The following is a 57,671-nucleotide window of genomic DNA, read 5'->3' as shown; positions in this document are numbered from 1 at the left end:
GGGCATAACTGGCAGCTGGCCGAACTGAAAGGCCAGGGCCTGGTACAAACCGACATCGAATTAATGCAGGTGCAGTTCAGCAGCTGGCTCAGCGAAGCCAGGGGCGAATACATTGATGCCGGGGCCTGGGTGAACCTGAAGACGGGACAGGTGCATAAGACCCTAACCTTCCGCCCGGTCAAGGCGACCAAATACATACGGCAGGATGATTCGGTCTTTGACCTGGTACAGGTTCCCGAGCTGTTTACTTATCCCGGCGGCGATATGAACATCAGGGTCAGGTGGGAGAACTCCACCATGCGGAAAGCAGTGGCAACAGACTATAAAACCATTCAATCACATGCCGGAAAATCTCTGGGCGAGGTGATTAAAAGCGTAAAGAATCAGTTGAAAAATCCACTGGCTGATAAATATCCACTGGCGCTGCTGCATTTTGCCCGCATTGGCAGCGTCAACGGCAGCATAGTGGCGGAAGACGGCCAGGGACAGAGAATCGTCCTGGCCGACGCGAATGAAGCATTTGAGCCGCTCAGCACGATGCTGCTGGAACTGGTGCCGCAGCAGACGCTGCATAACGGCACCCTGCTGGCCCGCTTTCACTACAGCCATGCTACCAGGAGGCTCTGCGCCCAGCCGCTGACCTTGATTACCGGTGAGGGAGCTATCAGACTCACTCTCTAACGGCAGGTTTAAAGCAATGCAAAAAAGTTATGTTAAATATAACGACGAAATATACAGACAGAAGGTGGATCGATGAGTATCGCTTTGCTATATGACACTCAGACGGAAGTGCGGCGGTTGTTTATTGCCGGCGGAGATTTAGCGGCCGGGGATTTCAGGCTCAAAAAAATACTGCCCGGGCTCAGAAAGGCTGGGGAAGCGGCGCCGGTCTTTCTCAGGGTGGCGGATGCGATGGAAAAAGTGATCGAACCGGAAGCCGGAAAAGCCTCTGAAAACCTACTGGAACTGGCAACTCTGGTCAATGCCGTTCTTTATACCCAGGGCGAGACAGGCCTGCCGGGTGAGATAAAGCCAGTCGAGACTATTGGCGTACAATACTCGTCCCGCGCAACATTCCGGGCGGTGATGCCGGTGATCGAAGCGCTGACCGGCAAAGGATCCGGCAGGTATGAAATTCTGAAACAGGCGCGGGCTGACCAGCTATTTAATGATCTGCGGCTGCTCAACCCGTTAATCGCGGCCTTGGGTGACAGCTACGCGGAAATAGCCGGGTTGGCCTATGAGGTACTGGCGGAATTGGGGCCGGATGTCGCGCCGGTTTTGAGGAAAAGTCTGGATTTTAGCGGCGACAAGGCGGCTGCCCGGATTTTGGACTTGTTGTCCGGCTTCCAGGGCGCAGCCGGCAAACAGCTTTATCTGGATGCCCTGGAACAGGGCTCGCTGCCGGTAAAAGTCAGCGCCCTTAAGGCATTGAAAGATCTGCCGGAATGCGAGGAAATCCTGTTCCGTTATGCGGTTGACAGCAAAAAAGAGCTGCGGGAAGCGGCGTATACCGCACTGGCGGCATATCAGGACGAGCAGGCGGCGGAGATATTGTTCGCCGCTTTTAAAGGCAAGGACCGCGATCTTGTCCAGGCAGCGGTGCAGCAAAGCCAGTCCCGGCATCTGACCGGCTTACTCTTAGCCGAAGCCGAACAAGCTTTGGCGGCTGTTTTAACTGTAAAACCGGCAAGCGAAGCGGTAAAACCGGCGGCAGGCCTGCTGGCTGCAGGCTTGCAGAAAGTGTTTGGCGACCCGGCCGGCAGCGAGGCTGCAACCTATGCCGCAATGGCAGCCGCCACCGAGAAAATAGACCCCAAAGTGCCCCATATGCTCTTTGACATACTGGAATGCCTGGCCGAAAAACAGGAGCCCGACGTATTCGCCTTTTTAACCAAATGCCTGGCCGAAACGCCGTGTCTATCGGTCTATAAGTCGTCCTCTGCTCGCCGCAAGGGCCGGGTCGAAGATTACGGGGCAGAGCGCACTTTGGCTCGGGCGGCTGCCCATAGCTTATTTTTCTTTGGGAGAGGGACAGAGGAGGGATTACAGTTTCTGGTAAGCCAGGACGGCAAGCACAACGACCATCTGCTGGGATTTTCCCTGGCGGCGGCTTTGCTCAGCCAGTCGCCGGAATATGTGTATAAAAACTACGCCCGGTATGCTGCCGGTACCAGAAAAAACCCTTTATGCCAGGAGACACTGGCGGTTTTTGAGAATTTATCGGCAGTGCTGCAACATTATAAAACTGAACCGGCACAAGGAAAATTGTTCCGGCTGGTTTTGCATGAAGGCTGGATCAAAAAATTTGTCGCCCACGATGAGCTTAGGTTGGTGTGTTCTTTTATTCAGGAAGGCTGTGCGGCGGGAGTAGACTACTTAGTGAAATACAGCCGTGAGAAAATCAATTCTTATGAGTATGGTTTGATTGTCCACGCCTTGAAACGGGTGAATTATAAAGAGCTGCCGGGGCTGCTGCAAGCCAGACTGGAAAGCCTGCTGGCGGCGGGAGGCAAAGTGGGCTTTTACTATGAATTAAAGGAATTTGCCGCATTAACAGCGGTTATGGAACCGGATTTTGCCGGCGTTTTGGAAGAAGCCGCCGGCAGGTGCGACGCCCGTGCCGCCGAGGTGCTACTTACCGCAGCCTACGATCTGAAAAATAAGGGAAAAGGAGTCTGAGCATGTCAACGTCAACAGCAACCGATATCTTAAGGCTGCCGGCGGAACAATTGTACGCCGGCGAAATAGAAGCGCTCATCGCCAATGAAACGGAAAAAATCCCCGCCGGCTGGCGGCTGTCCGCCAAATCAGTGCTGACCTACATCACCGGCGGCAAGGCGGGCAAAACCGAAATTACGTCCAAATACATCGGCAACAGGCGGCTGGTGGAAATAGCCATCGCCACCCTGCTGACCGACCGGGCGCTGCTCTTGATCGGCGAACCCGGCACCGCCAAATCCTGGCTGTCGGAACATCTGGCAGCGGCGATTGCCGGCGACTCCACGAAAGTGATCCAGGGCACGGCGGGAACCACCGAGGAGCAAATCCGCTATTCCTGGAATTACGCCATGCTGATTGCCAGCGGACCGTCCCGGGAAGCCCTGGTCAAAAGCCCGATTTTCCGGACCATGGAAAGTGGCGGCCTGGCCCGCTTTGAAGAAATATCCCGCTGCTCGCCGGAAGTCCAGGACGCGCTGATTTCCATTCTGTCGGAGAAAAATATCTCGGTGCCGGAGCTGAACTATGCGGTTTCCGCTGTGCGGGGATTTTCGATCATTGCCACCGCCAATACCCGCGACCGGGGGGTAAACGAGATGTCGGCCGCCTTGAAGCGCCGCTTTAATATCGTCGTTTTGCCGTCGCCGGGGGATGTTCAGACCGAAGTGGAAATTGTACGCAAGCGGGTCGGGGAGCTGGCCGTGAACCTGGATCTGGCGGCAGCCCTGCCGGCGGACGAGGCCGTGGCCAAAGTCGTCACGATCTTCCGTGAACTGAGAAGCGGCATGACCCTGGACGGCAAGGAAAAAATCAAATCGCCCAGCGGCGTGATGTCCACAGCGGAAGCCATTTCGCTCCTGGCCAACAGCATGGCCCTGGCGGCCAGCTTCGGCCAGGGGACCATTACCAGCGGGGACATTGCCGCCGGCCTGCAGGGGGCGGTGGTCAAAGACGAAGAAAAAGACAGGCTGGTATGGAAAGAATACCTGGACAATGTGTTGAAAAAGCGCGGAGGGGAGTGGCGAGATCTATACAATGCCTGCAGGGAGATGAGCGAGTGAGCCTGGCGAGCGAGAGCAAAGCACCGCACATTTTTGGCATCAGGCATTTATCGCCCGGCGGCGCCCATCACCTGCTGCAATTCCTTGATGCGGTCAACCCTACGGCCGTATTGGTGGAAGGCTTATCCGACGCCAATTCGCAGATTGAGTTTTTTACGGCCAAAGGCACGGAACTGCCGGTTGCCATTTTGGCGTATACGGAAGAATTGCCGGTGAGGACCTTATTCTATCCTTTTGCCGCCTATTGCCCGGAATACCAGGCGTTTGTCTGGGCTAAAGCCCATCGGGCCCATGCCGAATTCATCGATTTGCCTTCCGATGTATTTTTAAAGCTGAGCGAGGCCAGGCGCCGCATCGAAGCAGCGGCGGAAAAGGCGGCAGGCGGGGAAGGCCGGAAAGATTGCACCGAATCGCTCTATGCCCGCTGGGCCGGGCTGGCGGGGGAACAGGATTATGATACCTATTGGGAGCGTCGCTTTGAGCACAATTTAAACAGCGATTCCTACCGTCTGGCAGCCTATGAGCTCGGCCAGAGCCTGCGGGAGCTGGCGGCCGACAGCAGGGCCGAGCAGATGGAAACCCTCGTCCGGGAAGCCTATATGCGCAACCGGATTCAGCGCACCATTCAGGCCGGGCATGACCCCGATAGAATCGTGGTGGTTACCGGCGCTTATCATGCCTCGGTGCTGGGACCGGATTATCCGGCCATGACTGATGCGGAAATCGCCGCCCTGCCCAGGGTAAAAAGCCGCCTTACCCTGATGCCCTATTCCTTCTACCGCCTTTCCTCCCGCAGCGGCTATGGCGCCGGCAATGCGGCGCCAGCCTACTTTGACCTGATGTGGCAGCACCTGCGGCGCGGCGATATAAAGCAGCTGGTGCCGGAATACCTGTCGGGCATTGCCCGGTACATGCGGGAACACGGCATACACCGCTCTACGGCCGAGGTCATCGAAGCGGTGCGCCTGGCCAATGCCCTGGCGGGGCTCAACGGTGGCAGCCAGCCGTCGCTGAAGGATTTGCAGGATGCCGCCGTGACCTGCCTGGGGCATGGCGATCTGCATGCGGTGGCCGAGGCGATAGCGGCCGGCAATGTGGGGACGGCGATCGGCAGCCTGCCGGAAGGCGTTGTCCGCACCTCGATCCAGGATGATTTTTACCGGGAGCTGAAACGGCTGAAGCTGGAAAAATACCGCTCGGCAGTGGCCATGGATTTAGAGCTGGACCTGCGGGAAAATCGCCGGGTACAGTCACGGGAAGCCGCTTTTATCGATTTGAGCCGGTCCTTTTTCCTGCACCGCCTGCAAGCGCTGAACATATCGTTTCAGCAGCAAAAGCGGGTTGCCCAGGATTCGGCGACCTGGGCGGAAAACTGGGTGCTGCAGTGGACGCCGGAGGCTGAAATCCAACTGGTGGAGGCGGCCCTGCTGGGCGATACCGTGGAATTGGCGGCGGCCTATGCCTTTAAAGAGCGCCTGGACAACAGTCCAGACGTAGCGACTGCCGCTCAAATCATCCGCCAGGCATGCGAATGCGGCATGCCTGAGTCCATGGAATATGCCAGGGGCGTGCTGCAGCAGCTGGCGGTGGAGAACGGCGCCCTGGCGGAGATTGCCGGAGCAGCCTATGATCTGTCAACGGTCATCAGCTACGGCGATATCCGAAAGTTCGACGCGGCGCCGCTGCTGCCGCTGCTGCAGCAGTTATTCCTCCGGGGAACCCTGCTGCTGGTGGATGCCTGCCGCTGCGACAACAGTGCGGCCGGCGGCATTGTTGACGCTGTCAATAAGTTGAATGCCATTGCCCTGGAGCATGATACCCGGGTCGATGAGCCGCTGTGGCTGCAAACGCTGACCGAACTGTCCGGACGCGACGACCGGAATCCGCGGCTGTCCGGCCTAGCCTGCGCCATATTGCTGGAACGGAATAAAATGAGCAATGAGCAATTGGCCCGGGAGGTCGCCAGAAGGCTGTCGCCGGGAATTGACGCCGACATGGGAGCGGGCTGGTTTGAAGGGCTGGCCGCGCGCAACAAGTATGCCCTGCTGACCCGGCTGGCGCTGTGGCAGCAGATCGCCGGCTATGTGGCTTCGCTGGACGAGCGGCAGTTTACGCGGGCGCTGGTCTTTCTGCGCCGGGCGTTCAGCGATTTCAGCGCCGCCGAAAAAACAGCGTCGGGGAAAGCCTGGGGGAAATCTGGGGGATGAACCCCAGCCAGGCCAGCGAAGAGCTCGGTGAAGCGCTGAGCCGGGAAGAGCAACAAAACCTGAAAAAATTAAATGATTTTGATTTTGAGGATATATGAAATGGCGGATAAAGAACAAATCAAACGGTGGCGGCTGATTCTCGGACAAACCGGCAGCGAGCGGCTGGACGAACTGGGGAGCGGTTATGCCCTCAGTGCGGAAGAACAGGCGATGGATGAGGCTCTTGCCGCCATTTATGACAAATCAACGCCGGATGCGGCGGGCGCCCCGGGCGGGCGGCGCATCCGGCGCAGGGCCTTCGGCGCCGCAGGTCGCCAGGTGGCTGGCCGACATCAGGACGTATTTTACGACGGACATCGTAGCCGTGATCCAGGCCGATGCCATCGAAAGGAAGGGTCTGAAGCAGCTCTTATTCGAGCCGGAGATCTTAAAAACAGTGCAGCCGAATATGGAAATGGTCGCCACCCTGATGGCGCTGAAAGGCAAGATCCCGGAGCGCACCAAAAACACGGCCCGGGAGATTGTCAGGGCGGTGGTGGACGAGATCAAAAAACGCCTGGAAAGCGATATCCGGCGGGCGGTAACCGGCGCCCTGAACAAAAGAAGGCACTCGCCGCTGCCCAGTGCCGTAAGCATTGACTGGAAGCACACCATCCAGAAGAATTTGAAAAACTACAGTTGCCAATATAACCGGATTATTCCGGAACGGGTATTTTTCTTTGACCGCGCCCAAAAGTTAAACAACTGGCAGGTCATTCTGGACATGGATCAGAGCGGGTCCATGGCGGATTCCATCATCTACGGCTCCATCGCCGGCTCCATTCTGGCCAGTATGCCGGCCATCAGCACCCGGATCGTGGCCTTTGATACCGAGGTGGTGGATTTATCCGAACAATACGGCAATGATCCTGTGGACATGCTGTTTGGCATCCAGCTTGGCGGCGGCACCGACATCAACAAATCGGTAGCCTATTGCCAGCAGTTTATCACCCAGCCGGCCAAGACCCTGTTCATCCTGCTCACCGACCTGTATGAAGGCGGCAACAGCGCCGCCCTGGTGCGGCGAATGGAAGAAATGCAGGCTGCCGGCGTGAAAGCCCTTTGCCTGCTGGCGCTTTCGGATAAGGGGGCGCCCAGCTATGATGAAGGGCTGGCCCGCCGCCTGGCCAAAGCGGGCATTCCCTGCTTTGCCTGCACTCCCAACTTGTTGCCCGAACTGCTGGAAGGGGTCTTAAAAGGTATGGACCTGCAAGCCCTGGCGCAAAGGATCGGCGCCAGGAAAAAAGAAGGGTGAAGTATACTTTCCCTTACACGAGGAGAGGATCAAAGTGGTGAATAAGCTGCTAAAATGGAGCTGCTTCCTGGGGATAACCCCGGCCGTACGTTTTTTGGTGAAACGCGGGGCGGATATAAACCGGCTTGAAGACAATGGCCAGACCCTGCTGCATGAAGCCTGTTACATGGGACATACCGGCACGATAAAAATACTGCTGAAATGCGGCGCCGATATCCGGGCTGCGGACGATGACGGCATGACGGTGTTTCATAGCGCCTGCCAGGGCGGGGATAAAGATACCGTTAATCTGCTGCACAAATACGGTGCTGACATTTATGAGGTTGACCGGGTGCACTCCACCGCGCTGCATTATGCCAGCCTGGAGGAATACGGCAAAGACGTGATTGAGCTTTTGATAAAAAAATATGGTTTTGATGTCAATGGCCGTAACAACGAGGGGACGACTCCCCTGCATCTGGCCAGTCAAAATAACCTGGACGAGACCGTGCGGCTGCTGATCAGGCACGGGGCTGACGTAAATGCCAGGGATAATGAAGGCAAGGCTTCGCTTCACTACACGTGCACCGGTAATCATATCCAGGCAGCGAAAATTCTCATTAATTATGGAGCGGATGTTAACGCCAGATGTGATATGGGTTATACTGCGCTTCATCATGCTTACAGCGGGAACTATGACAAACTGGCCGATTTCCTGATCAAGAACGGAGCAGCCAGGGACGACCGGCAAGCCATACTGCGCGCTGCTGCCGCCGGCGGCAATAAAGGCTTGATTGATGCTTCCTCTGCGGACAGCACGGATATCAACGCGCAGGACGCCGACGGCTACACCGCCCTGCATCACGCCTGCGCCAATAATCAAAAACAAGCCGTGGAACGCTTTGTCCGGCTCGGGGCTGACACCGGAATCAAAAACAATGAGGGTTCTACCGCACTGCATTTGGCCGTGGAAAATCATACCCTATGCAAGGTGCTGCTGGAAGCCGGCGCGGCAATTGATGAGGCGGATAACGACGGCGATACGGCCTTGCATATTGCTGCCGGGCGAGGGTACCGTTCCACTGTGGAATTTCTCCTGGCAAATGGGGCAGAGGTAAATACGGCCAATTATGAGGGGAATACACCGCTGTATGCCGCCTGTCTGGGAAAGGAGCAGAAGGTAGCCCGGATTCTCCTCCGCCACGGGGCGGACCCGAACCGTAAAGATAAAAAGGAGAATACTGTCCTAAACCATATGTGCTACAGCGGTGACCAGGCTATGGTCGCGCTGCTGCTGGAAAACGGCGCCAATATTCATAACCGGGATACTGACGGACAGACAGCGCTGCATGACGCCTGCGAACAGGGCCATACGGCAATAGCCGGCTTGCTGATTGATCGCGGCGCCGATATTCACGCTGTAAACAACAAGGGTGAAACGCCGCTGATTGAAGCTGCCTATTATGGGCGCACCGACTGTGTAAAATGGCTGCTTGATTGCGGCGCAAAGGCCGGCCAGCCCGACTATGAGGCTGTTACGCCGCTGCATTGGGCTTGCAGCGGCGGTCACCGGGAAATAGCCGGGTTGCTGCTGGACCACGGCGCCGACATGAATGCGGCAACGTTTGACGCAGGGGATACCCCGCTTCATACTGCCTGCCGCAAAGGGCATATGGATACAGCGTTTTTGCTTATAAGCCGCGGAGCGGATACACATAGCGCAAACAAGCAGGGCAATACACTCCTCCTGGAGGCTTGCCTGGGCGGGCACGCCGGCCTGGCGGAAGCCCTGATCGCTCATGGCGCCGATTGTTATGCAGCGGATGCCGGTGGTCGCAATATATTGCATGCCGCCGCCAAAAGCGGGCTCGTCAAAATTGCCGCCAGGATAGTGGAACAGGGCATAAATATTAACTGCCGCAGCAATGACGGCAATACCGCCCTCAATTACGCCGCGTTTGGCGGGCAGGCCGATATGGTCAAATGGCTCCTGGAACAAGGCGCTGATATCAGGTCGGCAGATGACCGGGGAATGACGGCCCTGCACGATGCCTGCTCGCAGGGGCGAAAAGAAGCTGCGCTGGTGCTGCTTGACAATGGCGCCGATATCAATGCCGTGACGGAAAATGGTTTGACGCCGCTGCACTGCGCTTGTCATGAACAGCATAATGACGTGGTTCAAATGCTGATCAGCCAGGGGGCCGACATCCGGGCCAAAACGCATAATGGCTTTCCGGTTCTCTATTATGCCTGCTATCATGGGCAGGCTGACGCCGTCAAAATGCTGCTTGACAACGGGGCCGACTTGAACGCCGGAAGCGGCGACGGCTGGACGGTGCTGCATGGCGCCTGCGAACAGGGGCATATCCATATAGTCCGGCTGCTTGTTGACAAGGGCATGGATGTGAATGCCGCAGCCAAGGACGGCACGACGGCGCTGATGACGGCGTACTTGAACGGACACCGCAACATTGCCGAGTTTCTTATCCGTGAGGGTGCAGATAGCCATCTTGCCGACAAGGAAGGCCGCACTATTTTACACGCCGCCGCCTGCAGCGGCGTCCCCGGGTTAGTGGAGGCAGCGCTGGCCTGCGGAATTTATATTAATACTATAAGCGGCAATGGCGGTACTCCGCTGCATCACGCCTGCCTGAAAGGCAGCGTGGAAACAGCGAGAAGCCTGATCATGCATGGCGCCGATATTGAACTAAAAGATGAAGCGGGCAGGACGGCTTTGCATTGCGCCTGCCAGGAAGGGCATGAACAGGCAGCCTGGCTGCTGCTTGAGCACGACGCCAGATTTGATGCGGCGGAAAAAAATGGAGCAACGGCGGTTCATTATGCTGCCTTTGCCGGGAATAAAAAAATACTGAAATCGCTGTTCGAGCTTGGCGCACCGCTAGAGGAGCGGGATAACGCCGGACATACGGCGCTTCATAATGCCTGCCGCAATGGCGGCCTGGAGGCGGTTCGGTTTTTGCTGGAGCAGGGCGCCGACATACAGGCCAGAACCAGGGAGGGCAATACGGCATTGATCTTTGCCGTTATGGAGGGATACACCGGTATTATTGAGTTATTAATGGCCCGGGGCGCAGATATGCATCAAAAAAACGAAGAACCTGGAGCTGCGCCGCTGCATTATGCTGTGGCCGGCGGATACAAAGAAATAGTCAAACTTTTTCTGGCTGCCGGTGGCGAGGTTAACATTTGTGACCGCAATACGGTTACGCCGTTGCATATTGCCTGCAGAAAAGGCCGCAAAGAAGAAGCGGAAATGCTGCTGGCATACGGTGCTGATACGAATGCTCGGGATGATGATGGCGATACTCCCCTGCATGACGCAAGCCGGTGCGGTCACGCCGATATCGTGGCAATGCTGGCGGCGGGGGGTGCCGATGGTACGATCGAGAATCACCATGGCAAGACAGCGTTTGACATTGCAGTTAGCGAAGGCTTTCAGGATGTTGCCGGATTATTGCACCGCAGCGTCGAGAGGCAAAAGGATCTTGAGCCGGTAAGTGATGCAAAAAACATCAAACGGCTGTTAAACTGAATCATAATTAACCATAGAAATCAAGGAGGCAAAAAAGCGAAACAAACAGGTCCCGGACTGCCGTCTGGCAATCCGGGACCCTTTTTTATTTATCCGTAAAACTTGCTGCACGCCGCTCGCCATTTCCTTAGAGCTCGAAAATTCATTTTGAACAAGCATCTTTATAAAGTGTATGTATGTGATGCGGGGAAAGCGTTATATTTAATGAAAAATCTGTTCAGGAGACCTTCCGGACTGCAAAATCAGCGAAACAACCGAGCATATATTGACAAAAACAACAAACTTCTTTATTATTATAATTGAAAATGGATATCATTATCAATGATTCTTTGCCATTATAAAATACAAATCATGCAGCCAGAATTGGCTAAGCCGCAAGTCAGGAGGGATGCGCATGCCTGCGGCAGGAACAAAAGTAAGAGACATTAACTGTTTGGCGGCATGGCTGGTCAGCAATATCGCTCCTACTCTCACCGGCAATAAACCGGCTACCGTGCTGACCTTTATCAACACCCGGCAGGAACCCCTGCTTGCGGCCTGGCGCAAGACCGGCAAAGAGGTGCTGGCCGGCTCCATGGTCCGGCATCGGGTGCTGTCCCGTTCAGCCAACCGGGAAACAGTACTGTTCTATCGCTCCGCGGTGTTGGACCAATGCATCCAGCACAACCTCCACAGGGTTTTCCTGGCTAAACTGGGCTATCCGGTGCACTCAGGCCTGGACGCCTGCCTGGACATGATGGAAGAACGCTTTCAGGGCTGTTGTCCCCATGAAGTAGGCATTCTCCTCGGCATCCCCCTCAAAGATGTGCTGGGTTTCATGGGCCTCACTGATGAGCCTCTCACCTGCCGCCGGGAATGGTGCATCTACGGCTGCCCCAAGGAGTCCCTGGCAGTGATAGAAAGGTACGAGGCTGACCGTGTTCGAATGTGCACCCTGATGGCCCAGGGAATGGCCCCGGCTCAGATCTTGTGCAGCACATGGGAAGATGACTGGCAGGAAACCGGATAAGCGGCAATAAACCTCAACTAACCGCGCCTGCGGCTATGTTGAGGTTTATTTATGCCATCATGTATCATAAGGCTAAATCAGCCTTTCATAGATCCCGATCATCAATTCCTCAACCCGCCTATAGTCCGGCTCTCCCGGCAAAGCCGTGTGTTTTGCGGCTATTTTGAAACGTTGCTCATACTCATCCACCATGGCAAAAATTTCAGGATAGCTGTATTTCCCCTTTCTGATGTCCAGGAAGAGGCCCCGTTCATTTTCCCGGTAGGTATTCACGCCTTTGCCTTCCAATATTTCCGCGCCTGTAACCAGCAGCCGGATTAAATGCATGGCGTGCTTGCGCAGATGCAGCTCGTCTTTTTTGCTGTTGCGGTGATTGAGCTTGGCATAGTCCTTAACAATGTTGTTCATATCTCCATAGATATTTTTAAAGTCCCTGAGGGGATAGTGCTGCAAGTGGATATCGATAAATATTTCGGCGGTGAAATCTTCTTTGTCGGATGGGGCGATATACAAGCTGATTTCCTGATCGGTAAAATTTTTATACACTCTTTTCAGATGGTCCATTTGACCTAAAATGCTGTTTAAAATATGTTCCTCTTTTTCCGCCTGGGGGTAGTTGTCCCTGGCCAGCGCATTCTGCAATCTTCTGAGCTGGGCCGTTGCGTAGTTGCCAAAACTTTGGACGGCTTTCCGGGATAAAAAAAGATCAATATGATCGCGCAGGAGTTTCCCCTCGGCCGTGATCAGCAGCAGATGCTCCGGCTTTGTCCCCAGGATTTCCAAAACATTGGGATTGCAGTTTAAACACAGGGCTATAAATTTCTTTAAGCCATAAATGACCGTATCGGTGGTCCGGTCCTCAAACTGCTCAAAATGAGACAGGCCCAGCAGGTCTTGCCTGGTTTCCGCCGCGACGCCCCGAATATCAATATCGCTGGTTTCGACCTGGGTCCCGTAAGCGACAGAGCCGGCTGCCGTCAGGATGAGAATATTTTTGCCCAGATGGGGGTCTGTCCGAAGAAAATCATAAGCATCCGTATGAAGTTTTTCCTTTATCATCTGAATATTCATAATGGCTCCATGGACCGCCTTAACCCCAGACTTCCTGCAGCGTCTCGCGGAAGAGGCTGTTGAGAGGGGTATAGTCCGGTTCGGCTCCTTTTCTGACAGTCTTAAGATATTGATCGAAATGTTCTGTCCGGCTGTTCAAAAATTCGAGGATCACCGGGCTTTTGGGTTCGATATCGTATTCCTGGCCGGAGATCTTTTTTTCGAGCAGCTTATGAATTTCAGTCGTCAGACTGCTGTCCAGCGGCTGATCCGCCATCAGCCGGCTGAATTCCATCGGCGGCATGGTATTGTTTTTTTCAATCCACATACAGGCCAGGAGCGGCCTGAGTATATAGAAGTACTTTTTAATTTTTACCTGATCGGTATCCGCGATTTCGTCCCGCTTGTTCCCGGCGATATGCAAATAATGGTACATAGCAGGCACAGGGGCAAAATAAGCCGGCATCAACTCCCTTAGCCTTTGGGCCGTGCGGAAGTCCTCCCGGTACACGATAGGGGAGCAAAGCCACTCAAATAAGGGAAGATTTGATTTCTTATACAGCAGCAAGGCCTTCTTTAGATCCCAGCCGTTGATATCCAGCAGGTCGCTGATGGGAGCTTCGATGAAGTCTTCTCTTTCTTCGATGGACAGGTACCAGTCCATCGGCCTGACATAGACAAAGCGAACATCGTAATCGCTGTCTTTTGATGCAAAACCCCAGCCCCTGCTGCCGGATTCAACCGCAAACAAGATTTTTACGCCATGATCTTGTTCCATTTGTTTGAGCTTAGACATTATTTCATTTTTCATCCGGAAAGCCCCTTTTGCAGTATCTTTACGTTTAGCTATTCAACAGGGCTTATGAGCTTCCTGCAAATTAAGAAATTTCGCGGGAGTACATTGCCGAAATAAAATGAAACCAAAAGAATCAGCAGGCATAAGCGTCTAATCTTTTGGCTTAGTAAAACCGGCTATTGAAAAGCCAGTACCTTTTTCGGGCATCTCTCTATGCACCGGCTGCATTTCAGACAATCGCTGTGGACGAATCCCTCCGGGCTTTCTTTGGCGGAATAGGGGGCCAGTTGAAGCGGGCAGGCCGTTGTACATAGTTTGCACTTTATACAGGAGTCAGCTACCTTTAGCGGCATGGGCCCGGGTTTGGCGCTAAGCCAGCTTGCCATAGTGCCCATGGGGCAAAAGGAACACCAGGTGCGCTGATGATACATAACCCCCAGCAGGATGCCGACGATAGTTGTAATCAGGATAATCCGCACAAATACGGCTCCCATAGCGGCGGCATCACCCCAGGCGCCATACATCTGCACCGCAAAAACACCCATAATGAAAAAAACCATGAAGAGACGCAGGCCAAAGCTGCGGAAAATAGCTGGAATAGGTTTCCTGGGAGATATTTTGGCAATGACCTGATCGTAAAAACTGCCGCGGGGGCAACAATTGCCGCACCAGTATCGCCCTTTATAGCGGGCCGGCAGGACCGGCGCCAGCATACAGATGATCGCCGCCAGCCCAATTGCCGGATAGAAAAGGCCTGCAGTTAAGAAAATCAATAGAATCCAAAATAGATAAGGTTGACTATGACTTTTCATGTTAATATCCTTTCTCATTTTATTCCCACCCCCCTCGGGGGAGGGATGTTGAATTTAATATATACTACTATCATTTAAAAAGCAAGTAAATGTTGCTGTTCTCCCCTGGGAGTCTTGCAATCATCGCCATAATGCTCTACAATGAACCAAGAATTAGTTAAAGGTGGAATACTTTGCAATGAGCACGAATTTGGAGATAGGTATTGTCGGATTGCCCAACGTGGGGAAAAGCACTTTGTTTAACGCCATTACCAAGGCCGGCGCCGAGGCGGCCAATTATCCCTTTTGCACCATTGAGCCTAACGTAGGCGTGGTGGAAGTGCCGGATGAGCGGCTGGACAAGCTGGCCGGGATGTTTAAGCCGAAAAAAGTGACGCCTACGGCCATGCGGTTTGTGGATATTGCCGGCTTGGTCAAAGGCGCTTCCCAGGGCGAGGGTCTGGGAAATAAATTTTTATCCCACATTCGCCAGGTAGATGCTATTGCCCAAGTGGTGCGCTGCTTCCAGGATGAGAATATCACCCACGTGGAAGGCGGCCTGGACCCGCTGCGGGATATTGAAATCATTAATACCGAGTTGTGTCTGGCTGACATTGATTCGGTGGAAAAGCGGCTGGATAAGGCCCAAAAGCAGACCAAGAGCGGCGATAAAAAGGCTCAGGCTGAAGTAGAGCTCTTAAACCGGGTCCGCAAGATGCTGGAAGACGCCCAGCCGGTCCGCCGGGTGGAATTTAACGAAGAAGAGCAATTTATTTTAAAGGAATTGAATCTGCTGACGCAAAAACCGGTGCTGTTCGTGGCTAATGTGAGCGAAGAAGAAATCGCCGGCCCGGATGACAATCCTCTGGTGCAGCGGGTTAAACAGTACGCTGCCAGGGAAAAGGCCGGGGTGATCACGGTTTGCGCCAAACTGGAATCGGAAATCGCCGAATTGCCGGATGATGAGGCCAAAGCGTTTCTGACGGATTTGGGCTTGACTGAATCGGGTCTGGATAAATTGATCAAAGCCGGCTTCTACCTGCTGGGGCTCATGACTTTCCTGACCGCCGGTGAGCCGGAAGTCAGGGCCTGGACTATTGTGAAGGGCACCAAAGCGCCTCAGGCAGCCGGAAAAATTCACAGTGATATTGAACGGGGCTTTATTCGGGCCGAAATTGTCTCCTACGATGACCTGATGCGCTCCGGCAGCCAGGCTGCCGCCAAGGAAAAAGGCCTGGTTCGCCTGGAAGGTAAGGATTATGTGATGCAGGACGGGGATGTGGTGTATTTCCGCTTTAACGTCTAAAAGGGGACCGTTGAAAAGGGCCCATCTGCGTTGTCAGACCTACGAGAGCGCGCTGTTCAGAAAGTATCTCTTTTCGGGTTTTATCTCGATAGTTTTTTCGTACTGACTACCCCGAAAAGCGCATACTTTCTTCCAGCTTTCACGATGCTGCGCATCTTTCCAGCATTGCCGTACCCTCTCGAACGTACTGTCTGCGCGCGCTTTCTCGGTCTTCCTAGCATCTGAACCTTTTTGAACGGTCCCTGTTTCGAGGCCGTAGATGGGTTTTATGACAGGTTTATAGATAGACTGAAAGCACCCGGCAGGAGCGCCGGGTGCTTTTTTAGAGAGATGCCGGCGGATAGCTGAATTGCTGTCCCCGGTGGGTGATTTCATAGGTAGCAAAAGGCGCTTGTTTGTTTCTGCTTCTCTCTTTAAAGGCGGACGTGGCTTTGCAGTCGGTGCCGAAGTGCATGGGAAATAGCACCTGGGGCTTTATTTTTTCGGCGAAATATTCAGCGCCTATACAGTAGGCCTCCTCCAGGCGGCGGTCCACCGGGAAAAAGGCGATGTCTACCGGCTGGCCGGTGAGCTTATCGAGCTCGGTTTTAAACAGGTCTTCCGCGTACTTTTGTTCTTCCGGCGTTTCCCCGGACCAGTGCCACCAGTTTAGATCGCCGGCGTGAAAGATCGACAGGCCATTGGTTTTTACCAGGAAGGAAGCGCCTGCATCTGATGATCCATAGACTAGCACCTCCAGGTTGTCGTCCGTCCACTTTTCGCCGGGAGCCAGGCTGTAAGTTTTCCGGATGCCGGGCCTGGCCGGGATATCGCTGCTGAGGATATAGGTAATGTCAGTCTCCGTGCTCCAGTCCCAAATGACCGGGTCGTAGTGGTCCCCATGGGCATGGGAAGCGAATACATAGACATTCGGCTTAGCGGCGAGATATTCCCCGGAAATAAAACCATTGGCAAAGGTCTTTTCTAATTTTTTGGGAAATAGACTATAATAATCAAAGATGAAAAATAGGTCGGCTGTTTCAACGGCAAAGCCGCTGTGGAAAAGGTAAGTGACGGTGGCTTGCGGTTTCATAGAATCGGGACCTCCTTGGAAAGATAAATAGGTTGGCAATAGTTACAATCAGTATATATTTCCCAAAAGATATGTGTCAAGGATAAACAACAATGCTTATCCTGTAAATATAATCCAAATTTTCCTTTGCGCTATTTCAGCAGGATTTTTCCTATAAAGCGCTAAAATGTATATATATGGAGACAGCATAAAACTGTTGTCAGGTGCAATAGTATTATAATGGTACATCCTTAAATAACAGAGGACAAAGGAGGTAAATCCCCGCTCAGCCGGATAGCGCGGACCGCAGTCATCATCACGGCGCCGGGCGGGCGAGTCACACCATGAAAATCGGCATTTTTGATTCCGGGGTGGGCGGCATTACCGTTCTGGCTGAGGCGCTGAAGGAACTGCCCCGGGAAGATTATCTTTACTACGCTGATACCAAACATGTGCCTTATGGCGAAAAGCCAAAGGAAATAGTGCACCAATATATATTTGAGGCAGTGGAACAGATGATTGCCGGCGGCATCAAGGCTCTGGTACTGGCCTGTAACACCGCGACCAGCATTGCCGCCGACAGCCTGCGGGCCAAATACCCTTTTCCGGTGCTGGGGATGGAACCGGCGGTCAAGCCGGCGGTTCTGAAAAACGATGATCAAGGCAGGCGAGTCTTAGTGTTCGCCACCACTTTGACGCTGAAAGAGAGTAAATTTCAGCATTTGGTGGCAAGAGTGGATCAGCACCATATTGTGGATTTTCTGCCTCTGCCCGAACTGGTGGAATTTGCCGAAACGCAGCAGTTTGACCCTGAGGTGGTAGTGCCCTGCCTGCGGCAAAAGCTGTCCCAGCTGGATCTCGCCCAATATGGCACAGTGGTATTGGGTTGTACCCATTTTCCTTTTTTTACAGATCATTTACGGCAGGTTCTGCCTGCCGGCGTTGACATTATCGATGGTGCTGCCGGGACGGTCCGGCATCTGAAGAATGTTTTAACCGATAACGACCTGCTGGAACAGGGCCAAGGCCAGGTTACCTTTAACTCCTCCGGTGACCGGCAGCAGGATGCGGCCCGGTTTGCCAGAGCGCTGGATTTGATTCGTTCGCTTCGGTAGGAGGAGTTGAAAAGGTCCGGATTCGAGACTGAAGGCAGGTTTAGTAACAGATTTAGGGGATAAGGTGGACGCAATTGGATTTTGATGCAACGGCGCGATGGCGGCTGCTGTCCGGGCGGATGGATTGGGACCGGGATGCCGCCGGTCAGGTGTATGAATGGATCCATGACAGCTACAGCCAGTATTTTCGAGCCTATCACAATCTGGATCATCTGGCGGAATGTTTTGGGCATTTTGACCGGATCAGGCGGCATTTGGCTCGGCCTGATATGGTGGACTACGCCCTGTGGATGCATGACCTGGTGTGCGTGCCGGGTTCAATATGCAACGAGGCATTAAGCGCCATGGCGGCGGAACAGTGGGCTGACAGGCTTGGAGCGCCGGAAGGGTTCGGGCGGACGGCAGGAAACTATATTTTGCTGACCGGGCATGGCCTGACGGCCGGAGAAAGGGGGGGAATACCGCCGGACGCCGCCTATCTGCTGGACATCGACCTGGCGGTACTGTCCCGTTCAACCCCGGAGTATGAGATCTACGAAACCGCCATCCGCCGGGAGTACGCCTGCCTGGACGCGGCAGTCTATCGCAAAGGCCGCTGCCAGGTACTGGCGCAATTTTTAACGCGGCCGCGGATTTACCGGACGGAAAGCTTCGGCGGCTCCTACGAGCAGCAGGCCCGGGCAAACATTCGGCAGGCAATGCACCGCCTTACTCAGGAGGAACAAACATGACCCACTGTGCGATTCAGACACTGACCGAAGCGCATCTGCCGGCGGTGCTGGATATCTACAATTATTATATTCAGCATACAACGGCGACTTTTCATGAGCGCCCGCATACGATGGAAGAAATGCGGCAGCTCGTTCTGTTTGATAATCCGCGCTATCAGGCCTGTGTCTTTACCGGACCGGATGGCTTGGTATGCGGCTATTTTATTCTGACCCAGTACAAGAAGCGTGAGGCCTATGACCGTACCGCCGAAGCCACAGTGTACCTAAAACCGGACCATTTGGGGAAGGGTCTTGGAACATTGGCTCTGTCCCACCTGGAAAAATTGGCAAAAGAGAGAGGCATCGCAGTCCTGATGGGAGTGATTTGCGCTGAAAATCAGGCCAGCGTTAACCTGTTCGCCAAGAATGGCTATGAAAACTGCGGCCATTTGCGGCAGGTGGGTATCAAGTTCGGGCGAATCCTCGATATTGTGTTATATCAAAAAATCTTGACATCAACGTGATCGGGCACTGACGATCATTGATCATCATAAATCATAACAAAGGCAGGGAAAAGATTGATGCAGATACCGGCAGAAAAGTGGTACCCGGCGATTGAGAAGCGACGCTCCAGAAGACAGTATAACCAGGAGCCGATACCTGAAGCAATCTGGCGGCAACTGGCAGTTTTCATTAAGGATCTTAACCGGGAAATCAGCGGCGCCCGGGCCGTCTTGGTGGACGAGGCTCCCAGCAGTATTTTCAAAGGTGCAATCGGTCCTTACGGCAAAGTGAAGGGAGCACCGGCCTACGTGGCTGTGATTGGTGATATGCGCGAGCCTATGGTGCAGGAAACCGTCGGTTATCTGGGGGAATGCATCATTTTGGAAGCTACAGCGCATGATCTTGCCACCTGCTGGATAGGCGGATTCTTTCGTCCCAAAGCAGTGGCGGGACAGATTCCGTTATTCGGCCAGGAAAGAATTCTGGCTGTGTCGCCTCTGGGTTATGTCTCTTCCGACTATACCTGGGAGGAAAAAATCCTCTCAGGCTTTGGCAACGCTTTCAAGCGCAAGAGCCTGGACAGCCTGTGCACCGGTCTTGAACCGGAAAAATGGCCGGAATGGATGAAGCCGGCGCTGGAAGCGGCGCGTCAGGCGCCGTCCGCCGTGAACCGTCAGCCATGGAAGTTTGTACTGGATGAGAACTCTGTCACCATTCAGATAGATGAGGAAGCCCATAATCACGATATTTCCAAGCGCCTGGACTGCGGTATCGCCATGCTGCATCTGGAAGTCGGAGCGCTGCATGCCGGTGCGGAGGGATATTGGGAGCCGCTCACGGGACAGGCTGTGGCCAAATATACTGTAGAGTAACCGGGTTTTATATTTGTTGGATTTTTAGCCGGGTCTCTCTTGCACTTGTCCCTTGATAGTGCTATACTATTCTAGTCTAAGTTGGTTTCCAAATTTATATTTGCAAACCTTCCCTGCTCCCTCAGGGAGCCATTAGTCCAAAGGAGGAGGTGATTTCGTGAATAAGTACGAAGTCATATTCATTGTGAAGCTGGCCGAGGAAGAGGCTATGAACGGTGTAATCGCCAAGTTCGAAAGCCTGATTCAAAATAACGGCGGCTCCGTGGAAAAGATTGATCGTTGGGGTAAACGACGCCTGGCCTATGAGTTGAAAGACCATACCGAAGGCTACTACGTCATTACGCACTTTGCCGCTCCCGCCGCTGCTGTGGCTGAGCTGGACCGTGTAATGAAGATTACCGACGAGATCTTGCGGCATATGATTATCAAAAAAGACGAGTAGTCATAAATTCCGAGTTTCCAAAATTTCCGACCCGAAAGGAAGTGCCCGCTGTGAATAAAGTCATACTGGTCGGTCATTTGGCCCGCGATCCGGAAGTGCGTTATACACAAAGCGGCAAAGCAGTAGCTTCTTTTACCATTGCGGTCAATCGCAATTTCGGCGGTACGCCGGAACAAAGGGAAGCGGATTTTATACCTATCGTTGCCTGGGAGCGGCTGGCCGAAACCTGTGGCAACAATCTGACCAAAGGCCGGCGAGTGCTGGTGGAAGGCCGGATGCAGGTCCGTAGTTATGAAACGGCGGAAAAACAGCGCCGTTACGTGACTGAAGTCATTGCCCAGAATATCGAATTTTTGGACAGTAGGAAACAAGGCGGCCCGGAAACCGGGGCTGCGCCTGCGGATATGAGTTCGTTCGGGAAAGACGTATTCCCGGATGAGGAGATTCCTTTTTAAGAAGGAGGTAGAGTAGCATGTCCTTACCAAGACGTGAAAAAGGCAGAAAACCTAAAAAGAAAATTTGCAGTTTCTGCGTGGATAAAGTCACTGATATTGACTATAAAGACGTTCCCAGACTGCGCCGGTATGTCACCGAGCGCGGCAAGATTCTGCCCCGCCGCATTTCCGGCAATTGCGCGAAGCATCAGCGCCAGGTAACGCTGGCCATCAAACGGGCCCGCAATATCGCCCTGCTGCCGTTTACTGCTGAGTAAACAGAAAAGACGGATATGAACAGAAAGCACTGCCTAGCGGTGCTTTCTGTTTTTTTACCGGCATCCCCGGATTTGCTGCGGCAGACAGTCCGTTGCGATGCGGGACGGTTGGAAAAGGCAGGGAGCCGAGAAAGCCGAATAGGGCGGTTTTCTCGATTCCCTGTCCTTTAGTCTCTGGTAAAACTATCTTTGGACTAGACCATAGGACCCAGCAGGAAACCTCCTCACCATGTTAGAATAATATAAGTTACGTAAAAAGAGATGCAAAGCATCTCGTGGTAGAAGGAAAGTAAGGGACTTTTCGGGTAACCGCCAAGGACCTTTGGAGTAGCACAAATCCGAAAAGTGCTGCTTTCCGAGCCTACAAGGAGGGGTCTTAGTGTTTTCCCGTGAATCCGACCTGCTGTACAAGATTCGCCTGGTAGAGTGGCTCAAAGCCGACTTGGTTTCCCATGTGGGGGAACTGTTTCACGCCATGGCGCAGAATAGTGAAAAGGCCATCGCCACCGCCCTGGCGGCGATTATTGCGTCCTGTTACGTTCTGGGACGGCGGTTGGGTATTGATTTTTCCGTCTTAGACGCCACAACACAGGCGTGGCTGTCGGAACGTAATAAAAAGGACCAGCAAGTGGAAAAATGGTTGGGAGACTACGCTGAATTAGAAAGCCATTTCCGCCAGAAGAGGTGAACGAATGAGTCAGACCCAAGTAAAACCGATGGTGGAAGGCGGGATCTTATCTGCCATTGCCGTTATCTTTGCCCTGATCAGCGCTTATATTCCGGTGTTGGGCGAGTTTGCCGCCCTTTTTTGGCCCGTGCCGATTATTCTTTTGGGTGTGCGCCATGGATACAAATGGAGCATTTTGGCCACGGTGGCGGCAGGGATTATTGCCGCTCTTTTAACCAGACCGCTGCATGCATTATCCGTAGTCGTTGGTTTCGGACTGATTGGCATTGTTCTTGGTCATGGTTTCCGAATGAATCATTCGCCGGTAAAAACCCTGATGCAAGGCGCTGCGGCTTCCCTGATTTCCAAGGTGATATTAATAGGCCTCCACACCGCCGTTCTAGGCGTTAATCCCTTTGCTGCCATCGACGGGGCCGCCTTAGACCAAGCCATGAAGCAGACGATGAACATATACCGCAGCCTGGGCGTGAGCGAGGAGGATCTGGCCGCGAATGCCGCCACTGTGCGGGAGTTGTTCAGACAGTTTCTGTTGGTTATGCCAAGCATGATTGTCTTGGGCGCGGTAATGGACACCACTATCAACTTTTTGGCAGTAAAAGCCATATTAAAAAGAATGAAAAAAACGATAGCCACCCCGCCGATTCCAGCCTTCCCACCGCTAAAATATTGGAACATGCCTCGAGCCACTGTATATATCTGGGCGTTGTCTGGCGCCGGTTTCTACTTTTTTAAGGATCAGCCCCAGTACCAGATCATTTATCAGCTGGCCGCGAATCTGCAGTGGATCACGATCCTGGTTTTCTTAGTGCAGGGTCTTGCCCTGGGGTGCTTTCTCGCCGACAAATATGAAGTACCGAAATTCATCCGTACTGTCTTGCTAGTATTTATCTTTATCAATCCCTTGTTTGCACAGATTGCTGTTTTCGCCGGAGTTTTTGATTTGATTCTCGATTATCGTCGGCTGAAGGAACCCCGTCAGTTTTGACAGGAGGGAAGTTTTATGTTTAATGCTCCGGCGTTTACCTTCGGCACCCGCTGGTTAACCGTAGCTGCGGTCATCCTGGTGCTTTTAGTGGGCTACTACAACATCTATATTGCCACCGTACTGGCTATCGCCTTTTACATAGGCTTTATCTATGGACGGGAACGGTATAAGGAACAGCAGGAGGCTTTAGCCGCCTATCTGGAGACATTAACCTACCATGTGGATCAAATGGCCATGTACGCCCTGGACAATTTGCCTTTGGCCATGGCCTTGATTGATGCCAAAGGGACGATTCACTGGTGCAATCCTATTTTCAGCCAATGGCTGGGGCAGGAGGTTCTGCCCGGCCAATCCATTTGCCAGGTTATACCCGAGCTCTCCCTGGCCCAAAATGGCGGCAGAATCACGTCACCTCAGACCGTTGCCTGGGAAGACAAATATTATCAGTTATATTGCCATTCGAGCGATGACTCGGCCGAATATCTGGCGGTGTTTATTACCGATATTACCGACAGTGAGACCATCCGCTTAAAAAGTCATGCGGCCATGCCGGTAATCGCCTATACCCAGATTGACAATATCAGTGATGTCTTAAAAGGACTCACTGAAAGTCAAAGAGGCGACATTCTGTCCCAGGTCAACGCCAGAATGGTGGATTGGGCCAGCGAACATCAGGGCTTTTTGAAAAAATACGCTGAGGATATGTATGTGGCGGTCTTCAACCGCTTTTCCCTGGATCAGCTGTTGGCCAACCGATTTGATATTCTGGATAAGATTCGCGCCATCTATGGCGGCAATAAGATTCCGGTCACCCTCAGCATGGGGGTGGCAGCCGATGAAGATTCCATGCTGGACTTGGGGCAAAAAGCCCAGGCCCAGCTTGACCTGGCCCTGGGCCGGGGCGGCGATCAGGCGGCGGTGCACGTGGATGGCAGGGTGCAGTTTTATGGCGGCAAAGCCAAGGCTGTGGAAAAAAACACCCGGGTGAAGGCCCGTATTATCTCACAGGCATTGCGGGAATTGATGGAGAGAACGAACCTGGTGCTGATCATGAGTCATGCCAACGAGGACTATGACAGCCTGGGGGCGGCTCTGGGGATAGCGGCTATGGCCCGGCACCTGGAGAAGCCCTGTCATATTATTGTCAGCCAGCTTGGAACGGCTGTGGAGAAACTGGCGGATCTGCTGGAAGAAAATGAAGACTATCAGGATATCCTGATGACTCCGGCGCAGGCGGCGGAGATGATTGACGGCATAGATCCCAATCAGGTACTGCTGTTTGTCGTGGATACCCATCGTCCGGAAATGACAGCGGCGCCGGAGTTGCTCCGCCGGTTGGAAAAGGTCATTGTCCTTGACCACCATCGCCGGGCGGAAAGTTTTATTGCCAATCCGCTGCTGGTCTATCTGGAACCGTCTTCTTCTTCCACGGCTGAGCTGATCAGTGAATTGTTGATGTATTTTGATACCACCATTGATCTGACCCGCCTGGAAGCATCGGCTCTATATGCCGGCATCCTGGTGGATACCAAGAATTTTGCGGATCAGACAGGATTCCGCACCTTTGAAGCCGCTTCTTATCTGAGGCGGGCCGGAGCCGATCCCCATCTGGCCCGGCAGTTGTTCCGGGTAGACCTGGAGTCTTTGCAACACCGGGCAGAGGTCATTTCTAACGCACATTTGCTGCCGGGCGGGATTATTGTATCCGCCTGTCCGCTTCGGATTAAAAACGTGCAGATGGTATCTGCTCAGGCTGCCGATATGCTGCTGAACTTGGAAGAGGTAAAGGTCAGTTTTGTTCTGTTTCCCTTGGATGAGGATACCATAGGGATCAGCGCCCGTTCTCAGGGCGAAATCAACGTACAGGTGATTATGGAGCAGCTGGGCGGCGGCGGACATCAGACTATGGCCGGGGCTCAGCTGAAAACTACAGACTTGGAAGAGGCCAAGCGCCAATTAATTGAAATCGTGACCCGATATGTGGAGGAGAGTGAGTTGGAATGAAAGTCATTCTAATACAGGAAGTCAAGGGACTGGGGAAAAAGGACGCCGTGGTTGAGGTATCGGAAGGTTACGCCCGTAACTTTCTGCTGCCGAAGAAATTAGCCGTACCTGCCACTGATTCCAATCTAAATACCATCACCCAGCAAAAAGCCGCCCAGGCGCGCCGGGAGCAACAGCAGCTGGACGAGGCCAAGATGCTGGCCAGCCAGCTCTCAAAGCTGTCAGTCACCATTCCGGTCAAGACCGGCGAAGGTGGCAAGCTGTTCGGTTCGGTCACCGGCAAAGACGTGGCCGATGCCCTGGCTAAAACTCATGGCGTTGAAATCGACCGTCGCAAAGTCGAACTGAAAGATACTGTAAAGGCCGTGGGCACTTTCACCGTGGTTATCCGGGTTCATCCGGAGATAACGGCGCAGATAGAGCTGCATGTGGTCAGCGCAGGGGACCGTTGAAAATCGATCCATTTGATGCCACAGAACTAGCAGACTCGGAAAGCAGCATTTTTCGGATTCGTGCCAGTGCAAGACTTCTTACTGACTAGCCGAAAAATGCCTGACTTTCCTACTAACCCCGAGATGCTTCGCATCTCTCTAGAAAGGAACTAAATACTTAAAAATGAAAAACTTTTTTCAGCGATGGGTTCGGCCGCAAAAGCCGGAAAGAGAGGAATCCCACGACGAAAAACTGAAACGGCAGGTCAGTTCTCTCTATGCCCTTTATTCCAACATCATTGGGGCGGAGAAAGTGATTCTGAAAGCAGGCAAGCTGGATGCACTGGATCTGATGCGTTCCCCGGATGTGGGCAAACGCATTTTGGGCTTACAAAAAGTCGTGTTTGAAGACCCGATTGTTGATCAGGTGCCTTCAGCCTCCGAAATTCCCCAGATCCTGAACGAAATCGAGGAAGAGCTGGCTGATATGCTGGCCCGGCGCGAGGTAGAGGACCGGATCGAGAAGAAAATCGCCGAAAAAATGGAAGAACGCCATCAGGAATATGTCAAAGAAATCAAGATGCAGATTATCAAGGAAGACGGCAATAACGTCGAAACTCCCCAGACCTTGAAAAAATACGCCCAATTGGAGAAACTGGAAAAAATCAAGCTGACCCAATCCATGAGCGAGCTCCTGCGTCCGGCCAGTCTGGACGAAGTAGTGGGACAGGAACGGGCTATTGAGGCCCTGCGGACCAAACTGGCTTCGCCGTATCCCCAGCATATTATTTTGTACGGACCGCCGGGGGTAGGTAAGACGACTGCCGCCCGCCTGGCCTTGGAAGAAGCCAAAAAGCTGAAATTCACCCCCTTTGGGGAAGACGCGCCCTTCGTGGAAACCGACGGCGCCACCCTGCGCTGGGACCCGCGGGATATGACCAATCCTCTTTTGGGTTCGGTTCATGATCCGATTTATCAGGGTGCCCGGCGGGACCTGGCTGAAACCGGCGTGCCGGAGCCCAAGCCCGGCTTGGCCACCGATGCCCACGGCGGCATTTTGTTTATCGATGAGATCGGCGAAATGGACCTGATGCTGCAGAATAAGCTGCTGAAAGTGCTGGAAGACAAACGGATCTTCTTTGATTCAGCCTATTATGACTCCAGTGATTCTAATGTGCCGAAATATATTAAAAAGCTGTTTGAAGAAGGCGCGCCAGCTGACTTTATTCTGATCGGCGCTACAACCAGGGAACGCTCGGACATCACGCCGGCGATCCGCTCCCGCTGCGCCGAGATTTACTTTGAGCCCCTGACACCAAAACAAATCGAGCAGATCGTCGAACAGGCCGCCGCCAAGCTGGAAGTCAGCCTGGAACCGGCCGTACCCCGGCTGATCAGCGAATATACCATTGAAGGCCGCAAGGCAGTCGGTCTTTTGGCCGACGCATTCGGCCAGGCCCTTTATCGCACAGGGGATGCAGACCGCCAGGCAATGATCACCTGCGAAGATATTTATAAAGTAGCCCAGGCCAGCCGCCTGACCCCATTTGTCAATCAGAAAGGTTCCCAGACCACAGCGATAGGGAAGATTTTCGGGCTAGGTGTAGCCGGCTATCTGGGATCGGTCATCGAAATTGAAGCCGTTGCTTTTCCTTCGGCGGAAAAAGGCAAGGGGCATATCAGGTTCAATGACACAGCCGGCAGCATGGCTAAGGACTCAGTATTTAACGCCGCTGCCGTGGTTCGTAAAATCACCGGCCAGGATATCGCCAACTTCGATATCCATATCAACATCATCGGCGGCGGCCGGATTGACGGTCCTTCAGCCGGCGTGGCTATCATGACCGCTGTCATTTCCGCCATTACCCGGCGCCCCATCCGTCAGGACGTAGCCGTTACCGGCGAAATTTCCGTCCAGGGCATGGTTAAAGCCGTAGGCGGCGTATTTGAAAAAGCCTACGGCGCTCGTCAGGCTGGCATCGCCACCCTGGTCATCCCCCGGGAAAATGAAAAAGACATCCCCCACGGCCATCTGGGCCTGGCGATTCACCCGGTGGAAACCGTGGAACAGGCGATGGAGAAATTATTAGAAGAGGTATCGGCTGAGACAGCAACTGCATAAACAGAAGAATAGATCATCATTATTTAGGAGATTATGAGAAACTCATCTGTGGCCTATGAAGCCGAAAAGAGGCGCTTTCTGAACGAGTCCGTCCGCAGGAGGCTGAAGTGCCGCAGATGGGTCTTTTTCAACGGTCCCCTGAGGAGGAGAGCCGTAGTATGATCGACAGGGTTCCGCCGCAGAATCTGGAGGCAGAACAATCCGTCCTCGGCGCTATGTTAATTGAGCGTGAGGCTATTTCCCGGGTTTCCGAGATACTGCGGCCCGAGGATTTTTATCGTGAGGCCCATCGCCTGATTTTCCAGGCCATGCTGGCTCTGTTTAACAAAAATGATGCCGTGGATATGGTTACAGTCGTGGAATCGCTGCGTAAAGACGACAAGCTGGAACCGGCCGGCGGCATCGCTTATATCACCACTCTGGCGAATTCCGTGCCCACAGCCGCCAATGTTACCTATCACGCCCGGATTGTGGAAGAAAAGGCTCTCCTGCGCCAGCTCATCAACACTGCTACCCATGTGGCCACTATGGGCTATGAGGCCAGCGAAGAAGTTGAAACCATTATGGACAAGTCCGAACGGATGATCCTGGAGGTAGCCGGCCGCAAACTCGGCCAGGAATTCACTCCCATCAAGACCATCATTTTTGACGCTTTTAATAAGATTGAGCAGTTGTACGCCTCTAAAGGCGGCATTACCGGCATCCCTACCGGCTTTAAAGATCTGGACAAGCTCATGTCCGGCCTGCAGCCTTCGGACCTGGTCCTGATCGCCGCCCGTCCCAGCATGGGCAAGACGGCTTTTGTTCTTAACATTGCCCAGCATATAGCTATCCGGGAGAAAAAAGCCGTAGCCTTTTTCAGTCTGGAAATGTCCAAAGAGCAACTGGTGCAGCGGATGCTCTGCGCCGAAGCTGCCATTGACGCCCAACGCCTGCGGATCGGTGAACTGGAGGAAAACGACTGGCGCAAACTGGTCATCGCCGCCGACCGTCTGGCCTCAGCCCCGGTATTCATCGACGATACCGCCAGCATCACTGCCGTAGAAATGCGGGCCAAATGCCGTCGGCTGAAAATCGAACACGACCTCCAGCTCATTATTATCGACTATTTGCAGCTCATGCAAGGCAGCGGCAGTAACCGGGGCGAAAACCGCCAGCAGGAAATCTCCGAGATCTCTCGCTCCCTGAAAGGACTGGCCAGAGAGCTCAATGTGCCGGTCATTGCCCTCTCTCAGCTCTCCCGCAGCGTAGAATCCCGCCAGGTGAAACGCCCCATGCTCAGCGACCTGCGGGAATCAGGTTCCTTGGAGCAGGACGCCGACATCGTAGCCTTTTTGTATCGGGAAGACTACTACGACCCGGACAGCGAAAAGAAAAACATCACTGAAGTCATTGTGGCCAAGCACCGTAACGGTCCGGTGGACACCGTGCAGCTGTTCTTCCACAAGCAGTTCACCAAGTTTTCAGATCTGGCCCAGCGGTAGGAACAGGGATGCTTTTATACAGACTCGAGCATGCCAGGGGATAGAAGTATTTTTAATGCTTTAAAAAACTTCCACAATCGAAAAATGAAAAACGGCTAAAATGCAGATAAGCATTCAGGCCGTTTTTTTATATTTATTTAAAAAAATAAAAACGTTTCATTGCAAAATATAATTCTACAGAGTGCTTTTTATGGGCCATTAACTGATTATAAACAAAATAAACAAAAATTGAAAAATACATTGACGTACAATTCTATATTATATAGAATATATGATATAGAATATATTGAAATTAATAAGAAAGGAGAAGCGAATGAAAACAATGAATTTGCAACTGAGAACAGCCTCTTTTATTACGGACTTAACTTATGATGCATTATCTGCAGACCTTCAAAAAGATGCCAAATATCGCCTGTTGGACTGGCTAGGAAGCGCCTTGGCAGGGGTTGGCTATCGGCCATCCCTGATCGCTGCTGAATTTTTCCAGTCGGCGGGCGGACTGCCTCAGGCAACTGTGCTGAAGGGACAGGCTAAGGTTCCCGTGGCGGCGGCGGCTTTCGCAAATGGCATTATCGGTCATGTCGCGGAATTTGACGACGGCCACAGGCGTGCCATTGCCCATCCCGGATCTGTCACCGTTCCTGTAGCACTGGCCCTTGCCGAGAATTATAAGCGGAGCGGCAAGGAAGTGCTTACTGCTGTTGTAGCCGGTTATGAGGTTGTTATCCGTCTGGGCATGTGCGTAAACCCATCCCATTACAAAATCTGGCACACGACTGGAACCTGCGGTGCTATTGGCGCGGCAGCCACGGCGGCGTACCTGCTTAGACTGGACCGGCAGCAGACACTTATGGCGCTGGGCATTGCCGGAACGATGGGAGCTGGCTTGCAGGAAACCTTCGGCACCCACGCCAAGGCGCTTAACGCCGGACATGCCTGCCAAAGCGGTATCCAGGCTGCCTTGCTGGCCGAACGGGGTTTTACGGGGCCGGAGGAAGTCATTATGGGCAACAAAGGTTTTATTAAAGCGACAACACAGGAATACAGCGCAAAGCCGCTCGAAGAGATCGGCCTGACGCCCCTGCTCAGCAACACCGCCTTTTATAAGGTATACGCCTCATGCGGTCATACTAACTCACCGCTGGACGCACTGTTTAAGCTCATGGGCAAACAGAATATACCGTTAGCAGCCATCCGGCATATTGCGGTAACCACTTATAAGATAGCGGTGGACTTAACTGCTGGCTTGAAAAACGAAAATGAGGAAGCCGCCAAATTTTCATTGCCTTATTGTCTGGCTGTGGCCTTGATCTATAAAAAGGTTACGCTGAAAGAGTTTACGCCGGACAGATTGCACGATGCCGAGATTTTAACCTTAGCCCGCAAGATCACAGTGATGGAGGATACTGTAGCTACAGCCCAGTTTCCCAAACGCCGGGCAACTATCCGGATCGAGCTTGACAGTGGGCGGGTCATGGAAGAGACAGTTGATGACGCTAATGATGAACCTCAGTATGAAGCGCTGGAAGACAAATTCTTCTCGCTGGCAGTCAGTGCTATCGGAAGTGAAGCGGCCGGAAAAACTAAAGAAATAATTTTGAATATAGAAAAATTGGATGATCTGAACTTACTGATGCAATATTTAACATAGTTAAGGAGGAGAGAAAGAATGTTAGGATTGCTAATTGGTGCGATTGTTACGGGATGGGTAGGTTACATGCTCTACAAGAAGTACAAACCGCAGGGTGTATTGCTGGGAGCCGGCATTATACTAATGATTTGTACTGCCGTATTTGGTACAGGAACCATTTTGTCGGCCAAACAATCCACCGGTGTCATCTGGTTTGATATCTTTGAGGCGGTCAAACAACTTATGAGCAGCCGTCTGGCCGGGCTGGGCCTGACGATTATGTCCATCGGCGGTTTTGTACGCTACATGGAGCAATGCGGCGCCAACCAGGCGCTTGTGGAATTGTCAGCTGCGCCGCTTAAATGGGTGAAATCGCCGATGATCGTCATGCTTGTTGCCTATGTTATTGGGCATCTTGTCGATATTTTTGTGCCAAGTCATGCCGGACTGGGATTACTGCTTATGTTGACAGTGTATCCGATTATGGTCAATGCAGGAATCAGTAAATTGACCGCAGTGGCCGTGATTGCCACCGCGAAGTTTACCGATATCGGCCCTATTTCCTCCAATGCGATTCTGGCGGCGCATACCGCCGGACTTGATCCGGTCACTTATTTCCTGCAATACCAACTGCCTGTAGTAATCGTACCTATTTTTGTGGTTGGCCTTGCTCATTATTTTGTTCAGCCTTATTGGGATAAACGCGAAGGGTTCGCCGCAGTTCAGGATTTGGCCAAGGAGAATGCGGTCAAGGAAGCTGAAAAGGAAAAAGCGCCGGTAATTTACGCTTTTCTGCCAACATTGCCGCTGTTTCTGGTGATCATCTTCTCACCGCTGTTTATTAAATCCATTAAAATGGATGTTATTACAGCCATGCTGATTTCCACCATTGTTTCGATGGTATTTGAATTTGTAAGGCTGCGCGATATACGCCCGGTTATGGATAATATCATGACTTTTTTTGACGGCATGGGTAAACAATTTGTTGCCGTTGTATCACTGATTATCTGTGCGGAAACATTCGCCATGGGTTTGGTAAAAGTCGGAGCGGTAGATGCTTTGATTCAGGGGGCGCAGTCAGCCGGTCTCGGGCTGCAGGCGACAGTGGTTATTATCAGTTTTATCATGGTTGTCTGTTCCTTTATCATGGGTTCCGGAAATGCAAGTTTCTTCGCTTTTGCCGGTCTGGCGCCCAAAATAGCCGCCCACTTAAATGTCAATCCGGTGCTTATTTTGCTGCCTATGGAGCTTACCTCCGGTTTTGGACGCTGCATGTCGCCGATAACGGCGGCGATAGTCGCCATTTCAAGCATTGCGGGTGTATCGCCGTTTGATGTGTCCAAACGCGTGGCCATTCCGGTTACGCTGGGACTTATCGCTCATATAATTTCAATGTTTGTACTATTCCTATAAAAAACAAGGGGGAAGAAAAATGAAAATTGTAAGCGTGGATATTATTGATGTGGCAAATGATCTCCAGTCATCGACCAGCAAGTGGCGGCCAATAGTTGTCCGTATTAATACCGACGAAGGGATTCATGGCTTCGGTGAAGTGGGCATGGCCTATGGTGTGGGCGCTTCCGCCGGTTTTGGCATGGCAAAGGATTTGGCCAAGCTCATTATTGGTATGGATCCCATGCAAAACGAAGCTATTTGGGACAAGATGCAGAAGAAAACGTTCTGGGGGCAGGGCGGCGGCACGGTTGTATCGGCAGGCATGAGCGCAATTGATATTGCTTTGTGGGATATTAAAGGAAAAGCTCTTAATGTTCCCGTGTACCAGCTTCTGGGCGGTAAGTGCCGGGATAAGGTAAGAACCTATGCGAGTCAGTTACAGTTCGGCTGGGGTACCGCCAAGGCGAAATCCATTCTCGTAGAGCCGAAGCAGTATGCGGAAGTTGCGCTTCAGGCTGTTGCCGATGGTTATGACGCTATTAAAGTGGATGTAAACGAAATGGATGGTTTCGGCAATATTAAGAAACAAAATCTTTGCGGGGTGCTTTCCACTAAAACGCTTCGTCTCGGTTATGAGCGCCTGAAAGCTATGCGCGAAGCCATGGGCCCCGATGTGGATATCATTGTCGAGGCGCATGCTCTTACCGATACGGCCGCCGCTATTAAGTTCGGCAAAATGATTGAAGAACTGGATATTTTCTTTTACGAGGAACCGGTTATGCCCCTCAATCCCAAGCAAATGAAGCAGGTTGCGGATAATGTCAACATTCCGATCGCCGCGGGAGAACGCGTTTACACCCGCTGGGGCTTCCGCCCCTTCTTTGAAGACGGATCACTGACAGTTATTCAGCCGGATTTGGGCACCTGCGGCGGAATTACGGAAGGCAAAAAAATCTGTGATATGGCGCATATCTACGATATGACCGCACAAATCCACGTCTGCGGCGGCCCGATCATGACGGCAGCTTCACTGCATTTGGAATGCGCCATTCCCAATTTCGCCATCCATGAACTGCACCGGTATGCACTGCTGGAAGCAAATACGAATACCTGCAAATACAACTATTTGCCCAAAGATGGCATGTATGAGATCCCTGATCTTCCCGGTATCGGCCAGGAATTGACCGATGAAACCATTGACGCATCTGATAAGGAAACGGTGAAATAAGATAGCGAAATCGGGATTGGCAGGGAGGTAAGAATAATGGGAGCTTTTACTATAACTTATGAAGAAGTCTACGAATGGATTAAAAGAAGCTGCACCCATGTATCGGAAGACAGTCTTGAAATTATGAAAGAGGCATTGGCAAAGGAAGAAAGCGCCGGGGCCAGGGCTATGCTTTCTGCTATGCTGGAAAATGTGGCTATGGCGGACGAGCAGACTAAGCCTGTTTGTCAGTCGCCGGGCTTTCCGACGGTGTATATCCGGTTCGGCAGTACTGAAGGTGTTGAACTTTTGCGAAAATACCTGCCGAAGGCAATGGTGGAAGCAACCGGCAACGGTTACGCCCGGCCCAGCATCGTGCATTCGCTGAACCGGTCGAACCCGGGAAACAACTCGGGTGATGGTGTTCCCAACATTGAATACCAGTATATCCCCGGTCAGGAATACATCGAATTGATTGTCAGTTTTAAAGGGTGCGGCGCTGAACTGGGCAATATCTACAAAACCATGACAACGGCTCAACTGGGCAGTGACTTAAAAGGATTGAAGAAGCTGGTATATGAGACGGTGGTTAATGCCGGCGGCATGCCCTGCCCCCCTTCTGCAATCGGCATCGGTATCGGTGGCCAGATGGACGTGGCAGCCAAACTGAGCCGGGAAGCGATCAGTACGCGGGACTGGCGGGATGAGAACCCTGATCCACAGCTGAAGCAGCTGGAGCAGGAACTGCTGGAAACCATCAATAAGCTTGGCGTGGGGCCTGCCGGTATTGGCGGCAGCACGACCTGTCTGGCGGTAAAAATCGGCATGGCGGCCACTCATACGGCCATTTGTCCGGTCGCGATCAATTTTCACTGCTGGGTGGCCCGGCGGTTTGGCGTTCGCTTGTACCGGGACGGGCGCCGTGAATATCTGTTTGGGAAGGAGGCCTAGCCGTGGCTGTTTACGAATTAACATTACCGTTGTCAGATCAGGATGTTGAAACGTTGAAAAACGGTGATACCGTATATTTGACTGGTGTCATCTTCACCTCACGCGATATGGGACATCTGGAAATCAAGAAAAGCCTCGAAGCCGGCAAAGCCCTGCCAGTTGACTTTACCGGAAGCGCTATTTTTCATGCAGGACCCGTTGTTAAAAAGATTGATGAGGACTGGGAATTAATTGTCATCGGTCCAACGACCAGCATGCGCATGGAGCCATATGCGGAAATGGTAGGGCAGCTTGGCGTCAAAGCCGTCATCGGTAAAGGCGGCATGCGCGAAGGCAGCATCAAGGCCTTTAAGAAGTATAAACAAGTCTATCTGCAGGCTGCTCCCGGCTGCGCGGTCAAGCTGGCCGCCGCTGTGAACAAGGTAGAGGGCGGGTTCTGGCTGGAGAAGGGCATGCCGGAGGCGCTTTGGGTGCTGCATGCGGAAAGGTTTGGTCCGTTGGCGGTGACAATGGACTCGCATGGCAACAGCATCTATCAGGATATAAAAGAGCAGGCCCTTAAAATCATCGAAGCTTTATAAACAATTGGCAAAAACCCCACAAACTTTCGCGAGTTGTGGGGTTTTTTGCAGGGGAGTGCATAGCATGAACAAAAAGGTTTTAGTTTCCGCCCTGTCTTTCCGGCGGTCAGAGGCGGCGGTAAAGTTTTTGCAAGAAAGCGGCTGCGAGCTTGTCTTGAGCCAGGTGGAACGGGCGCTTAAGGAAAAAGAACTGCTGGCATTGCTGCCGGGTTGCGCCGCTATTGTGGCCGGCAACGACGAAATAACTGATTCCGTTATTACCGCCAGTGTCCCTGAATTGAGAATTATCGCCCGCAGCGGGGTGGGGTATAATACGATTGACCTGACGGCAGCGCACCGGCATGGAGTTGCGGTAACCAATACGCCGGGCGCCAACAGCAAGTCGGTAGCTGACCTAACGCTGGGGTTAATGCTCGCTCTGGTACGCTCCATTCCCCGGTTGAGCGGCAAGCTGCATACAGGAGTATGGGAGAAAAGCATAGGCGGGGAGCTGGGAGGCAAGACGCTTGGTATTGTGGGAACGGGCAATGTCGGACGGGAAGTAATGAAGCGGGCCCAATCGTTTGATATGAAGATTATTGCCTATGATATATATCCCCGCCTGGAACTGACGGAAGCTTGCGGCGTTGTCTACCTGCCGCTGGAGCAGGTTTTGGCCCAGGCCGACTTTTTATCGCTGCACGCGCCGGCGCTGCCGGAAACGGTCAGCATGATCAACCGGCAGACGCTGGCGCTTATGAAGCCGACGGCTTTCCTGATCAATACGGCGAGAGGGGATTTGGTAGTTGAAGAAGATTTGAGCGATGCTCTGCGGTGCGGCAGGCTTGCCGGAGCCGGGCTGGATGCCTTTATTAGCGAGCCGCTTGAACGGAGTTGTTTATTCGGGTTGTCCAATGTAATTCTGACGCCCCACATCGGCGCCAGCACGCTGGAAGCTTCCGAGCGGGCCGGTTTGATAGCTGCAGAGGAGGTCGCGAGAGTGCTGCAGGGGCTTGCTCCCCTGCATTCGGTTCGCTAAATAAGTAATCGGCAGAATTTCCACTGATGCAGAACCTAGTCCTTCAATATTGACAATATTTGTAGCATGTTATATCCTATATAGGATATAGAATATCGAGTTTGAAACAATCGTTATAATGGGACCCAACAGCTGAGGAATAGTTTTGAGGTGTGGAATGTAATGTCGATTGCGCCAATAACCAAATCTGCTTCAATTTATAATGAAATTAAGCGAAAGATTCTGGAGGGAGAGTTTCCCCCGGGCAGTCATTTAGTGATTAAGCAAATTGCAACAGAATATGGACTCAGTGATATTCCCGTACGGGAGGCCTTAAAGGAATTGCGAGCGGAGGGACTGGTGGAGACCATTCCGCATGTCGGTTCACGGGTGGCAAGCTTTTCACCCCAAAATATTAAGGACATGCTGGAAATGCGTGAATGCTTGGAGACTTTTGCCGCGGAACTTGCGGTGCAAAATGCTGACGACAGCCTAATTCAGAAGCTGGAGGAGAAGTATGCCGAAGCCAGCCAGGCGCTGGCCGACAACGATATACAAAGATACGGTGAGCTTAATAAAGCGTTTCATCGTCTTATTATTGAGGCAAGCGGCAATCAGCTTCTAATTCAAACTATCAGTGATTTAATGGAATCAGAAAAAAGAATGCGGATGGTTTTTCAGATTTTTCCCGAGATCCTCCAGGATTCACACAAAGAGCATCAGCAAATGCTCCAATATGTTAAGGAAAGAAATCCTGCAGCTATGGAACGATTAATGTATCATCATAAAAAACGCTCTTTCGATAAAATGCGGGTATATTTTCAAATTCAGTAAAATGAAACGTGTATCCCAGGTTTTCAGATTCGGCCCGGCGGTAGGAAAAAAGGTGCTTTATACAGACTCGAGTATGCCGTAAGATGAGTAAGGGAAAACTATGCCATCATTGGTGATGGTGAGAATGAAGAAGGCTCCTGCCAGATCGATTGGCAGGAGTTTTCTATTTAAAGGAGCATTGCAGCATGAAAAAATTAGATCGAGAATTCTATAACCGGGATTCCCTGATCGTTGCGCAAGAACTTTTAGGTAAGATACTGGTGCGCGAAATAGACGGACAGAAGCTCTCTGTAAAAATTGTTGAAGCGGAAGCATACATGGGCGTCAGCGATAAAGCCGCCCATTCCTTTGGGGGAAGAAGAACGCCGAGGGTGGAAGTGATGTATGGCGGGCCAGGGTTTTCTTACATATTTCTTGTTTACGGCATGTACCATTGCTTTAATATTGTTACGCGGGAAGCAGGAACGCCTCAAGCCGTTCTGCTAAGGGCTGGTGAGCCAATGGGCGGCTTTGATTTCATAGCGCAAAATAGGTTTAAGACGGCATATCATCAGTTAAGTAAAAGCCAAATAAAGAACTTAACAAATGGCCCGGGGAAATTATGCAGAGCGTTACTCATTGATAAAAGTTTAAACGGGGAAGATTTATGCAGTAATAAGCTGTATGTAGAAGAAGGCGAAAACGAAACATTTCAGGTAGTATCTTCTAAACGGATAGGCATTGATTATGCCGGGGAGGCCAGGGATTATCCCTGGAGATTTTATATCGATGGTAATGTCTATGTGTCAGTAAAATAACGATCACCCAAACGATCTTAAAGGACATAGGGATAAAGCTGGAATAGCAACAATGCCCGGAACCCTGAAGTTCCGGGCATTCTTTCTTATGCAGCATGTTGATACATTCTTCTATTTGCGTATTATAGCACCATTTTATTTCACCGTAACGCTAAACAAGGCGCAGTACTCGTCAATCAGCGCCGCTGCCCGGGCCGGGTTGAAGATCCCGCAGCGGCATGGTTTTGCCAGTTCGATACCCGCTTCCTGAGGTGTCATCTTCCCTTTTTTCACCTGGCGGACCAGCCGGCGCACCAGGCCCTGCGCTACCATGCCGTGCCCGCACATCGTGGTCACCTGGGAGATCTCCTCTTCCGGCATCTTGTCCGTTTGGCCCAGCACCCCCAGGGAATGTTCCACAGCGTGCGGCTGGACCCCCGCCCGGGCGCAGCAGGCAAAGAGTTTTTCAAACAGGCCGGAAATCGTGAGCGACATGCCCAGCTCGACCTGCTTCACCTCCGCCAGCAGCGCCGTCAGGTCTTCCTCATTGGCCAGGACAGCATGGGTGCTGCTGATCGTCAGCTTGTCATACAATTCCCCGTAATCCGTCACATATTGGTTGCCGAGCTTGACATCGCCCAGATTCACCGGATTGTGTCCGTGAGCGATCTGCAAAAACTTCTGCAGCTTGGGCCTGGCGTCCTCATGATTAAAGCCCCGGGCCGGCATGGCGTGCATGGGAAAATCATGGGCCAGGTTTTCCGGCGTACCCTGTCGGTGCAATGTATGAGACATGGCTTACCCCTCCTTGGCCAGCGGCCTGCCCAGACCGGTATTCATTTTTCCGTTGGGCCGGAACGGCCAGTTCAGCTCCCGCAGAATCGGCAGGGTCGGCACTGTATTGTCCTCTTCCAGCACGGTGATCAGGTCGACGCAGAATACACAGTCGACCTCGCCGGACACCCGGCGGATGGCGGCCAGGATTTCGGCCGTCTTTTCTATGGGAACGATCATTTCGATAATCGCGGAAAGAACCTTCTCGTTTCTGACCTCTTCTTTATAAATACCGGTGTGGGGGTCAGCCATCAGCCGGGTGCAGGGATTATTCGGCTCAAATTCCACCCCCAGTCCGGCCAGGGCGACAGCCACTTTCTCGATATCCCGGAACCGGGCGCCGACACTGGGGCGTCCCATTTCGCAGGAAATGCCCGCAAAGCCGCGTCTGATCCGTCCGGTCACTTCATTGGTTTTGATCTCTTCCGTCCCCCGCCCCGGCACCTTGGTCTCCCGGTGCTCGACTGTCGGATCGCTGAAGGCGGAACGTACGGTGCGGGGCCATTCGTACTGCGGCATAAACAGGGCTCCGGCGGAGCAGACCGCCGCCCTCAGACAGACCCCGCAGTCCACGCATTCGTCTTCGTCAATCTCGTAATATAATTTCCCCGTGTGGGGATCACGCCGCCTGGCCGCAATATTGCCCAAGGTGCAGAACTCAGTGCACTGGCCGCAGCCGGCGCATTTGTTTTTATCAATGCGCATAACATCCCTCCTCACAATGCCAGCAGTTCAATATAATCCAAAGCCTTGCCCGGCCGGAGGACATCCTGGCGGGCAAGGACGCCGGCCAGCACTCCCGACTGACGGATATCCCCCATCAGCACAAACCCCTGGAGCCGATTGTTTTTCACTATCAGCCTGCGGTATGCGTTTCCGTCCTGCTGAACCAGGATTTCAGCCTCAGAGCCATTCTGCATATAGCCCGCTGACACCAGCGGCACTCCGGCGATTTCCACGCTGTTGGCGGCTACATAGCCGGCATACTGCTCCTGACCGCCTGCCATGTTGCGGGCAGCGATGATCCCCTGTTCCACCGCAGCCGGCCAGCCGGCCGATGTCGTCCGCTGGCCCCGGATATCCGCTACTTCCGCGGCATCCCCTGCGGCATAAACATCGTCCTGCGACGTCCTGAGACAGGCATCGGTGACAATGCCGGCTCCCAGCGCCAGGTCTGCTGTCTCAGCAAGAGCGGTCTCCGGCTTGACGCCGGCAGCGCAGATTACCAGTTCGCAAGGCAGTTGCCGTGAACCGGTTCTGATGCCTGTCACCCTGCCGCCGCTGGTTTCCACCGCGTTTACCTGAACAGAGGTGAGCAGTTCCACGCCTCCGGCCCTGACGGCCGCTTCCAGGATCGCCGCTGCCGCGGCATCGAGCTGCTGCGGCAGCACCCGGTCCATACGTTCGACGACAGTCACGCGCAGCCCCCGCTTGCGGAGGGCCAGCGCGGTTTTCAGACCGATCAGCCCCGCTCCGATCACAACGGCGGCCCTGGCTGCGGTGGCAGCCTGGGAAATCGCCTCGGCCTGGGCCAAAGTCCATAGGGCGAATACCCCGTCCGCGTTCATGCCCGGCAGCCGGGGAACAACCGGACGGGCGCCGGTAGCCAGCAGCAGCCTGTCGTAATGCAGCCGCCGGCCGGAGGACAATTCAACACTGCGGTCACCCGGGCAGATCCGTACCGCTGGCTCGCCGGCCACGCAATCAATGCCCTTTTCCTGAAACTGACCGGGCCTCTGCAGCAGCGCCTCCCGAGCCTCGCGCCTCCCGCCGATGATATCAGGCAAGTCAATCCGGCTGTAAAAACCTTCTCGTTCATTACTGACAATCATGACGGCTGAATCACTATCCAGCCGTTTTAATTCATTGGCCGCCGCCGCGCCGGCCGCGCCTTGGCCGATGATCACACACACGGGTTTCGTCTTCCCCTGGCTCATTGGCCGGTTCCCCGGTCCAGAGCCTGCAGCAGCGTCACAGTGTCCGGTAACGGCAAAAGACCGTTATCCCGGCCAAGATTGTCCGGGATAACGTCAAATCCCAGCCAGGCGGGAAGGCCGGCTGCGGCAAATCCGGCGGCTGTTGCCAGAACTTTATTATGGTTTATCTCCGGGAAAACCCCATAGACTGGCAGATTTTCCTGCCGCAGCACCGCGGCGATCCGAAGCAGTTCACCGGCATCATGGCAGGAGCCGATGTGCAGCACCGGCGGCGTATCAGGTGGCAGAACACGGCGCAGCGCATAGCTGCCGTTGTCCCAGCCGGGGCGGCACATTCCCGCCTTCGCCAGGGCGGTTCCGGCACAGCCGGCGGTTATCACCAAATAGCCCGCATCGACCAGGGCGGCAGCCAGGCTGACCGGCCGGGCATCCTGGGTATTCGCCACTGTGCCGCAGCCACCCAGATACACGACACCACGCAGGTTTCCAAGACGGAACTGTTCAGTTACGCTCCGGAACAGATCGGTGCTATTATCAATGGTAAATCCTATGCAGGCGGCGCTTCTGACCGCCGGAGCGGCTGTTTCCAAGCCGGATCTGCGCTGGAAGGACTGACGGGCCGTGCGGACAGCCCCGGCATAATCCGCCGTCAATGAAGCATCTGCCGCCCTTACCACCGGGATTCCCCGGCTGCCGGCCAGTTTAATGACAGCCGGCATGACGCATTGTTCGCCGATGACCAGCAAATCAACCAGGCCGGTTAACAGCGGCGCTTCCTGGGAATCATAGTTGGTCAACAGCGGCAATCTCAGACCGCCGTTGAGCTCATTGCCGCACATACCGCTGAAACTGACGGGGACACCCCCGTCCAGGGCAGCGGCCCGGAGCCCTGCGGCGAAGGTTCCGTCCACATGTCCGTGGAGCACAATGTTCACCGAATCAGAGTGCAGGACGCCTATATTCACGCCGACAACATCAGGCAGTCCGGTGTCACCCGCCGTCCGGCGGCTTTGACAGATGGCTCCCAGCGCCGCATTCGTATGGCGCCCGATGGCAGCCAGCCGCAGCCCGGCAGACTCGAAGGCCAGCATTTCATCGTTCGATATCGCCAGGTCCCGGACGGCCTGTTCACTGAAGCTTTGCCCCGCCTGGGCCGCCAGTTTGGTCAGCGCCAGAGCGCCGTCCGCGGCCTTGCGCAGGAAGCTCCCGGCTGCCAGGTCGTATTGATCCCGGCCGCATACGGTTTGCTGAGTTTCCGCCCCAAAGGGATTCGTTCGGCAAGGTCCCTCCTGACAGTCGGTACAGCAGATAGACAGCCGGCCAAAACCGCACTGGGGCTGCATGGCTTCGGCCCGGTCCCAGACCAGCGGCATCCGGCTGCGGTGTGCGGTCAGCAGCACCTGGTTGACAGCCGCGTCCAGGGATTTTTTGTGTACATCTTTCATGGCTTGTCATCCTTTCCTGTGAATTCAAGGGCTACTTTGCCCGCACCGGGATTTTCCAAGGCAAACAGCACCAAGCGCCCCCGTTTGGCCAGCAGCACTTTTTGAAAATCTCCGGCATCACCCTGGCTGAGCGCACCGGTGGGACAGGCGCTGACACAGGCCAGTTCTTCCATGTGCATACAGGCGTCGCACTTGACCGCCACCTTGTAAGCGCTATGGGGAATAATCGCCCCAAACGGGCAGGCCATGACACACATCCAGCACCCCCGGCATTTTTCCCGCTCAACGAATACCGCCTCAGTCGCTTCATCCCGGCGCATAGCGCCGGCAGGGCAGGCTCTGATACAGGCGGCATCCTGGCAGTGGCGGCACTGCAGGGGAAAGCTTCGGCCCGTGGTGCCGAAAACTCCTACCCGGGCAGCCGGCAGCGGGGTTTCCCGGACAGAACCAAGCAGGGTCCTGCTGACAGAATCGCGCTCTATCGCACACTGCAGTTCACAGGATTTGCAGCCCAGACATTTTTCCCGGTCAACCCAAATCCGTTTCATAGCTTACTCCCTCCCCAAATGTACTAAATATACTTGATGATATAGAAAAGTCCTTGATTGACGCAATCGGCAGAATCGTTCAACCAAGGCTCTTTTCTTTTGCTATTTTGTATTCCCGGACCGCCTTACCAGGTCGCCAGGATCGAACCGTCGAAGTGACCGGACAGATATTGTTTAACATCCTCGGAATGGTATGCTTTGATCAGCTTCTGGAACGCAGGATTATCCTTGTCTTTTTCCCGGACCACTAACACATTGGTATAGGGTGAACTGGCGTTTTCCAGGGCCAGTCCGTCCCGGGTAGGCACCAGTCCCGCTTTGACTGCGTAGCTGGTATTGATGGCGGCGATATCCATATCCGCGATCGCCCGCGGAATCAGCGCTGCCTCCAGCTCTTTAATCTTCAGGTTTTTGGGATTCTCCACGATATCCAGAACCGTTGCCGCGGCTCCTGCTCCCGGTTTCAGTTTGATGAGCCCGGCCTGATCCAGGAGCAGCAGCGCCCTGCCAGCGTTGGACGGGTCATTGGGGATAGCGACGGATGCTCCGTCTTTCAACTCATCCACTTTCTGCACCTTGTCGGAATAGATGCCCATAGGCAGGATCACCGTTTTAGCGATAGACACCAGTTTGTAGCCCCGGTCTTTCACATGATTATTCAGGAAGGGCTGGTGCTGAAAGGCGTTGGCGTCGATATCTCCCTGATCGAGAGCCGCGTTGGGCTGCACGTAGTCGTTGAATTCAACGATCTGGATTTTAAGCCCGTCCCGTTCCGCCACTTTTTTCACCTGCTCCAGGATTTCCGCATGGGGTCCGGAAGTGACGCCGACTTTGAGGATTTTTTCCTCTTGGTTGGGACTTTCGGTGGAACCGCAGCCAACGGCCGCTACAGCAAACAGAATCAGGAATAAGGCAGCTAACTTTTTCAATGCAATCCCCCTATTTTTTAGTATGGAAGGCAACAAAAAAAGATGAACAGCTTTAAAAAGCTGTCCACCTCTGGTCTTTCCAGTCAGTTGACGTATTTATATTTTATTCACTGGGGACAGGTTTGTCAATCCTTTTTACATTGTCAAAAGTTATATCCAAACCTTACCTTTCTGAACAATTTAATGCAGGCTAGGACATAAGAAGCAACATCTCAAGTTCCGTACCCTGCAGCAATTTCCCCAAAGGAATGTCATGTAACGGGATCTTGTCCATATTCAGGCAAGCCTTGGCCGCATTGGCCAGAACGCGGATATCATATTGGCTGGGATATACCGGATCTACCACCTTGTTCAGCGCCATCAGGCCGTATACCGCTATCATGGCGCTGCGCACGGAATATTCCACCGTAAAGACGCAGTCGTGGGGAATTTCCGTAAACTGCCCAATGAAGCCAAAATTTTTACTGCCTGTGGGAATGACCGCCGGCCGGTCGCCGGTAACTCGCGGCATAAACTGGGAGGTGATATAAGGCATCATACTGGGAATGACATTGACCGTGTGGAGCAAAATCTCAGCAATTTTATCTTTTAGCCCCATATGATAGAGCAGTTCTTCAAACATTTCCCGTCCGGTGCACTGGGAAATGGATTTTTGAATATAGTTTCCCTCCACATCCAGATTCAAGGCGTACGCCCAAAGGACTTTGACATTATCCGGCTGATTGATGAAATGAGGCTGCTTCGGAACCACCCAGCTCATAAGCCAATTGGAATCTTTAATGGTCACAAGCCCGCCCATCCCCGGCTTATCGCCAGTGAGGGCCAGAAGGCGGGGAAATACGATGCCGTCATCCCTGAGAGTGATTGTGAAGGACACCCATTTCGTCTTGTCAATATCAGTGCAAAATACTTCCGGTCGTCCGAAGCTGGAAGACTTGCGGGCGATTTTCTCCCATAGAGAAAAACATCCCCTGTCCTGGGAACGATTTAGAGCAGCGGGATGGTCGAGATTGCCTCTTACGGTATTTTGGGTCATTGAACCATTGGTAAACAGCACCAGGTCATCTTCCTTTATCTGAATGACCTCCTCTTTGCCGTTTTGAACGTAACGGATGGATGTGGCTGTCTTTTCGTAGCCGAAAAAATTAAACCCAATGTCTGTGACAGCAGCCCCATACTCGAAGTTTACACCCTGCTGCTGCAGCCAGGTGATCAGAGGCAAAATCAGCGAATCGTATTGATTGTATTCGGTATGCAGAATTCCGATCAGCCGGTTCATGCCGCCGATCAGGTGCATGAACCGTTCCATATACCGTTTAACTTCGGCTGCGCTGTGCCACCTCTGAAAGGCAAACATGGTGGTCCAGAAGTACCAGAAATTCGTTTCAAAGAAGCTGGGGCTGAAATACTGCTCAATGGTCGTGGCGCCAAGCTTCTCTTCGGTTAGCATGTGCAGCCTTGCCAACTCCAGGGCATTGCTGTGAGAAAGACCAAGGCTGGAAGAATCCTCCTTTTGCCCCTGGTTGCTCACCAGCCGGCAGTGAGACTCAATGGGCTCTGCCAGATTTAATTCGCGAAATTCATCCAGCACGCTCCGGGTTGGATCATTGAGTGACGGAATAAAACCAAAAAGCTCCATAAAGCATTCAAAATGCTCCTCTATTTCACGTCCGCCCCGGGCGGTATAACCGGTTTCAGCCGTACCGGCGCCATCCATTGAGCCTCCTGCAACCTCCAACATCTCCAACACATGAATATTTCTCCCGGGCATATGAGCATCCCGGATCAGGAATGCCGCCGCCGACAAACCGGCAATACCTCCCCCAATCAGGTACGCATGCCGCATCGCAATATTCACAGGCGCCTTAGGCGTAACTTTTTGGTAGTTTCCCACGATCTGTTATCTTCCTTTCCGGTAAACATTTCGCTCCTCATAGTATGTCCTTGGCATCGGGACGCAATGCAAATCTAGTCTTTTGGCTTCTTGATCTATTGAATGAAATAGGGTATAATAATCTATATTTCTTTGCAGGAGGTGTGTAAAGATGTGGATTTTCGCCGGAATGAAAATGGCAACTGTCCGTATGATTCCCATCAAATCTGCCTATAGGGATAGGTATGCTCATTTTCATAAACTGAATGATTTAGCTTCGGGGAAGGCACATCTTTATTACTAACCTTTTCATAAATTATGATTAGCAGTAGTAAAAGACGGTAGTGTTCTCTATCGTCTTTTTTTGTGTCCTTTTCCCGGTAAATGTGGAAAGGACGATTTTATGAACTTGAATATAGTGCAGGATCATAGTCAGTTATGGAAGAAAATCGCGTTATTTTTAATCAGCCAGAATATATCTCTTTTCGGTTCATCGGTTGTCAGTTTTTCGATCATCTGGTACATCACGCTGCAAACTTCATCCGGCAAATGGGTCATGCTGTTTACCATCTGCTCGTTATTGCCGCAGGTGCTGATTTCTCTCTGGGGCGGCGTCTGGGCGGATCGTTATAACCGCAAATACCTCATTATGCTGGCGGATGGCTTCATTGCCCTGGCCACGCTGGGTCTGGCCATCGCTTTTTGGGCCGGATATCAGAGGATGGAGCTGATTCTGGCAGTTTCCCTGATCCGTTCCATTGGCGCAGGGATCCAAACCCCCGCTGCCAGTGCCCTGTATCCGCAGATTGTGCCAATGGATAAGCTAACCAAGGTGCAAGGCATCAACCAAACCCTGAATTCTGTGTTAATGCTGCTCTCGCCCGCTGTGGGCGGAATTATGCTCGGGTCCCTGGGGATTTTCTGGGCATTTATGCTGGATGTGATCTCCGCCTCATTGGCGATTGCGGTTCTTAGTTTTATTCGGATTGAAAAAGTTGTCCGATCGGCGGAAATCGCGCCTGTTTTCACCGAGTTACGTCAGGGGATCGATTATGTACTGAACCACAAGCTGCTGAAGCGGGTTTTGCTTTGCTTTGGCGTTTCCTTTTTCCTCATTACTCCGGCGGCGGTATTGACGCCTTTATTGGTAGAACGCAGTTTCGGCAATGATGTCTGGCGGCTGACCGCCCATGAAATTGTTTGGACGGTTGGTTCCATGATTGGCGGCGTTTTTATCTCCCTGCAGGGGGACTTTAAGGATAAAATCCGCACAGTGGCCATTTGCTTAGTGGGGTTCGGCGTTACTTTTGCTCTGTTAGGCATTGCCGCGAATTTCAGCATCTACCTGCTGATTATGGGAATCGCCGGTTTCTTCATGCCGATTATGGCGACCGCGCAAACGGTATTGATTCAGGAGAATGTAGAAAATGCTATGATGGGGCGGGTGTTTTCCCTTATTCAAATCGTCACAGGCAGCTCCATGCCAATCGCTATCCTGTTCTTCGGACCCCTCGCGGACATCGTATCGATCGGTTCGATTCTACTGGTATCAGGTGTGTTGCTGGCAGTGGTAGGTGTTTGGTATCAAATGACCAATAAGCGTGCCGGTTTGAATTAATGCAAAAGGGCCTTAACCAGGCGTAATGATATGCTTGGTTAAGGCCCTTTCTTTTTAGCTCGAATGGGGCAATCCTTCGCGTTTTATATGGATGCGAGGAACTGCCCCAAACCGTCGTCAACTGTCGATTTCTCCGCGATGATATTTAAAAGGGAACCGAGCCTTGCCCTGACTCTTTTATGTTTTACCATCACCAATGATATCGTAAATTCCGGCTCAGGTCCTTCAAGCTTGACGAGGGAGCCGTCAGCAATCTGTTTTTCTACCAGTTCTTCCGAAAGCATGGCTGCTCCGAACCCGTCTATTACCGCGCTTTTTATCGCTTCCGCATCAATAAACCGGACGAAGGGGTTCGTGGCCCGTTCCTTGATATACGCCTCGTATTCCGTTAAATCGACGCAACCTTTTTGCGATGTGAGCAACGGATATTGGGCGGCTTCCGGCAGGCAACCGCTATCATGAAAGAAAGCGCTGTGAGCGACCCAAACTAACTTTACTTTGCATATGGCAAATTGAACGAAGCGAGGGTCATTCACGGCCTCATGCACAACCGCTATTTCATAACGGTTCTCCCGAAGCCCGTTTAATACAGCGGACAGATTGGAATATACATTGATCTGGATAAAGCCCTGATGGCGCTTGTTAAACTCCCCTATGACCGAAGACCATAAATCCATTACGGCAGTTGTGGAAAGAGCGATTTTAATTGGGGGTTCCCCATGATTCATAGCGCTGACGGCTTTCATAAAGTGATTCAATAGCTTCCTGGCAGGAAAAATAAAGTTTTGTCCAGAGCCTGCCAATGTGAGCGTTCCCATCCTGATCCCCCTTATACGCGGCTTATGCTGCCTAATGCCTGCTACTATCATAACGCGTCTTTACAGGGGAAGAAAATTGCGGATTGTTATTATGTTCATAATAGAATTTTATGATTTTAAACGAATATAGTCGGTCAGATTGCTTTCCATATTTCCATATTCGGCAAAAATCATCAGAAGTGTTTTCATATCGGATGTTAAAATTTTGTCTTTATGAAACGCGATGGACATGACAAATGTGAGTTGGGGTACATTCGGCAATTCAACCAGCGAGCCATCCTTTAAATAGGACTCTACCAGCACATAGGGCAGGATACTTGCGCCAACTCCCTCTAATACCGCACACTTAATGGCCTCGGCATCGCTATACTCGATAATGGTATGGACCGCTTTTTCTTTTAAGGTGTTCTGCAACAGGCTTCGGTACACGCAGCCTGATTTGTAATTGATAAAAGGATAATGGCCAATGTCCTGCTCTTTATGCTTCGCAAACAAGTCACGTTCAACGACCCATACCAACTTCTCATGGGATAAGTCGAACTGCATGATTTGCGGATGGTCGATTTTGTCATGGGCAATGGCTATATCAAACGTGTTATCCAGCAGTCCTTTTACGGTTACGGGCAGAGTAGGGCAAATATCAACAACGACAGAGCCGGTCCCGCCCCGGTTTCGAAATTCTAACAGAGCCGGGGAAATGAAATAGTTAGCCGCTGTAGTCGAGGCGCCCAATTTTATCGATAAGTTGAAATCGGAAAACTTCTGCATGGCAGTATGAATGTCCTTGAAAGCAGCCAGCAGCTTTTCCGCATGAGTGACCAGCTCGCGGCCGGCTTCGGTAATATAAAGCTTTTTGCCAATGCGCTCAAATAGAGTCGTTCCGTACCGTTCCTCTAACATCCGTATTTGGGCAGTCACTGCCGGTTGTGTAAAATTTAACTGCTCGGCAGCCTGGGTGATGTTTTTTAGTGAAGCTACTAACAGGAAAGTCCGGAATAATTGAATATCCATAGTATCCCCTCAATACATTTGACAAGACTTAGTGTCTTTACTGATCCTATCCATCAGCATACCATACTTTTTCCGCCTTATGAAGCCTAAAGAGAGCGCCGGGACCGGAATCAGTAAATAAACGCCGGAATCGTCCGGAGTTTTTGACAGGCGGCATTCCATGGTGTGATTTCAGAAACAAAGACGACCGGCAAAAGAAACTGCCGACCGTCTTTGTCTTTACATAACCCTATTAACTTGCGGCTTATCCCCAAAGGCAGCGGAGCCAATCCATCACTCTTTCTGCCTCTGCCGGCCTGACAACTGCCAACACCGTATGCCTGTCCGCAATCACGCCCAGTATGGCCGGGTCGCCGGCAGCCCTAATCCTTCGTGCCACAGCCCCGGCCATTCCCGCCCTCACCCGGAGCGTAGCGACCGTACCGCTGCAGTCTGCCGACATCACCACCCCTTGTAGCCACTCCGGATGCCATTCACAATCCGATGACGCGGGATCACGGCAATCGTGGGCAGCTTGTCGCTTATGCCACAACAAGAGTGCCGCTTTTCCCTTCCACCGCCTCCCCGGCCTTAGCCAGCGAAGCGATCACCGCCCTCCGCCCCGGCCGGGACAAAGCAAACAACATCGCCGCCCTCACCTTGGGCAGCATGCTGCCCGGCGCAAACTGCCCCTCTTGGATATACCGCTGTGCCTCTTGCGCCGTCAGCACCTCCAGATTTCTTTGCTCCGGCTTGCCGTAATTCACAGCTACCCGCTCCACTGCCGTCAGAATCACCAGCGCATCCGCCCCCAGCTCCTCGGCCAGCCGCTCCGCCGCCAGGTCCTTGTCGATCACGGCGGCCACGCCGGACAGTCTCCCGTCCGCCGCCTCCACCACCGGAATGCCGCCCCCGCCGGCGGTAATAACCACCTGGCCGCTGTCCACCAGCTGCCGGATGGTCGCCAGCTCCACGATGCGCCTGGGCTCCGGCGAGGCCACCACCCGCCGGTAGCCCCGCCCGGCATCCTCCATCATAACATAGTTCCGCTCCTGCGCTAGTATTTCGGCCTCTTCCTCCGTGTAAAACGGTCCGATCGGCTTAGTCGGCTTGATAAACCCCTCATCCGCCAGGTCCACCACCACCTGGGTCAATACCGTAACCACCGGCTTGTCCAGCTGCCGCCTGGCCAGTTCCTCCCCCAGGGCCTGCTGGATATGATAGCCGATCATCCCCTGGCTCATCGCCCCGCACACATCCAACGGCATCGGCGGCGTCACGCCTCTGGCATATTCATTCTGCAGCACCAGCCTGCCTACCTGGGGCCCGTTGCCGTGGACGATCACCACCTGATGGCCGTTGGCGATCAAATCCGCCAGATACCCCGCCGTTTCCTTCACCACCTCAAGCTGACTCTCGGCCGTCGCCGGTCCCTTCTCCGCCTGCAGGGCGTTTCCTCCTAATGCAACAACCAGTTTCATTTCGTTTCTCCTCTCTCCTACAGACTGCCCTTCATCAGCATCACTGCCGCGGCAGCCGCCCCTACGGCAAACAGCAGGGCCACAACCTTCTCCCAGCCGGCAAATACTCTCAGCTTCCTCTCCCGCTTGCCCGTCACAAACACAATGATGCCCGCCGCATACAGGATGGTCACCAGCAGGATATATTCCAGCCCCGCGGCGTAAATCAGCCAGGCCGCATATAAACTGGACAGAATGGCCACTCCCAGATCCCGCATGCGTCCCTCACCCGGCTCATAGGTTTCACCGCCGGCGGCCAGCTTCCCGGCATACAGCCCGCTGAACAAATAAGGAATCAGAATAGCCGAGCTGGCGATGGAATAGATCACCTGATAGGTGCTGCTGGCCACCAGCGTCAGAATGAGGGCGATCTGCACCAGGATACTGGTCAGGGTCAGCGAATTCGCCGGCGCACCTCTTTTGTTTTCTCCGGCGAATACCCGCGGCAGGATCCCGTCCTTGGCCGCTACATAAGCAATCTCCGCCGCCAGAATCGTCCAGCCCAGCAATGCCCCCAGCAGCGACACCACCAGGCCGGCGTTGATCACCACCGCCCCCACGCTGCCCACCGCCGCCTCCAGCACATAGGCCGCCGAGGGGGTCTCGAGGCCGGCCAGTTCCGCCTGGCGCATCACTCCCAGAGACAGCACCGACACCAGCCCATAAATCGTCAGCGTGCTCAACAGCCCGATCACCGTGGCCCGGCCCACATCCCGGCGGTGTTTGGCCCGCCCTGAGATGACCACCGCGCCTTCAATGCCGATGAACACCCACAGGGTGACCAGCATGGTGCTTTTCACCTGGTCGGCGATACTGCCCAGGGACAGATTGGACTCGCCCCAAATGTCCAGAGTGAACACATCCACCCGGAACGCAATGGTAACGCCGATGACAAACAGGATGATCGGCACCAGCTTGGCAATCGTGGTGACTACGTTGACAATGGCCGCCTCCTTCACGCCCCGCCGCACCAGGGCCTGCACCGTCCAGATCAGCACCGAGGCGCAGAGGGTGGATATCAGGTTATTCCCCTGGCCGAACACCGGGAAAAAATAGCCCAGTGCGCCGAACATCATCACCGCATAGGACACATTGCCGAGCAGCGCGCTCAGCCAGTAGCCCCAGGCCGCATTAAAGCCGATATAGTCCCCGAACCCCGCCCTGGCGTAGCTGTACACCCCGCCGTTCAGCTCGGGCTGGCGCAGGGCCAGGTTCTGATACACCAGGGCCAGGGCGATCATGCCGGTGCCGGTGATGAGCCAGCCAATGAGAATCGCGGCCACCCCCGCTCCGCTGGCCATGTCCGCCGGCAGGGCGAATACACCGCCGCCGATCATCGATCCGACGACCAGGCCGGTCAGGGATACCAGGCCCAGCTTTTTCTCGTTTTCCCCGCTCATGCTCTCACTCCCCCAATGTGGCCACCATGACGGCCTTAATGGTATGCATGCGGTTTTCCGCCTCGTCGAACACCACCGAATGTGAGCCTTCAAATACCTCGTCGGTGACCTCCATGGCCTCCAGGCCAAACTTTTCATGAATCTCCCGGCCGATCTTGGTCTTCAGGTCGTGGAAAGCAGGCAGGCAGTGCTCGAAGATCACCTGGTCATTGCCGGTCAGATCCAGCATGGCCTCGTTCACCTGATAGGGCCGTAACAGACGGATTCGCTGCTCCCATACCTCCTCCGGCTCGCCCATGGATACCCAGACATCGGTATACAGCACATCGGCATCAGCCACCCCCGAAGCAACCGCATCGGTGATCGTGATCCTCCCTCGGGTCAACGCCGCCACATCGCGGCACTTCTGCACCAGCCCCTCCGCCGGGAACAGCTCCCGGGGCGACACGATGCGAAAGTTCATGCCCAGCTTGGCCGCTCCGATCATCAGGGCGTTGGCCACATTGTTGCGGCCGTCGCCCACATAGACAAACTTCATCTGTCCGTAGGGCTTGTCCAGGTGCTCGGCAGCCGTGAGAAAATCAGCCAGCACCTGGGTGGGATGGTCGGCGTCGGTCAGCCCGTTCCAGACCGGCACCCCCGAATAGGCCGCCAATTCCTCCACTATCGCCTGGTCAAAGCCCCGGTACTCGATGCCGTCATACATTCTGCCCAGCACTCTGGCGGTATCGGCAATGGATTCCTTTTTGCCCATCTGGCTGCCCGTAGGCCCCAGATAGGTCACATGGGCCCCCTGGTCCAGGGCGGCCACTTCAAAGGAGCAGCGGGTCCGGGTGGAATCCTTTTCAAACAGGATCACGATATTTTTTCGTCGCAGGCGCGGCTCTTCCGTGCCCGCTGCTTTGGCCCGCTTCAATTCCTTGGACAGATCCAACAGATAGCGGATCTCCTTAGGTGAAAAGTCCATCAGGGTCAGAAAACTCCGGTTACGCAGGTTAAATCCCATATTCACTTCTCCTCTACCCTTTTTTCTCTTTACAGATCGTCGCGGTACAACGGCATGCTCATGCAGCGCGGCCCGCCCCGCCCCCGGGACAGCTCCGACGAGGGAATGACGTGCAGTTTGATGCCATGGCTCTCCAGCAGCTGGTTGGTCACATGGTTGCGGGAATACACCACCACTTCCCCCGGCGCAATGGCCAGGGTATTGGCCCCGTCGTTCCACTGTTCCCGGGGGGCATGGATGGCGTCGCCGCTGCCGCAGCGGATGAGCGTCACCCGGCGCTTTAGGTATTTCTCCAGGATGGCCTCCAGCTTGTCGTTCAGCTGTTCGATTTTGAGGCGCACCTGACCGGCCCGGTCGCGGCTGCCGGTGATCTCATAGACGGTCAGAGGACCTTCAATGGCAGAGTGGATGGTGAACTTGTCATGGTCCACCATGGTAAACACCGTGTCCAGGTGCATAAAGGCCCGGGACTGAGGAATATGGAAAGCCAGGACGGTTTCAAATCCCGCTTCGGCCTCAAACAGCCGCCGGCAGACCCGTTCCACCGATCCCGAATCGGTCCGCTGGGAAATACCGATGGCCAGCACCTGATCACTCAGCACCAGCTCGTCGCCGCCTTCCAGGGCCGTGGCCTCCTCCCGGTCGAACCAGAGGGGGATATCGGCCTGGCGGAAGCGGGGATGATACTGGAAGATATATTGGGCAAACAGGGTTTCCCGGTTGCGGGTCAAAGTCCGCATATGGTTGAGGGTAATGCCCTGGCCGATAGTGGCGAAGGGGTCCCGGGTAAAGTAGAGGTTGGGCATGGGGTCGCAGAGGAACGGGTAGGAGTTATTCACCCGGTCATAGAGCGAATCGACCCGTACGTTGCCCAGTTGGTCCCGGCGCACGCCGGCCATCATTTGGTCGATGAGATCACGGTTGGACAACGGCCGGAAATATTCAATTAACGCGGCTTTCATGCAGTCGCTCTCTACACCGGCTTCCAGGATGAACTGGCGGATCAGGTTGTCGCGGATGTGGGCATCCGTTAAGGATTCAGCCGCCAGATTCTCCAGGTACAGTACCTCGACGCCGTTTGCGGTGAGCACCTGAGCGAAAGAATCATGTTCGCTCTGGGCCAGCTGCAGATAGGGAATGTCGTCGAAAAGCAGCCGTTCCAAGAGGTCGGGGGTTAGGTTTTCCAGTTCGGCGCCTGGCCGGTGCAGGAGCACCGTTCGCAGACGGCCGATTTCAGAGGTGACGTGGAGGGGGCTTGAAGCCGCCCTTGTAGTTTGCAGTACAGTCGCCATGAGTGTCCTCCTTTTCATTGAACAGTCTGATGAATCAGACGATTTTGGGTGTGGGTTGTATTTACGTTTTGATGGAGATAGGCTATAATAGAATTGCTTTTAATTTGCTTTGCGCCTTTGTTAAACTGCTTTTTGGGCGCAGGAAATCAGCAGTCTCAGCCTTGCTTGGCCGCTTGCTGGGCTGCTTTGAGTTGAAGTCACCTCGCTTTTGGTTTTAGTGGGCAGGGGTTTGTTTCTGCCTTGCCGCTTTCACCTCGGTGCTCGGGCTGACTCATTTTACCTCCCTTCCCCATGCCCGGCTTTTATAGTTTTTGGGGAAATACCAAATGTACAATGATTGATGTACGAACCCATTATAATCTGTATTTAAGATATTTTCAAGACAAAAATCTACAAAATAGATATTATTTTTAAGAGGTGATCTAAAGAATGGAAGAAACCATTGCAGAACGCCTTAAGTATCTTCGGATACGTTATAAACTCACTCAAAAACAATTTGCTGAAGTCCTTGAACTTTCTCAGGGTAATGTAAGCGAAATGGAAAGGGGTAAGTTCAATCCATCTTTAGACACTGTTTTATCGGCTTGCAGCTATTTCAAAATATCTGCCGACTGGATATTGTTTGGCATTGGCGCCGGCCCCGGTGAGCAAAATTCCCAGGAAGAACATGCGAAGTTTATAGCCGAAAATTCTACGGAATATCCATCGCAGCAAACAACCGAGGCCGTATTCGACCCTGATCTCAAAGAAATGATCGATCTTATCAGGCGCGTGATGGATACCAATGACCAGGAACAGCGCATTTGGGCAAAATTTCAACTGAAAAGAGCTTTCGCTGATTTTTGTACAGTGGGTGTAAATGAAACAAGCAGCATGCCTAGCACAGATGCTGGCAATATAGGTAAGATAGTGAAAGGATAGACTTTCTTGATTTGGTGCTGCCAGGAGTGATCTAAAAGAATTACTGGGTTGAATCGGTTTTCAAGCAATAAAAACCACCTGGATTCCTGGCGTGGCAAGAGCCAGATATTCAGGTGGTTATTGTTTTAGTATTCTGTTCTGTAGCAATCAGCAGCGGCTTTAAGCTATAAGCTTTTTATCAAAGATAGCAAAGTCACTCAGCGGGTTCATGATTTGTTCCGGAGTATATTTTGATCCTTTAATCTTTAAGATCCCGTTAATGATGCTCCTTTTGTTTTATCTTGCAAAATTATTGTAAGCATAGATAGCAGTTGTTTAATAACTCTAATTCTGATAGAGCCATCTGCAACAGCTGAGGCAATTCGTTTTTTCTGCTGCCAATTTCTTTCCTAAAGTCGAAACAGCAGTTACCTATTACCCCATAAGTTACTAAATAACTTGACATACTATTGTCAGGTTATTTATTTTATAATGAATTGAGGTGGGTAATATGCAGATAAACAGGCTCTTTGAAATTATATATATTCTGCTTAGTAAAAGAACCATAACCGCCAGAGCGCTGGCAGAACGTTTTGAGGTATCGGTAAGAACAATTTACCGGGATATTGACATCCTGTCTTCAGCAGGGATACCAATTTATGCAAGCCAGGGAAAAGGCGGCGGTATCTCTTTGCTTGAAGATTATGTACTCGATAAATCCGTTCTTTCAGAAAGGGAACAAAATGAAATATTATATGCATTGCAAAGTCTGTCAATAACGCAGGCTCCAGAGACGGATATGGTTCTTGCCAAACTGAGTACTCTGTTCAATAAAAAAAGAATAAATTGGATTGAGGTAGATTTCAGTCCCTGGGGCAGCGAGAAAAAAAGAGCATGTCAATTTACTATGATAAAAGAAGCCATTCTAAGCCGCCGAATCATTGAATTTAATTATTTTAGCTCATCCGGTGAAAAAAGCATCCGGAAAGTTGAACCGCAAAAACTTGTCTTCAAAGTAAACGCTTGGTACCTGCAAGCCTTCTGCTTAACCAGAAACACATATAGAACCTTCAAAATCACGCGAATGTCAGATATCCTGATGACGCCAGCGCCTTTCTCAAAAAGGAACTTTGAAGGATTAAAAGAAAATAATCAGACGCAAAAAACTCAGATTGATATATGCCTGAATATATCTGCCGAAGGAGCATATCGGGTATATGATGAGTTTGACGAGGAAGATATTACAAAAAACAAAGACGGCTCCTATACTGTCAATGCCTCTATGCCCGGCGGTGAATGGATATATAATTATCTATTTTCATATGGGCCACTCCTTGAAGTAATAGAACCTTTGGACATGCGATTGGAGATGAAGAATCGGATCGAAGCCATGATGAATAAATATTAATGCTTAACCTGACGTACCGTCGTCAGGTTTTACTCATTATAATTAATCTGAGCAACAGGACAACATAACCTTTAGTAGGGGGAATAACTTATGATTGCAAACAGTGTACTGTTAAAGCTGAAGAATCCGGATAACGATGTAAGTAAGGTACAGTCCGCTCTCCTCAGTATGAAAGGAAAAATTGATGTTCTTCTGGACATACAGGTTGAAAAAAACATACGTCCTGAGGAGAGCGCTTATGATGTACTTTTCATCACGAAGTTTGCATCTATGCAAGATTTGGATGCATACCTTGCACATCCGGCGCATTTGGAAGTTGCGAAATTTATAGGCAGTGTTCTGGATACGCTGGCCTCTCTATGTTATGAGGTAAAATAATCAAACATGTAAAAGCACTGATTGATCAATCAGTGCTTTTTTTGCGAAATAATATTTATTTAGAACATGACATACTGCCGTCAGATTATAAAAGATATACTGAAGTTGTTAATAAACTCTAAAATAGGAGGTTTCATTGAATGGAGAATTCCAGCCACATAATTATTGATCCCAAGGAACTGAATGGCAAGCGTGTTCTGGTTACCGGCGGTACCAAGGGAGGAATGGGGGAAGCAATTGTAAAACGCCTTACAAAAGCTGGAGCGACGGTCATCACGACAGCTCGAACCACCCCAGATGAATTAAAAGAATCAGATTTATTTATCCAGGCCGATATAAGTACACCCGATGGCACCACAAAGATTGCAGAGTATATACTTGAACGCTTTGGCGGCCTCGATATCCTCGTCAACAATGTTGGAGGTTCTTCTACCCCGACCGGCGGAGTTCTTGTGCAAACTGACGCAGACTGGCAGCGGACGTTTGATACTAATCTATTCGCTGCTGTCCGGCTGGATCGTGGGTTGCTGCCGCCGATGCTTAAACAAGGCTATGGCGTTATTATTCATGTCACATCTATACAGCGACGATTCCCCGGAGAAAATACCATGGCATATTCATCGGCCAAAGCCGCGCTTGCAAATTATAGTAAAGCGCTCGCAACAGAACTTGCGCCCAAGGGTATTCGTGTTAACAGCGTTGCACCCGGGTTCACGGAAACAAAGGCCGCAGAAAGACTCATCGAGCGGATGGCCCGGGAACGGGGATGCGATTGTAGCGACGCCCGGCAGGCTTTAATGGACTCTCTCGGCGGCATCCCGATTGGGCGCACCGCTCGTCCGGAAGAGGTCGCGAAACTCGTTGCTTTTCTGGTGTCCAACCGCGCTTCTTACATTGTCGGTGCCGAGCATACAATCGACGGCGGCATTGTCCGCACGATATAAAGGAGAATAATGATTATGATAAACAATAACAGTAGAGCGATCCCCCTGCCACAGCCGATTGCAGCATATTATCATGCCTCAGATGTTTATGACTATGATCTGCTCGCCGCCTGCTTCACAGCGGATGCCATATTGGTTGATGAAGGAAAAGAATATCACGGGCCCGAGGCTGTCAGCAGGCATATTTTGAAGGCGAATCGCGACGCTAATGTTATTACTGAAATTACCAACTGCGTAGAGAAAAACAGTGAAACGGTTGTTACTGCCACTATTTCCGGTAATTTCGATGGCAGTCCCATTCCGCTGGATTTCCACTTTACTCTCAATAATGGGAAAATTAAAAGCTTGAATATCGTAGTGGCTGATGAATGATATGGCAGCGGAGAATTTAATCCCAGTAAATCAGGATCAATGCCCAAAGTGGGGACTTTTTGCGTGAGAGGGACTCGCAGGGACGGTTCTCATGTTACGCCCGTGCAATCAAGCTTTGACTGATACCCGTCAATCTGGCAATCTGCTAAGTGGTCGGGGCATTTGTTATCACCTCTAGTTTGATGGTATCAGTTTATGTGT

52 protein-coding genes and 1 pseudogene (1 of these 53 running past the window's edge) are annotated in these 57,671 nt (G+C 52.6%); 35 read left to right on the top strand and 18 right to left on the bottom strand.

Translation table 11 applies throughout. The features are described from left to right. The 7 genes and pseudogenes from ALO_RS01540 to ALO_RS01510 form a co-directional block, all read left to right on the top strand. Positions 1-681, top strand: partial view of a hypothetical protein gene (locus ALO_RS01540; protein ID WP_004092111.1) — the end only. Its footprint begins 747 nt before the window's first position; 681 of the gene's 1,428 nt are visible here — the last part of the coding sequence; its start codon lies off the left edge, out of view; its stop codon occupies positions 679-681. Between the two features lie 72 nt (positions 682-753). After that, positions 754-2,682, top strand: coding sequence for a HEAT repeat domain-containing protein (locus ALO_RS20640; RefSeq protein ID WP_004092110.1), 1,929 nt, complete (start codon positions 754-756; stop codon positions 2,680-2,682). A gap of 2 nt (positions 2,683-2,684) precedes the next feature. Beyond that, positions 2,685-3,782: an ATP-binding protein gene (locus ALO_RS01530; RefSeq protein ID WP_004092109.1), complete on the top strand. Its 1,098-nt coding sequence runs from the start codon at positions 2,685-2,687 to the stop codon at positions 3,780-3,782. Further along, positions 3,779-5,989: a DUF5682 family protein gene (locus ALO_RS01525; protein ID WP_004092107.1), complete on the top strand. Its 2,211-nt coding sequence runs from the start codon at positions 3,779-3,781 to the stop codon at positions 5,987-5,989. Before ALO_RS01530 ends, ALO_RS01525 begins: the two co-directional genes overlap by 4 nt. A 99-nt stretch (positions 5,990-6,088) precedes the next feature. Next, a pseudogene (locus ALO_RS01520) lies at positions 6,089-7,283 on the top strand (VWA domain-containing protein). Positions 7,284-7,317: 34 nt separating this feature from the next. Further along, entirely contained in the window at positions 7,318-10,815 is a 3,498-nt protein-coding gene (locus ALO_RS01515; protein ID WP_004092100.1) for an ankyrin repeat domain-containing protein, read from the top strand. A 394-nt stretch (positions 10,816-11,209) separates the two neighbouring features. Next, positions 11,210-11,824 (top strand): DUF3793 family protein, encoded by a 615-nt coding sequence (locus ALO_RS01510; RefSeq protein ID WP_004092096.1) that lies wholly within the window; start codon positions 11,210-11,212, stop codon positions 11,822-11,824. Between the two features lie 72 nt (positions 11,825-11,896). Here the strand turns inward: ALO_RS01510 and ALO_RS01505 are convergent, their stop codons facing one another. From ALO_RS01505 to ALO_RS01495, 3 genes are all read right to left on the bottom strand, one after another. After that, positions 11,897-12,895: a nucleotidyltransferase domain-containing protein gene (locus tag ALO_RS01505; RefSeq protein ID WP_004092094.1), complete on the bottom strand. Its 999-nt coding sequence runs from the start codon at positions 12,893-12,895 to the stop codon at positions 11,897-11,899. 19 nt (positions 12,896-12,914) lie between these two features. Then, positions 12,915-13,685, bottom strand: a complete 771-nt coding sequence (locus ALO_RS01500; RefSeq protein ID WP_004092092.1) for a nucleotidyltransferase domain-containing protein — start codon at positions 13,683-13,685, stop codon at positions 12,915-12,917. Between the two features lie 161 nt (positions 13,686-13,846). Continuing rightward, complete coding sequence (locus ALO_RS01495; protein ID WP_004092091.1) at positions 13,847-14,500, bottom strand: 4Fe-4S binding protein; 654 nt, start codon at positions 14,498-14,500, stop codon at positions 13,847-13,849. A gap of 160 nt (positions 14,501-14,660) precedes the next feature. On the opposite strand from ALO_RS01495, the gene ychF reads away from it, so the two are divergent. Further along, a complete protein-coding gene (gene ychF / locus ALO_RS01490; RefSeq protein WP_040292487.1) occupies positions 14,661-15,767 on the top strand; it encodes a redox-regulated ATPase YchF in 1,107 nt (368 codons plus the stop codon). 322 nt (positions 15,768-16,089) lie between these two features. Here the strand turns inward: ychF and ALO_RS01485 are convergent, their stop codons facing one another. Further along, a complete protein-coding gene (locus ALO_RS01485) occupies positions 16,090-16,839 on the bottom strand; it encodes an MBL fold metallo-hydrolase (protein ID WP_004092089.1) in 750 nt (249 codons plus the stop codon). A 323-nt stretch (positions 16,840-17,162) separates the two neighbouring features. On the opposite strand from ALO_RS01485, the gene murI reads away from it, so the two are divergent. From murI to ALO_RS01380, 21 genes are all read left to right on the top strand, one after another. Beyond that, on the top strand, positions 17,163-17,933 hold the full coding sequence (gene murI / locus ALO_RS01480) for a glutamate racemase (RefSeq protein WP_004092088.1): 771 nt from the start codon (positions 17,163-17,165) through the stop codon (positions 17,931-17,933). Positions 17,934-18,007: 74 nt separating this feature from the next. Then, positions 18,008-18,664: an HD domain-containing protein gene (locus ALO_RS01475; protein ID WP_004092087.1), complete on the top strand. Its 657-nt coding sequence runs from the start codon at positions 18,008-18,010 to the stop codon at positions 18,662-18,664. Next, positions 18,661-19,167, top strand: coding sequence for a GNAT family N-acetyltransferase (locus ALO_RS01470; RefSeq protein WP_004092085.1), 507 nt, complete (start codon positions 18,661-18,663; stop codon positions 19,165-19,167). Before ALO_RS01475 ends, ALO_RS01470 begins: the two co-directional genes overlap by 4 nt. Positions 19,168-19,224: 57 nt before the next feature. Continuing rightward, positions 19,225-20,019 carry a nitroreductase family protein gene (locus ALO_RS01465; RefSeq protein ID WP_004092083.1) on the top strand — a complete coding sequence of 265 codons (795 nt, stop codon included), beginning with the start codon at positions 19,225-19,227 and terminating at the stop codon, positions 20,017-20,019. Between the two features lie 157 nt (positions 20,020-20,176). Then, the gene (gene rpsF, locus ALO_RS01460; RefSeq protein ID WP_004092081.1) at positions 20,177-20,461 is read left to right on the top strand and encodes a 30S ribosomal protein S6; all 285 of its coding nucleotides are present in this window, start codon (positions 20,177-20,179) and stop codon (positions 20,459-20,461) included. Positions 20,462-20,511: 50 nt separating this feature from the next. Beyond that, positions 20,512-20,916 (top strand): single-stranded DNA-binding protein, encoded by a 405-nt coding sequence (locus tag ALO_RS01455; RefSeq protein ID WP_004092079.1) that lies wholly within the window; start codon positions 20,512-20,514, stop codon positions 20,914-20,916. Between the two features lie 17 nt (positions 20,917-20,933). Then, positions 20,934-21,173, top strand: coding sequence for a 30S ribosomal protein S18 (gene rpsR, locus ALO_RS01450; protein WP_004092076.1), 240 nt, complete (start codon positions 20,934-20,936; stop codon positions 21,171-21,173). Positions 21,174-21,552: 379 nt separating this feature from the next. Beyond that, positions 21,553-21,861 (top strand): MazG-like family protein, encoded by a 309-nt coding sequence (locus ALO_RS01445; protein ID WP_004092075.1) that lies wholly within the window; start codon positions 21,553-21,555, stop codon positions 21,859-21,861. A gap of 4 nt (positions 21,862-21,865) precedes the next feature. Further along, positions 21,866-22,846 (top strand): YybS family protein, encoded by a 981-nt coding sequence (locus tag ALO_RS01440; RefSeq protein ID WP_004092073.1) that lies wholly within the window; start codon positions 21,866-21,868, stop codon positions 22,844-22,846. Positions 22,847-22,861: 15 nt separating this feature from the next. Then, a complete protein-coding gene (locus ALO_RS23650; protein WP_004092071.1) occupies positions 22,862-24,850 on the top strand; it encodes a DHH family phosphoesterase in 1,989 nt (662 codons plus the stop codon). Then, positions 24,847-25,302 (top strand): 50S ribosomal protein L9, encoded by a 456-nt coding sequence (gene rplI / locus ALO_RS01430; RefSeq protein WP_004092069.1) that lies wholly within the window; start codon positions 24,847-24,849, stop codon positions 25,300-25,302. The genes ALO_RS23650 and rplI overlap by 4 nt, the downstream gene beginning before the upstream one ends. Before the next feature lie 163 nt (positions 25,303-25,465). Next, a complete protein-coding gene (gene lonC, locus ALO_RS01425) occupies positions 25,466-27,403 on the top strand; it encodes a Lon family ATP-dependent protease (RefSeq protein ID WP_004092067.1) in 1,938 nt (645 codons plus the stop codon). Between the two features lie 158 nt (positions 27,404-27,561). After that, positions 27,562-28,887 carry a replicative DNA helicase gene (gene dnaB / locus ALO_RS01420; RefSeq protein WP_004092066.1) on the top strand — a complete coding sequence of 442 codons (1,326 nt, stop codon included), beginning with the start codon at positions 27,562-27,564 and terminating at the stop codon, positions 28,885-28,887. 313 nt (positions 28,888-29,200) lie between these two features. Continuing rightward, positions 29,201-30,538, top strand: a complete 1,338-nt coding sequence (locus ALO_RS01415) for an MmgE/PrpD family protein (protein ID WP_004092064.1) — start codon at positions 29,201-29,203, stop codon at positions 30,536-30,538. Positions 30,539-30,556: 18 nt separating this feature from the next. Further along, positions 30,557-31,930, top strand: a complete 1,374-nt coding sequence (gene dcuC, locus ALO_RS01410; protein WP_004092058.1) for a C4-dicarboxylate transporter DcuC — start codon at positions 30,557-30,559, stop codon at positions 31,928-31,930. Positions 31,931-31,949: 19 nt separating this feature from the next. Then, positions 31,950-33,140: a mandelate racemase/muconate lactonizing enzyme family protein gene (locus ALO_RS01405; protein ID WP_004092057.1), complete on the top strand. Its 1,191-nt coding sequence runs from the start codon at positions 31,950-31,952 to the stop codon at positions 33,138-33,140. A 36-nt stretch (positions 33,141-33,176) separates the two neighbouring features. Further along, positions 33,177-34,070, top strand: a complete 894-nt coding sequence (locus ALO_RS01400) for a fumarate hydratase (protein ID WP_004092055.1) — start codon at positions 33,177-33,179, stop codon at positions 34,068-34,070. Positions 34,071-34,072: 2 nt separating this feature from the next. Then, entirely contained in the window at positions 34,073-34,651 is a 579-nt protein-coding gene (locus ALO_RS01395; protein ID WP_004092053.1) for a FumA C-terminus/TtdB family hydratase beta subunit, read from the top strand. A gap of 64 nt (positions 34,652-34,715) precedes the next feature. After that, positions 34,716-35,669, top strand: a complete 954-nt coding sequence (locus ALO_RS01390; RefSeq protein ID WP_004092051.1) for a phosphoglycerate dehydrogenase — start codon at positions 34,716-34,718, stop codon at positions 35,667-35,669. Between the two features lie 162 nt (positions 35,670-35,831). Next, the gene (locus ALO_RS01385; RefSeq protein ID WP_004092050.1) at positions 35,832-36,482 is read left to right on the top strand and encodes a GntR family transcriptional regulator; all 651 of its coding nucleotides are present in this window, start codon (positions 35,832-35,834) and stop codon (positions 36,480-36,482) included. Between the two features lie 185 nt (positions 36,483-36,667). After that, on the top strand, positions 36,668-37,279 hold the full coding sequence (locus ALO_RS01380; RefSeq protein WP_004092049.1) for a DNA-3-methyladenine glycosylase: 612 nt from the start codon (positions 36,668-36,670) through the stop codon (positions 37,277-37,279). 135 nt (positions 37,280-37,414) lie between these two features. Here ALO_RS01380 and ALO_RS01375 read toward each other — a convergent pair whose 3' ends face one another. From ALO_RS01375 to ALO_RS01345, 7 genes are all read right to left on the bottom strand, one after another. Continuing rightward, the gene (locus ALO_RS01375) at positions 37,415-38,053 is read right to left on the bottom strand and encodes a hypothetical protein (RefSeq protein ID WP_004092048.1); all 639 of its coding nucleotides are present in this window, start codon (positions 38,051-38,053) and stop codon (positions 37,415-37,417) included. 3 nt (positions 38,054-38,056) lie between these two features. Next, a complete protein-coding gene (locus ALO_RS01370) occupies positions 38,057-38,797 on the bottom strand; it encodes a 4Fe-4S dicluster domain-containing protein (RefSeq protein ID WP_004092047.1) in 741 nt (246 codons plus the stop codon). Between the two features lie 11 nt (positions 38,798-38,808). After that, the gene (locus tag ALO_RS01365) at positions 38,809-40,029 is read right to left on the bottom strand and encodes an NAD(P)/FAD-dependent oxidoreductase (protein WP_004092046.1); all 1,221 of its coding nucleotides are present in this window, start codon (positions 40,027-40,029) and stop codon (positions 38,809-38,811) included. Beyond that, a complete protein-coding gene (locus tag ALO_RS01360; RefSeq protein WP_004092045.1) occupies positions 40,026-41,474 on the bottom strand; it encodes an anaerobic carbon-monoxide dehydrogenase catalytic subunit in 1,449 nt (482 codons plus the stop codon). Before ALO_RS01360 ends, ALO_RS01365 begins: the two co-directional genes overlap by 4 nt. Next, on the bottom strand, positions 41,471-42,022 hold the full coding sequence (locus ALO_RS01355; protein ID WP_004092044.1) for a 4Fe-4S dicluster domain-containing protein: 552 nt from the start codon (positions 42,020-42,022) through the stop codon (positions 41,471-41,473). The genes ALO_RS01360 and ALO_RS01355 overlap by 4 nt, the downstream gene beginning before the upstream one ends. 125 nt (positions 42,023-42,147) lie before the next feature. Further along, on the bottom strand, positions 42,148-42,951 hold the full coding sequence (locus tag ALO_RS01350) for a MetQ/NlpA family ABC transporter substrate-binding protein (protein WP_004092043.1): 804 nt from the start codon (positions 42,949-42,951) through the stop codon (positions 42,148-42,150). Between the two features lie 190 nt (positions 42,952-43,141). After that, the gene (locus tag ALO_RS01345; RefSeq protein WP_004092042.1) at positions 43,142-44,845 is read right to left on the bottom strand and encodes an oleate hydratase; all 1,704 of its coding nucleotides are present in this window, start codon (positions 44,843-44,845) and stop codon (positions 43,142-43,144) included. A gap of 382 nt (positions 44,846-45,227) precedes the next feature. Here ALO_RS01345 and ALO_RS01340 point away from each other — a divergent pair, with 382 nt between their 5' ends. Then, positions 45,228-46,442 carry an MFS transporter gene (locus ALO_RS01340; RefSeq protein WP_004092038.1) on the top strand — a complete coding sequence of 405 codons (1,215 nt, stop codon included), beginning with the start codon at positions 45,228-45,230 and terminating at the stop codon, positions 46,440-46,442. A gap of 83 nt (positions 46,443-46,525) precedes the next feature. On the opposite strand, the gene ALO_RS01335 is transcribed toward ALO_RS01340, so the two are convergent. From ALO_RS01335 to arcA, 7 genes are all read right to left on the bottom strand, one after another. Continuing rightward, complete coding sequence (locus ALO_RS01335) at positions 46,526-47,260, bottom strand: substrate-binding domain-containing protein (RefSeq protein ID WP_004092036.1); 735 nt, start codon at positions 47,258-47,260, stop codon at positions 46,526-46,528. Between the two features lie 108 nt (positions 47,261-47,368). Next, positions 47,369-48,271 (bottom strand): LysR family transcriptional regulator, encoded by a 903-nt coding sequence (locus tag ALO_RS01330; RefSeq protein WP_004092034.1) that lies wholly within the window; start codon positions 48,269-48,271, stop codon positions 47,369-47,371. A gap of 244 nt (positions 48,272-48,515) precedes the next feature. Then, the gene (locus ALO_RS01325) at positions 48,516-48,713 is read right to left on the bottom strand and encodes an arginine repressor (protein ID WP_004092031.1); all 198 of its coding nucleotides are present in this window, start codon (positions 48,711-48,713) and stop codon (positions 48,516-48,518) included. Positions 48,714-48,792: 79 nt separating this feature from the next. Continuing rightward, the gene (gene arcC, locus ALO_RS01320) at positions 48,793-49,731 is read right to left on the bottom strand and encodes a carbamate kinase (protein WP_004092029.1); all 939 of its coding nucleotides are present in this window, start codon (positions 49,729-49,731) and stop codon (positions 48,793-48,795) included. 17 nt (positions 49,732-49,748) lie between these two features. Further along, positions 49,749-51,170 (bottom strand): arginine-ornithine antiporter, encoded by a 1,422-nt coding sequence (gene arcD / locus ALO_RS01315; RefSeq protein WP_004092026.1) that lies wholly within the window; start codon positions 51,168-51,170, stop codon positions 49,749-49,751. A 4-nt stretch (positions 51,171-51,174) separates the two neighbouring features. Continuing rightward, positions 51,175-52,176 (bottom strand): ornithine carbamoyltransferase, encoded by a 1,002-nt coding sequence (gene argF / locus ALO_RS01310; protein WP_004092025.1) that lies wholly within the window; start codon positions 52,174-52,176, stop codon positions 51,175-51,177. A gap of 29 nt (positions 52,177-52,205) precedes the next feature. Further along, complete coding sequence (gene arcA, locus ALO_RS01305; protein ID WP_004092023.1) at positions 52,206-53,468, bottom strand: arginine deiminase; 1,263 nt, start codon at positions 53,466-53,468, stop codon at positions 52,206-52,208. Between the two features lie 429 nt (positions 53,469-53,897). On the opposite strand from arcA, the gene ALO_RS20635 reads away from it, so the two are divergent. The 5 genes from ALO_RS20635 to ALO_RS01280 all read left to right on the top strand — a co-directional run bounded on the left by ALO_RS20635 (position 53,898) and on the right by ALO_RS01280 (position 57,470). Continuing rightward, positions 53,898-54,389, top strand: a complete 492-nt coding sequence (locus ALO_RS20635) for a helix-turn-helix transcriptional regulator (RefSeq protein ID WP_004092021.1) — start codon at positions 53,898-53,900, stop codon at positions 54,387-54,389. 490 nt (positions 54,390-54,879) lie between these two features. Further along, entirely contained in the window at positions 54,880-55,776 is an 897-nt protein-coding gene (locus ALO_RS01295; RefSeq protein ID WP_004092019.1) for a helix-turn-helix transcriptional regulator, read from the top strand. A gap of 90 nt (positions 55,777-55,866) precedes the next feature. Next, positions 55,867-56,154 (top strand): Dabb family protein, encoded by a 288-nt coding sequence (locus ALO_RS01290; RefSeq protein WP_004092017.1) that lies wholly within the window; start codon positions 55,867-55,869, stop codon positions 56,152-56,154. Between the two features lie 140 nt (positions 56,155-56,294). Then, a complete protein-coding gene (locus ALO_RS01285; protein WP_004092016.1) occupies positions 56,295-57,098 on the top strand; it encodes an SDR family oxidoreductase in 804 nt (267 codons plus the stop codon). Between the two features lie 15 nt (positions 57,099-57,113). Then, entirely contained in the window at positions 57,114-57,470 is a 357-nt protein-coding gene (locus tag ALO_RS01280) for a nuclear transport factor 2 family protein (RefSeq protein WP_004092013.1), read from the top strand. Positions 57,471-57,671: the final 201 nt, after the last annotated feature.

Source organism: Acetonema longum DSM 6540, from assembly GCF_000219125.1.
In the GTDB taxonomy this organism is placed as follows: Bacteria; Bacillota; Negativicutes; order Sporomusales; family Acetonemataceae; genus Acetonema; species Acetonema longum.
The sequence above is the reverse complement of the archived record's forward strand: the minus strand, read 5'-3'. Positions and strand labels throughout refer to the sequence as shown.

Coding starts and splice junctions, on each gene's coding strand:
- ALO_RS20640 (WP_004092110.1), top strand. CDS start 754: ATGAGTATCGCTTTGCTATATGACACTCAGACGGAAGTGCGGCGGTTG.
- ALO_RS01530 (WP_004092109.1), top strand. CDS start 2,685: ATGTCAACGTCAACAGCAACCGATATCTTAAGGCTGCCGGCGGAACAA.
- ALO_RS01510 (WP_004092096.1), top strand. CDS start 11,210: ATGCCTGCGGCAGGAACAAAAGTAAGAGACATTAACTGTTTGGCGGCA.
- ALO_RS01505 (WP_004092094.1), bottom strand. CDS start 12,895: ATGAATATTCAGATGATAAAGGAAAAACTTCATACGGATGCTTATGAT.
- ALO_RS01500 (WP_004092092.1), bottom strand. CDS start 13,685: ATGAAAAATGAAATAATGTCTAAGCTCAAACAAATGGAACAAGATCAT.
- ALO_RS01495 (WP_004092091.1), bottom strand. CDS start 14,500: ATGAGAAAGGATATTAACATGAAAAGTCATAGTCAACCTTATCTATTT.
- ychF (WP_040292487.1), top strand. CDS start 14,661: ATGAGCACGAATTTGGAGATAGGTATTGTCGGATTGCCCAACGTGGGG.
- ALO_RS01485 (WP_004092089.1), bottom strand. CDS start 16,839: ATGAAACCGCAAGCCACCGTCACTTACCTTTTCCACAGCGGCTTTGCC.
- murI (WP_004092088.1), top strand. CDS start 17,163: ATGAAAATCGGCATTTTTGATTCCGGGGTGGGCGGCATTACCGTTCTG.
- ALO_RS01470 (WP_004092085.1), top strand. CDS start 18,661: ATGACCCACTGTGCGATTCAGACACTGACCGAAGCGCATCTGCCGGCG.
- ALO_RS01465 (WP_004092083.1), top strand. CDS start 19,225: ATGCAGATACCGGCAGAAAAGTGGTACCCGGCGATTGAGAAGCGACGC.
- rpsR (WP_004092076.1), top strand. CDS start 20,934: ATGTCCTTACCAAGACGTGAAAAAGGCAGAAAACCTAAAAAGAAAATT.
- ALO_RS01440 (WP_004092073.1), top strand. CDS start 21,866: ATGAGTCAGACCCAAGTAAAACCGATGGTGGAAGGCGGGATCTTATCT.
- ALO_RS23650 (WP_004092071.1), top strand. CDS start 22,862: ATGTTTAATGCTCCGGCGTTTACCTTCGGCACCCGCTGGTTAACCGTA.
- rplI (WP_004092069.1), top strand. CDS start 24,847: ATGAAAGTCATTCTAATACAGGAAGTCAAGGGACTGGGGAAAAAGGAC.
- lonC (WP_004092067.1), top strand. CDS start 25,466: ATGAAAAACTTTTTTCAGCGATGGGTTCGGCCGCAAAAGCCGGAAAGA.
- dnaB (WP_004092066.1), top strand. CDS start 27,562: ATGATCGACAGGGTTCCGCCGCAGAATCTGGAGGCAGAACAATCCGTC.
- ALO_RS01415 (WP_004092064.1), top strand. CDS start 29,201: ATGAAAACAATGAATTTGCAACTGAGAACAGCCTCTTTTATTACGGAC.
- dcuC (WP_004092058.1), top strand. CDS start 30,557: ATGTTAGGATTGCTAATTGGTGCGATTGTTACGGGATGGGTAGGTTAC.
- ALO_RS01405 (WP_004092057.1), top strand. CDS start 31,950: ATGAAAATTGTAAGCGTGGATATTATTGATGTGGCAAATGATCTCCAG.
- ALO_RS01400 (WP_004092055.1), top strand. CDS start 33,177: ATGGGAGCTTTTACTATAACTTATGAAGAAGTCTACGAATGGATTAAA.
- ALO_RS01390 (WP_004092051.1), top strand. CDS start 34,716: ATGAACAAAAAGGTTTTAGTTTCCGCCCTGTCTTTCCGGCGGTCAGAG.
- ALO_RS01385 (WP_004092050.1), top strand. CDS start 35,832: ATGTCGATTGCGCCAATAACCAAATCTGCTTCAATTTATAATGAAATT.
- ALO_RS01380 (WP_004092049.1), top strand. CDS start 36,668: ATGAAAAAATTAGATCGAGAATTCTATAACCGGGATTCCCTGATCGTT.
- ALO_RS01375 (WP_004092048.1), bottom strand. CDS start 38,053: ATGTCTCATACATTGCACCGACAGGGTACGCCGGAAAACCTGGCCCAT.
- ALO_RS01370 (WP_004092047.1), bottom strand. CDS start 38,797: ATGCGCATTGATAAAAACAAATGCGCCGGCTGCGGCCAGTGCACTGAG.
- ALO_RS01365 (WP_004092046.1), bottom strand. CDS start 40,029: ATGAGCCAGGGGAAGACGAAACCCGTGTGTGTGATCATCGGCCAAGGC.
- ALO_RS01360 (WP_004092045.1), bottom strand. CDS start 41,474: ATGAAAGATGTACACAAAAAATCCCTGGACGCGGCTGTCAACCAGGTG.
- ALO_RS01355 (WP_004092044.1), bottom strand. CDS start 42,022: ATGAAACGGATTTGGGTTGACCGGGAAAAATGTCTGGGCTGCAAATCC.
- ALO_RS01340 (WP_004092038.1), top strand. CDS start 45,228: ATGAACTTGAATATAGTGCAGGATCATAGTCAGTTATGGAAGAAAATC.
- ALO_RS01335 (WP_004092036.1), bottom strand. CDS start 47,260: ATGGGAACGCTCACATTGGCAGGCTCTGGACAAAACTTTATTTTTCCT.
- ALO_RS01330 (WP_004092034.1), bottom strand. CDS start 48,271: ATGGATATTCAATTATTCCGGACTTTCCTGTTAGTAGCTTCACTAAAA.
- ALO_RS01325 (WP_004092031.1), bottom strand. CDS start 48,713: ATGTCGGCAGACTGCAGCGGTACGGTCGCTACGCTCCGGGTGAGGGCG.
- arcC (WP_004092029.1), bottom strand. CDS start 49,731: ATGAAACTGGTTGTTGCATTAGGAGGAAACGCCCTGCAGGCGGAGAAG.
- arcD (WP_004092026.1), bottom strand. CDS start 51,170: ATGAGCGGGGAAAACGAGAAAAAGCTGGGCCTGGTATCCCTGACCGGC.
- argF (WP_004092025.1), bottom strand. CDS start 52,176: ATGGGATTTAACCTGCGTAACCGGAGTTTTCTGACCCTGATGGACTTT.
- arcA (WP_004092023.1), bottom strand. CDS start 53,468: ATGGCGACTGTACTGCAAACTACAAGGGCGGCTTCAAGCCCCCTCCAC.
- ALO_RS20635 (WP_004092021.1), top strand. CDS start 53,898: ATGGAAGAAACCATTGCAGAACGCCTTAAGTATCTTCGGATACGTTAT.
- ALO_RS01295 (WP_004092019.1), top strand. CDS start 54,880: ATGCAGATAAACAGGCTCTTTGAAATTATATATATTCTGCTTAGTAAA.
- ALO_RS01290 (WP_004092017.1), top strand. CDS start 55,867: ATGATTGCAAACAGTGTACTGTTAAAGCTGAAGAATCCGGATAACGAT.
- ALO_RS01285 (WP_004092016.1), top strand. CDS start 56,295: ATGGAGAATTCCAGCCACATAATTATTGATCCCAAGGAACTGAATGGC.
- ALO_RS01280 (WP_004092013.1), top strand. CDS start 57,114: ATGATAAACAATAACAGTAGAGCGATCCCCCTGCCACAGCCGATTGCA.